The sequence below is a fragment of the Microbacterium sp. NPDC090003 genome (genome assembly GCF_044748385.1).
In the GTDB taxonomy this organism is placed as follows: Bacteria; Actinomycetota; Actinomycetes; order Actinomycetales; family Microbacteriaceae; genus Microbacterium.
Genome location: NZ_JBIVFW010000001.1, coordinates 2,592,927 through 2,648,143 on the forward strand (window position 1 = coordinate 2,592,927; position 55,217 = coordinate 2,648,143).

General features: G+C 70.1%; 51 protein-coding genes and 1 tRNA gene (2 of these 52 cut by a window edge). 27 read left to right on the forward strand and 25 right to left on the reverse strand.

The annotated features are described in order from the left end of the window. From ACIPVN_RS12510 to ACIPVN_RS12530, 5 genes are all read left to right on the forward strand, one after another. Window positions 1-897 carry the 3' portion of a gamma-aminobutyraldehyde dehydrogenase gene (locus ACIPVN_RS12510; RefSeq protein ID WP_400443155.1) on the forward strand. 537 nt of this gene lie to the left of the window's left edge, so 897 of the gene's 1,434 nt are visible here — the last part of the coding sequence; the start codon falls outside the window, past its left edge; it ends in the stop codon at window positions 895-897. 483 nt (window positions 898-1,380) lie between these two features. Next, complete coding sequence (locus tag ACIPVN_RS12515; RefSeq protein ID WP_400443157.1) at window positions 1,381-2,982, forward strand: DUF222 domain-containing protein; 1,602 nt, start codon at window positions 1,381-1,383, stop codon at window positions 2,980-2,982. 400 nt (window positions 2,983-3,382) lie between these two features. After that, window positions 3,383-4,531 (forward strand): ROK family transcriptional regulator, encoded by a 1,149-nt coding sequence (locus ACIPVN_RS12520; protein WP_400443159.1) that lies wholly within the window; start codon window positions 3,383-3,385, stop codon window positions 4,529-4,531. Between the two features lie 25 nt (window positions 4,532-4,556). Then, window positions 4,557-5,483 (forward strand): polysaccharide deacetylase family protein, encoded by a 927-nt coding sequence (locus ACIPVN_RS12525; protein WP_400443161.1) that lies wholly within the window; start codon window positions 4,557-4,559, stop codon window positions 5,481-5,483. Next, window positions 5,480-6,829, forward strand: coding sequence for an MFS transporter (locus tag ACIPVN_RS12530; protein ID WP_400443163.1), 1,350 nt, complete (start codon window positions 5,480-5,482; stop codon window positions 6,827-6,829). Before ACIPVN_RS12525 ends, ACIPVN_RS12530 begins: the two co-directional genes overlap by 4 nt. A 25-nt stretch (window positions 6,830-6,854) precedes the next feature. Here the strand turns inward: ACIPVN_RS12530 and galE are convergent, their stop codons facing one another. The 3 genes from galE to galT form a co-directional block, all read right to left on the reverse strand. After that, the gene (gene galE / locus ACIPVN_RS12535) at window positions 6,855-7,835 is read right to left on the reverse strand and encodes a UDP-glucose 4-epimerase GalE (RefSeq protein WP_400443367.1); all 981 of its coding nucleotides are present in this window, start codon (window positions 7,833-7,835) and stop codon (window positions 6,855-6,857) included. A 139-nt stretch (window positions 7,836-7,974) separates the two neighbouring features. Then, window positions 7,975-9,177, reverse strand: a complete 1,203-nt coding sequence (gene galK, locus ACIPVN_RS12540; RefSeq protein WP_400443164.1) for a galactokinase — start codon at window positions 9,175-9,177, stop codon at window positions 7,975-7,977. After that, window positions 9,174-10,388, reverse strand: coding sequence for a galactose-1-phosphate uridylyltransferase (gene galT, locus ACIPVN_RS12545; RefSeq protein WP_400443369.1), 1,215 nt, complete (start codon window positions 10,386-10,388; stop codon window positions 9,174-9,176). Before galT ends, galK begins: the two co-directional genes overlap by 4 nt. A gap of 132 nt (window positions 10,389-10,520) precedes the next feature. Between galT and ACIPVN_RS12550 the strand changes: the two genes are divergently transcribed. Further along, window positions 10,521-11,513 carry a LacI family DNA-binding transcriptional regulator gene (locus ACIPVN_RS12550; protein WP_400443371.1) on the forward strand — a complete coding sequence of 331 codons (993 nt, stop codon included), beginning with the start codon at window positions 10,521-10,523 and terminating at the stop codon, window positions 11,511-11,513. Between the two features lie 3 nt (window positions 11,514-11,516). Here the strand turns inward: ACIPVN_RS12550 and pgm are convergent, their stop codons facing one another. Further along, complete coding sequence (gene pgm / locus ACIPVN_RS12555; protein ID WP_400443165.1) at window positions 11,517-13,178, reverse strand: phosphoglucomutase (alpha-D-glucose-1,6-bisphosphate-dependent); 1,662 nt, start codon at window positions 13,176-13,178, stop codon at window positions 11,517-11,519. A 68-nt stretch (window positions 13,179-13,246) separates the two neighbouring features. Here pgm and pheA point away from each other — a divergent pair, with 68 nt between their 5' ends. Then, the gene (pheA, locus tag ACIPVN_RS12560) at window positions 13,247-14,197 is read left to right on the forward strand and encodes a prephenate dehydratase (protein WP_400443166.1); all 951 of its coding nucleotides are present in this window, start codon (window positions 13,247-13,249) and stop codon (window positions 14,195-14,197) included. A gap of 91 nt (window positions 14,198-14,288) precedes the next feature. On the opposite strand, the gene ACIPVN_RS12565 is transcribed toward pheA, so the two are convergent. From ACIPVN_RS12565 to ACIPVN_RS12585, 5 genes are all read right to left on the reverse strand, one after another. Further along, window positions 14,289-14,498, reverse strand: a complete 210-nt coding sequence (locus ACIPVN_RS12565; RefSeq protein WP_400443168.1) for a methyltransferase — start codon at window positions 14,496-14,498, stop codon at window positions 14,289-14,291. A gap of 175 nt (window positions 14,499-14,673) precedes the next feature. After that, window positions 14,674-15,264, reverse strand: a complete 591-nt coding sequence (locus tag ACIPVN_RS12570; RefSeq protein ID WP_400443170.1) for a hypothetical protein — start codon at window positions 15,262-15,264, stop codon at window positions 14,674-14,676. Window positions 15,265-15,814: 550 nt separating this feature from the next. Then, window positions 15,815-16,855 (reverse strand): LLM class flavin-dependent oxidoreductase, encoded by a 1,041-nt coding sequence (locus ACIPVN_RS12575; protein ID WP_400443171.1) that lies wholly within the window; start codon window positions 16,853-16,855, stop codon window positions 15,815-15,817. Window positions 16,856-16,932: 77 nt separating this feature from the next. Beyond that, on the reverse strand, window positions 16,933-17,163 hold the full coding sequence (locus tag ACIPVN_RS12580) for a DUF2795 domain-containing protein (RefSeq protein ID WP_400443173.1): 231 nt from the start codon (window positions 17,161-17,163) through the stop codon (window positions 16,933-16,935). 196 nt (window positions 17,164-17,359) lie between these two features. After that, the gene (locus ACIPVN_RS12585) at window positions 17,360-17,782 is read right to left on the reverse strand and encodes an Hsp20/alpha crystallin family protein (protein WP_400443175.1); all 423 of its coding nucleotides are present in this window, start codon (window positions 17,780-17,782) and stop codon (window positions 17,360-17,362) included. Window positions 17,783-17,914: 132 nt separating this feature from the next. Here ACIPVN_RS12585 and ACIPVN_RS12590 point away from each other — a divergent pair, with 132 nt between their 5' ends. Both ACIPVN_RS12590 and ACIPVN_RS12595 read left to right on the forward strand, forming a co-directional pair. Beyond that, a complete protein-coding gene (locus ACIPVN_RS12590) occupies window positions 17,915-18,277 on the forward strand; it encodes a MerR family transcriptional regulator (RefSeq protein ID WP_400443176.1) in 363 nt (120 codons plus the stop codon). A gap of 28 nt (window positions 18,278-18,305) precedes the next feature. Next, window positions 18,306-20,036, forward strand: a complete 1,731-nt coding sequence (locus ACIPVN_RS12595; RefSeq protein ID WP_400443177.1) for a cation:proton antiporter — start codon at window positions 18,306-18,308, stop codon at window positions 20,034-20,036. Between the two features lie 99 nt (window positions 20,037-20,135). Here the strand turns inward: ACIPVN_RS12595 and ACIPVN_RS12600 are convergent, their stop codons facing one another. Both ACIPVN_RS12600 and ACIPVN_RS12605 read right to left on the reverse strand, forming a co-directional pair. Next, the gene (locus tag ACIPVN_RS12600) at window positions 20,136-21,563 is read right to left on the reverse strand and encodes a dicarboxylate/amino acid:cation symporter (RefSeq protein WP_400443179.1); all 1,428 of its coding nucleotides are present in this window, start codon (window positions 21,561-21,563) and stop codon (window positions 20,136-20,138) included. A gap of 166 nt (window positions 21,564-21,729) precedes the next feature. Then, window positions 21,730-22,074: a hypothetical protein gene (locus ACIPVN_RS12605; RefSeq protein ID WP_400443181.1), complete on the reverse strand. Its 345-nt coding sequence runs from the start codon at window positions 22,072-22,074 to the stop codon at window positions 21,730-21,732. A 95-nt stretch (window positions 22,075-22,169) separates the two neighbouring features. Between ACIPVN_RS12605 and ACIPVN_RS12610 the strand changes: the two genes are divergently transcribed. Beyond that, a complete protein-coding gene (locus tag ACIPVN_RS12610) occupies window positions 22,170-22,526 on the forward strand; it encodes a YbjQ family protein (RefSeq protein WP_400443183.1) in 357 nt (118 codons plus the stop codon). Here ACIPVN_RS12610 and ACIPVN_RS12615 read toward each other — a convergent pair. The 3 genes from ACIPVN_RS12615 to ACIPVN_RS12625 are packed head-to-tail and all read right to left on the reverse strand — an operon-like array spanning window position 22,523 to window position 24,056. After that, complete coding sequence (locus ACIPVN_RS12615) at window positions 22,523-22,762, reverse strand: helix-turn-helix domain-containing protein (RefSeq protein ID WP_400443185.1); 240 nt, start codon at window positions 22,760-22,762, stop codon at window positions 22,523-22,525. The two genes, ACIPVN_RS12610 and ACIPVN_RS12615, sit on opposite strands and share 4 nt — an antisense overlap. Further along, complete coding sequence (locus tag ACIPVN_RS12620; protein ID WP_400443187.1) at window positions 22,759-23,421, reverse strand: hypothetical protein; 663 nt, start codon at window positions 23,419-23,421, stop codon at window positions 22,759-22,761. Before ACIPVN_RS12620 ends, ACIPVN_RS12615 begins: the two co-directional genes overlap by 4 nt. Continuing rightward, window positions 23,421-24,056 carry a hypothetical protein gene (locus ACIPVN_RS12625; protein WP_400443189.1) on the reverse strand — a complete coding sequence of 212 codons (636 nt, stop codon included), beginning with the start codon at window positions 24,054-24,056 and terminating at the stop codon, window positions 23,421-23,423. The genes ACIPVN_RS12620 and ACIPVN_RS12625 overlap by 1 nt, the downstream gene beginning before the upstream one ends. Before the next feature lie 211 nt (window positions 24,057-24,267). On the opposite strand from ACIPVN_RS12625, the gene ACIPVN_RS12630 reads away from it, so the two are divergent. The 4 genes from ACIPVN_RS12630 (at window position 24,268) to ACIPVN_RS12645 (ending at window position 29,023) form a co-directional block, all read left to right on the forward strand. Continuing rightward, the gene (locus ACIPVN_RS12630) at window positions 24,268-26,793 is read left to right on the forward strand and encodes an ATP-dependent Clp protease ATP-binding subunit (protein WP_400443191.1); all 2,526 of its coding nucleotides are present in this window, start codon (window positions 24,268-24,270) and stop codon (window positions 26,791-26,793) included. A gap of 270 nt (window positions 26,794-27,063) precedes the next feature. After that, window positions 27,064-27,567 (forward strand): amino-acid N-acetyltransferase, encoded by a 504-nt coding sequence (locus tag ACIPVN_RS12635; protein ID WP_400443193.1) that lies wholly within the window; start codon window positions 27,064-27,066, stop codon window positions 27,565-27,567. Between the two features lie 10 nt (window positions 27,568-27,577). Next, window positions 27,578-28,282 (forward strand): hypothetical protein, encoded by a 705-nt coding sequence (locus ACIPVN_RS12640; RefSeq protein ID WP_400443194.1) that lies wholly within the window; start codon window positions 27,578-27,580, stop codon window positions 28,280-28,282. A 330-nt stretch (window positions 28,283-28,612) separates the two neighbouring features. Continuing rightward, complete coding sequence (locus ACIPVN_RS12645) at window positions 28,613-29,023, forward strand: dehydrogenase (RefSeq protein ID WP_400443196.1); 411 nt, start codon at window positions 28,613-28,615, stop codon at window positions 29,021-29,023. Between the two features lie 58 nt (window positions 29,024-29,081). Here the strand turns inward: ACIPVN_RS12645 and radA are convergent, their stop codons facing one another. Next, window positions 29,082-30,455 (reverse strand): DNA repair protein RadA, encoded by a 1,374-nt coding sequence (radA, locus tag ACIPVN_RS12650; RefSeq protein WP_400443198.1) that lies wholly within the window; start codon window positions 30,453-30,455, stop codon window positions 29,082-29,084. A gap of 148 nt (window positions 30,456-30,603) precedes the next feature. On the opposite strand from radA, the gene ACIPVN_RS12655 reads away from it, so the two are divergent. The 5 genes from ACIPVN_RS12655 (at window position 30,604) to cydC (ending at window position 37,150) form a co-directional block, all read left to right on the forward strand. Further along, on the forward strand, window positions 30,604-31,230 hold the full coding sequence (locus ACIPVN_RS12655) for a helix-turn-helix transcriptional regulator (RefSeq protein ID WP_400443200.1): 627 nt from the start codon (window positions 30,604-30,606) through the stop codon (window positions 31,228-31,230). Window positions 31,231-31,321: 91 nt separating this feature from the next. Further along, window positions 31,322-32,737 carry a cytochrome ubiquinol oxidase subunit I gene (locus tag ACIPVN_RS12660; protein ID WP_400443202.1) on the forward strand — a complete coding sequence of 472 codons (1,416 nt, stop codon included), beginning with the start codon at window positions 31,322-31,324 and terminating at the stop codon, window positions 32,735-32,737. A gap of 14 nt (window positions 32,738-32,751) precedes the next feature. Next, a complete protein-coding gene (gene cydB / locus ACIPVN_RS12665; RefSeq protein ID WP_400443204.1) occupies window positions 32,752-33,780 on the forward strand; it encodes a cytochrome d ubiquinol oxidase subunit II in 1,029 nt (342 codons plus the stop codon). Beyond that, complete coding sequence (gene cydD, locus ACIPVN_RS12670; RefSeq protein WP_400443206.1) at window positions 33,777-35,441, forward strand: thiol reductant ABC exporter subunit CydD; 1,665 nt, start codon at window positions 33,777-33,779, stop codon at window positions 35,439-35,441. Before cydB ends, cydD begins: the two co-directional genes overlap by 4 nt. Then, window positions 35,438-37,150, forward strand: coding sequence for a thiol reductant ABC exporter subunit CydC (gene cydC, locus ACIPVN_RS12675; protein WP_400443208.1), 1,713 nt, complete (start codon window positions 35,438-35,440; stop codon window positions 37,148-37,150). The genes cydD and cydC overlap by 4 nt, the downstream gene beginning before the upstream one ends. A gap of 287 nt (window positions 37,151-37,437) precedes the next feature. On the opposite strand, the gene ACIPVN_RS12680 is transcribed toward cydC, so the two are convergent. Then, a complete protein-coding gene (locus ACIPVN_RS12680; RefSeq protein WP_400443210.1) occupies window positions 37,438-38,214 on the reverse strand; it encodes a hypothetical protein in 777 nt (258 codons plus the stop codon). Window positions 38,215-38,335: 121 nt separating this feature from the next. Here ACIPVN_RS12680 and ACIPVN_RS12685 point away from each other — a divergent pair, with 121 nt between their 5' ends. Together ACIPVN_RS12685 and ACIPVN_RS12690 are read left to right on the forward strand one after the other, a co-directional pair. Next, complete coding sequence (locus tag ACIPVN_RS12685; RefSeq protein WP_400443212.1) at window positions 38,336-39,382, forward strand: hypothetical protein; 1,047 nt, start codon at window positions 38,336-38,338, stop codon at window positions 39,380-39,382. A gap of 60 nt (window positions 39,383-39,442) precedes the next feature. Beyond that, window positions 39,443-39,533, forward strand: a tRNA-Ser gene (locus ACIPVN_RS12690). Between the two features lie 651 nt (window positions 39,534-40,184). Here ACIPVN_RS12690 and ACIPVN_RS12695 read toward each other — a convergent pair. Further along, window positions 40,185-40,820 carry a TetR/AcrR family transcriptional regulator gene (locus ACIPVN_RS12695; protein ID WP_400443214.1) on the reverse strand — a complete coding sequence of 212 codons (636 nt, stop codon included), beginning with the start codon at window positions 40,818-40,820 and terminating at the stop codon, window positions 40,185-40,187. A 101-nt stretch (window positions 40,821-40,921) separates the two neighbouring features. On the opposite strand from ACIPVN_RS12695, the gene ACIPVN_RS12700 reads away from it, so the two are divergent. Next, on the forward strand, window positions 40,922-41,665 hold the full coding sequence (locus ACIPVN_RS12700) for an NADPH-dependent F420 reductase (RefSeq protein WP_400443216.1): 744 nt from the start codon (window positions 40,922-40,924) through the stop codon (window positions 41,663-41,665). Between the two features lie 23 nt (window positions 41,666-41,688). Then, window positions 41,689-42,678: a zinc-binding dehydrogenase gene (locus ACIPVN_RS12705; protein ID WP_400443218.1), complete on the forward strand. Its 990-nt coding sequence runs from the start codon at window positions 41,689-41,691 to the stop codon at window positions 42,676-42,678. Between the two features lie 87 nt (window positions 42,679-42,765). On the opposite strand, the gene ACIPVN_RS12710 is transcribed toward ACIPVN_RS12705, so the two are convergent. Beyond that, window positions 42,766-43,227 (reverse strand): substrate-binding domain-containing protein, encoded by a 462-nt coding sequence (locus ACIPVN_RS12710; RefSeq protein ID WP_400443219.1) that lies wholly within the window; start codon window positions 43,225-43,227, stop codon window positions 42,766-42,768. A 151-nt stretch (window positions 43,228-43,378) separates the two neighbouring features. On the opposite strand from ACIPVN_RS12710, the gene ACIPVN_RS12715 reads away from it, so the two are divergent. After that, on the forward strand, window positions 43,379-43,939 hold the full coding sequence (locus tag ACIPVN_RS12715; RefSeq protein ID WP_400443221.1) for a hypothetical protein: 561 nt from the start codon (window positions 43,379-43,381) through the stop codon (window positions 43,937-43,939). A gap of 27 nt (window positions 43,940-43,966) precedes the next feature. On the opposite strand, the gene ACIPVN_RS12720 is transcribed toward ACIPVN_RS12715, so the two are convergent. Further along, a complete protein-coding gene (locus ACIPVN_RS12720; RefSeq protein WP_400443223.1) occupies window positions 43,967-46,735 on the reverse strand; it encodes a hypothetical protein in 2,769 nt (922 codons plus the stop codon). Window positions 46,736-46,901: 166 nt separating this feature from the next. Next, complete coding sequence (locus ACIPVN_RS12725; protein WP_400443225.1) at window positions 46,902-47,291, reverse strand: hypothetical protein; 390 nt, start codon at window positions 47,289-47,291, stop codon at window positions 46,902-46,904. 126 nt (window positions 47,292-47,417) lie between these two features. On the opposite strand from ACIPVN_RS12725, the gene ACIPVN_RS12730 reads away from it, so the two are divergent. Continuing rightward, window positions 47,418-48,464 carry an NAD(P)-dependent alcohol dehydrogenase gene (locus ACIPVN_RS12730; RefSeq protein WP_400443227.1) on the forward strand — a complete coding sequence of 349 codons (1,047 nt, stop codon included), beginning with the start codon at window positions 47,418-47,420 and terminating at the stop codon, window positions 48,462-48,464. Between the two features lie 62 nt (window positions 48,465-48,526). Here the strand turns inward: ACIPVN_RS12730 and ACIPVN_RS12735 are convergent, their stop codons facing one another. The 5 genes from ACIPVN_RS12735 to ACIPVN_RS12755 all read right to left on the reverse strand — a co-directional run bounded on the left by ACIPVN_RS12735 (window position 48,527) and on the right by ACIPVN_RS12755 (window position 53,493). Continuing rightward, on the reverse strand, window positions 48,527-49,072 hold the full coding sequence (locus tag ACIPVN_RS12735) for a pyridoxamine 5'-phosphate oxidase family protein (protein WP_400443229.1): 546 nt from the start codon (window positions 49,070-49,072) through the stop codon (window positions 48,527-48,529). 104 nt (window positions 49,073-49,176) lie between these two features. Continuing rightward, a complete protein-coding gene (locus ACIPVN_RS12740) occupies window positions 49,177-50,007 on the reverse strand; it encodes a galactosyltransferase-related protein (RefSeq protein WP_400443231.1) in 831 nt (276 codons plus the stop codon). Then, window positions 50,004-51,020 carry a hypothetical protein gene (locus ACIPVN_RS12745; protein WP_400443233.1) on the reverse strand — a complete coding sequence of 339 codons (1,017 nt, stop codon included), beginning with the start codon at window positions 51,018-51,020 and terminating at the stop codon, window positions 50,004-50,006. Before ACIPVN_RS12745 ends, ACIPVN_RS12740 begins: the two co-directional genes overlap by 4 nt. Then, on the reverse strand, window positions 51,017-52,183 hold the full coding sequence (locus tag ACIPVN_RS12750) for a glycosyltransferase (protein WP_400443235.1): 1,167 nt from the start codon (window positions 52,181-52,183) through the stop codon (window positions 51,017-51,019). Before ACIPVN_RS12750 ends, ACIPVN_RS12745 begins: the two co-directional genes overlap by 4 nt. Beyond that, window positions 52,180-53,493: a glycosyltransferase gene (locus tag ACIPVN_RS12755; protein WP_400443373.1), complete on the reverse strand. Its 1,314-nt coding sequence runs from the start codon at window positions 53,491-53,493 to the stop codon at window positions 52,180-52,182. Before ACIPVN_RS12755 ends, ACIPVN_RS12750 begins: the two co-directional genes overlap by 4 nt. Between ACIPVN_RS12755 and ACIPVN_RS12760 the strand changes: the two genes are divergently transcribed. After that, entirely contained in the window at window positions 53,382-54,311 is a 930-nt protein-coding gene (locus ACIPVN_RS12760; RefSeq protein WP_400443236.1) for a WcbI family polysaccharide biosynthesis putative acetyltransferase, read from the forward strand. The genes ACIPVN_RS12755 and ACIPVN_RS12760 overlap by 112 nt on opposite strands. Next, a protein-coding gene (locus tag ACIPVN_RS12765; protein WP_400443237.1) for a hypothetical protein crosses the window boundary here: on the forward strand, window positions 54,308-55,217 show its 5' portion. It continues 77 nt past the right edge of the window; 910 of the gene's 987 nt are visible here — the first part of the coding sequence; its start codon is at window positions 54,308-54,310; the stop codon falls past the right edge of the window. The genes ACIPVN_RS12760 and ACIPVN_RS12765 overlap by 4 nt, the downstream gene beginning before the upstream one ends.

The window sequence follows — 55,217 nt, forward strand, 5'->3', positions numbered from 1 at the left end:
ACGACCCCGCTGTCGACGCTGCTGCTCGCCGAGATCGTGGCGCCGCACACCCCGGCGGGGACGTTGAACGTCGTGCTGGGCGACCGCGAGACCGGCGTCGCGCTGGTGGAGCATCCGACACCGCAGATGGTCGCGATCACCGGGTCGGTGCGTGCGGGCATGGCGGTGGCGCGGTCGGCGGCGAACGACGTCAAGCGTGTGCACCTCGAACTCGGCGGCAAGGCCCCGGCGATCGTCTTCGCTGATGCCTCGGTGTCGAAGGCGGTCGAGGGGATCGTGACCGGCGCGTTCTTCAACGCCGGGCAGGACTGCACGGCGGCGACGCGGGTGCTCGTGCACGAGTCCCTGCACGACGAGGTCGTGGCGGCGCTGGTCGCACGGGCGGAGTCGGATGCCCGCACCGGCGGACCGCGCGAGGACGGGGTGCTGTACGGTCCGCTCAACAGTGCGGCGCAGCTGGAGCAGGTGTCGGGATTCGTGTCGCGGTTGCCGGCGCACGCTCAGGTCGAGACCGGGGGAGTGCGGCAGGGCGACCGTGGCTATTTCTGGCCCGCGACGATCGTCTCGGGGGTGCGGCAGGACGACGAGATCGTGCAGGGTGAGGTCTTCGGGCCGGTGCTCACGGTGCAGTCGTTCTCCACCGACGACGAGGCCCTCGCGATGGCGAATGATGTGCCGTACGCGCTCGCCGCATCCGTCTGGACGACCGACCACGCGCGGGCGATGCGGTTCTCGCGCGACCTCGACTTCGGATGCGTCTGGATCAACACGCACATCCCGTTCGTCTCCGACATGCCGCACGGGGGGTTCAAGCACTCGGGTTACGGCAAGGACCTCTCGCAGTACGGCTTCGAGGACTACACCCGCATCAAGCACGTGATGAGCGCCCTGGACTGAGAGGCGGGGGTCGTGCGCGGCTCGGGTCCCGGGCGAGCAGAGCGAGACGAAGCGCCGCGGGTTGTGACGTAGGGCCCCTGAGCGTGTCGAGGGGCCGGTGCTCGCGCAGGCTGGGTCCCTGAGCCTGTCGAAGGGTCCCGCCCCGTCCCGTACTGGGTCCCTGAGCGTGTCGACGGGCCCTACCCCGTCCCGCGACTGGGTCCCTGCGCGTGTCGAAGGGCCCGCTCTCCTGTCCCCCGACTGGGTCCCTGAGCTTGTCGAAGGGTCCCGTGCTCGCGCAGGCGGCTGGGTCCCTGAGCTTGTCGAAGGGCCCCGCCCCGTCCCGCGACTGGGTCCCTGAGCTTGTCGAAGGGTCCCGCCGCGTGTGCACTCGTTCTGCACCGGTGTGGTGTGGTTGCGAGTTCTCCACCGATCACGTGGATATGTTCGTTGGTCTGGGGTTTTCGCGTCTGAATGTCGGTGGCTCCTGGTGGACTGGGGTGCATGAACAGCACCGCCGAGTATCTGGATCGGGTCGCCCGTGACCTGGCTGTGGTGTTGCGCGCGGATGTCGTGGCGGGGTTGTCGGATGCGGAGAAGATGCAGGTGTTGCGTGCCGCGGGGGAGGTAGCCCGGCGGGTGGATGCGGTGGTGGTGGAGACGGTCGGGTCGGTGGATCAGCGTCCGGCGGGGTCGGGGGAGCTGGCGTTTTGCGGGCGGTTCGGATGCCGGAGCATGAACGAGCTCGTCCAGCGGGTGCTGCGCACGGACGCGGCCGGCGCGGCGCGGGTCGTGAAAGCCGGGAAGATCGTCCGGCGGGAGTTGGACTTCTCTTCGGGGGTGCTGCTGCCCGCCCGGTGGCCGGCGTTGCGTGACGCCCTAGTGGACGGCGCGGTCGGGGTCGCGGGGTTGCTCGCGGCGACCGGGCCCGTGGAGCACGCCGGCGTCCGGATCGGTGCGGCGGATCGGTTGCGCGCCGATACCGAGCTGGCCGAGTACGCCCGCGGGTTCATCGCCGCCGATAGTGACAGCGGTGGGAGTGCGGAGGGCGACACCGAAGCCGATGCCGACTCTGACGGCCGGTTCGACGCGAGCCCGCCGGCCACGCCCGAGGACTTGAAGGTGTTGTCGCGGGTGATCGTGACGTACCTCGACCCGGACGGCGCAGAACCCGCCGAAGAGCGGGCGATGCGCGCCCGCGGCATCGTCCTCGGGCGGGCCAAAGACGGGGTGATCCCGATCCGCGGGTCGCTGCTGCCCGAGACGGCGGGACAGTTGCGACGCATCTGGGACGCGTACCTCAACCCGAAGGTCGACGGACCGCCAATCCCGGCGGTGCCCTCAGTTCATGATGCGGCGGGCTCGAGCGGAGTGCGATTCGCGCCTTCGAACAACAACCTAGACGGCACGGGGGAGTATTCAACCGATGAGCTGTTCGCGGGGCTTCTCGACGACGACGTGCTGCCGTCGGGTGATGCGGGCCGCACGGTCGATGACCGGTCCCGGGCGCAGAAGCAGCACGACGCTCTCGCCGCGGTCCTCGGCATCGCCGCCCGCCACGGCGACATGCCCACCCTCGGTGGTGCCGCGCCGACCCTCGTGGTGTCGGTGGCTGCGGAGGATTATGCGTCCGGGCGGGGGTGGGCGCACGTCGACGGCATCGACGACGCCCCGGTGTCTCTTGCGACTGCCCGGCACACCGCGTGCGGGGGCAGCATCCAACGCGTCACCTGCGACCCGGGCGGCCGCATCATCGGGATCGACACCACCGACCGGATCTTCACCGCCCACCAACGCCGCGCGATCGCCCTCCGCGACACAGAATGCCTCATCCCCGGCTGCCACGTCCCCGCAACCTGGTGCGAGATCCACCACGTCACCGAACACTCCCACGGCGGACCCACCACCACCGACAACGGCGTCACCCTCTGCTGGCACCACCACCGCACCCTCGACACCAACGGCTGGACCATCCGCATGCACCACGGCACACCCCACGTCCGCGGACCCGCCTGGTGGGACCCCCACCAGAAATGGCGATCACCACGGCCGGCCACCCGCACCACCACGCGCACCCGCCGAACACGATCACCGATCCGAGCTTGAATGCCCACGCGCCGAACACGACCACCGATCCGCGCATGAACTCCCACGTGGCCGTGCATGCACGCCGTGTGACCGCACATGCGCGCCGCGTGACCGCGGATGAATCACGACCGCGCATGAACGCCCACGAGACCGGGCGCAGTCGCCCGAGCCGCGGGGCGATAACCCTCCACGCGCCCGAATGCGACACGAAGTGTCGACCGGCGGGTCTCCGGTATGCCATGCTCAAGGAAGCCGAACGGGGGATCGGCTGCGCAGCACAGGAACCACCACGCGTGGCGCGAGTCAGTACGCACGAGCCGTCACGGCGCGAGCAACCAGGCTCGAGCCGTACAAACGAACCATCACGGCTCGAGCCAGGACGGCACGGACCCCTCACAGAAAGATCGACCGGAGCGCGATGAGCAGGCCCCTCGCTGGACCGCAGACACTGTTGCGCTCGATCAACGGGCGGGCGATCCTCGAGACGCTCGCCAGCGATGGTCCGCAGACGCGCACTGATCTGATGGAGGCGACCGGGCTGTCGCGCACCGCCGTCACGCAGGTGCTGCGCATGCTCGAGAGCGCCGGGGCCGTCGCCCCCGACGGTGTCGACCGCAGCTCGCGCGGACCGGCCGCCGGCAAGGTCGGCCTGCACCCGCGCCTCGGATTCGCCGCCGCGGTGCACGTCGACCACCGCGCAGCGCACGTCGCCCTCGTCGATGCGACCGGGACGATCCGAGCGGACGCGCACGGCGACTTCCCCCGCAAAGACGACAACGAGACACGGGTCGCGCACATCGCCGCGCTCATCGACCGCTGCAATGCGACCGTCGCCGGACCGCTGCACCTCGCGCTCATCGGCGTGCCCGGCATCGTGACCGCCGACGGCAGCATCCGCAACGACCAGGGTCCCGACGGCGGCGCGTTCCGCTCGGCGCTCACCGACCGGCTCGGCTGTCCCGTGCGCATCGAGAACGACGTGAACCTCGCCGCTCTCGCCGAACTCACCGCCGGAGTCGGAGCCGAGCTGTCGAGTTTCTCGCTGCTGCTGCTCGACGAGGGCCTCGGCGCCGGGACCGTGATCGACGGCGCCCTGCACCGCGGGTTCTCCGGGGTGGCGGGCGAGGTCATGTACCTACCGCAGACGCCGCTGCCCGTCGGCGCCCCCGTCGTGAACGACCAGGTCGTCGCCGACCTCGCCCTCGTCAACGGCCGTGACCAGAACGCGCCCCTCGAAGAGCACCTCGATGCCGCAGCCGCCGGCGACGAGGCGGCGATTCAGATGGCGACCGAACTCGGCAAGCGCCTCGCCCTCGTCGCCGGCAGCATCGGTCTCGTCCTCGACCCCGAGGCGTTCATCCTCAGCGGACAGGCCGCGCACCCCGTGCTCGTCGACATCATCCATCAGGTCGCCGAGCAGTACTCCGCCCGCCTTCCCCTGCGGTTCGTCGTATCGTCCTTCGGGCCGGAAGCGCCGCTCGTCGGCGCGGTCGGCGAAGCGGCATCCGCCCTGCGCGCCACGCTCTTCGCCCGCGTCCTCACCACACCCGACAAGCCCGGCCGGTGACCGGCACTCCCGACAGGATCCGACGATGACCGCACCCTCCGACCTCATCGAACGGCTGGGCCTCGCCCCCGGCACGCGCGCCATCATCCTCAACGCCGATGATTTCGGCATGTGCCATGCGGCGAACGTGGCGATCGCCGAACTGCTGGATGCCGGCCACGTCGACTCCGCCACGATCATGGTGCCGTGCTCGTGGTCGCCCGAGGCCTTCGCGTTCGCGGCATCCCGTGCCGATCTCGATGTGGGCGTGCACCTGGTGCTCACGAGCGAGTGGACCCGCTACCGGTGGCGCCCGCTCACGGCCGCGCCGTCGCTGGTCGACAGCGATGGATTCTTCCCCGTCGACGTCGTCGCGGTCGAGACGCGTGCCGCGTACGATGAGGTCGCCGCCGAGATCGCCGCGCAGCTGCGCACCGCTCTCGATGCCGGCGTCGATGTCACGCACCTCGACAACCACATGGGCTCGGTCTACGGTCTGGCGACCGGTCGCGACTTCCTCGAGCAGGTGTTCGCGCTGGCCGCCGCGAACGGACTCCCTTTTCGCCTCCCGCGCCGTATGGACGGGGCGGAATCGGATGCCGAACTGAGCGACAGGCTCGCGCGCGCCGCAGCCGCGGCCGACTCCCTCGGTATCGAGATCATCGACCGGCTGTGGTCGCACCCCTTCGAACTCGTCGGCGAGGGCACCGCGGCCGAGGAGACCTACGAGCAGGTGCGCGACGGGTTCGTGGCGCTGCTGCGCGCGGTGCCCGCGGGGGTCACCGAGATCTACCTGCATCCGATGGTCGACGGCGAGGAGCTGCGGGCCGCCGTGGACTTCGCCTCACCGAAGCGCGAGTTCGAGCGGCGGCTGCTCACCGACCCCGTCGTGCTCCAGGCCATCGAAGACGAAGGGCTCGTGCGCATCGGATGGCGGGCGCTGCGCGATCTGCAGAGAGGCACCACACGATGACCACGTTCGCCGAGCGTCTGCGCGACCGACGGCTCGACGCCGCCCCGACCCGGGCGCAGTCGATCGCGTTCGGGGCCTCCGGGTTCCCCACGCAGTTGATGGCGCAGACCTTCTCGGCGTTCATCGTCTACTTCTACGTGTCCCACCTCGCCGTGCCGGCGGGTTGGGTGGCCGCGGCGATGATCGCCCACGGCATTCTGAACGCCGTGCTCAACCCGTTCGTCGGCGCGATCTCCGATCGCCTGCGCACCCCGTGGGGACGCCGGATCCCGTGGATCGGTCTCGGGATCGTCCCGCTGGTCGTGGCGTTCGCGCTGGTGTGGATGCCGCCGGAGCTGCCCGCCGCGGGCCTGATCGCCTGGTTCCTCGTGGTCGTGGCCGTGTACGACATCGCCTACGTGGTGGTCGTGCTCAACATCTCGGCGCTGTTCCCCGAGATCTTCCGCACCACCGACGAGCGTGCCCGGGGCAACGTCCCCCGGCAGATCTTCGCGATCCTCGGCATGATCCTCGGCACCGCCGGGGCGCCGCTGCTCTACGCCTCGCCGATCGGCTGGCCCGGCATGGCGATCGTGCTCGGCACGGTCTGCCTCGCGTTCCTGGTCTGGTCGTTCGCGGGTGGGATGGTCGAGCGGCGCGTGCCCGAGGCATCCGTCGCGTCGCCGCTGCCGTTCGGGATGCAGATGCGGTACACCTTCGCGAACCGGGCCTTCGTGCCCTACGTGATCGGCTCGCTGTTCATCCAGACGGCGATCGCCGTGATCCTCGCCGCGCTGCCCTTCTACGTGCGCTACTCGCTGGGCGCTCCCGAGGGAGAGGGGAGCATCCTGCTCGGCGCGATCTTCGTGACCGCCATTCCGGCGATCGTGCTGTGGAGCGCCGTCGTTCGTCGCAGCAGCCCGCGCACCGCACTGCTGTGGAGCGTGGCCGTCTTCGGGCTCTCGGTGCTCGGGTTCCTCGCCCCCACGAGCATCCTCGCCGCTGCCCTCGTGGGCGTCGCGGTCGGTATCGGCGTCGGGGGTCTGCTGCAGCTTCTCGAGGTCGTGCTGGCGCAGATCATCGACGAGGATGCCGTGCGCACCGGGCACCGTCGGGAAGGCGCCTACTTCGGGGTCAACGGTTTCGTCGTGCGCGGTTCGGTGGTGCTGCAGGCTGTCGTCGCGGCATGGGTGCTCACGGCATCCGGCTTCGATGCCACGCTCGGCGACGCGCAGCCCGACACGGTGGACGGCGGCATCCGCCTGATGCTCGCCGTCATCCCCGTCGGCTTCGTCGCCCTCGCCTGGATCTGCTTCTTCCTCTACCCCATCCGCACCCGCGACCTGAGCGCCGTACCCGCCCCCTGACCCCGCGGCCCGCCCCACGAGAAAATCAGACAGAAGCGCCCCGACGAGCCTCCCAGCCCGTGCGCACCATCTCATTCACCGAGTACCGCATCCTCCAGTCGAGGTCGCGGGCGGCGAGGGTGCCGTCGGCGACGATGCGGTCGGGGTCGCCGGCGCGACGCGGGCCGATCTCGGGGGTGAAGTCGACGCCGGTGACGCGCACCATCGCGTCCATGATCTGCTTCACGCTGAGCCCGTCGCCCGAGCCGAGGTTGTAGGCGGGTTCGATCGGTTCGCCCGCGGCGAGTCGCTGCGCAGCGGCGACGTGCGCGGCGGCGATGTCGCCCACGTGCACGTAGTCGCGCACGTTGGTGCCGTCTTCGGTGGCGTAGTCGTCGCCGTTGATGCGCGGGGTGCGTCCGTCGAGCAGCGCCTCGAACACGATCGGGAAGAGGTTGTGCGGGCTCACGTCGTAGACCGTCGGGTCGGCCGATCCGACGACGTTGAAGTAGCGCAGCGAGGTGTGCCGCAGCGGGGTCGCCGACTCGGCGGTGGCGACCGCCTGGTCGCGCAGCAGCCATTCGCCGATGAGCTTCGATTCACCGTAGGGGCTCGCGGGCTTCTTGGCCGTGTCCTCGACGACGAGGGCGACGTCGGGGGTTCCGTACACGGCGGCCGATGACGAGAAGACGATGTTCGCGACGCCCGCGGCCTCCATCGCCTCGAGGATCACGCGGGTGCCCTCGACGTTCTGCGCGTAGGTGTGCAGCGGGCGCTGCACCGAGACGCCGGCGTACTTGTATCCGGCGACGTGGATGACGCCTTCGGCGTCGTGGTCGCGGAACGCCTTCTCGACGAGGTCGCGGTCGAGGATGCTGCCCTGCACGAAGGGCACGCCCTCCGGAACGAACGAGGCGACACCGCTCGACAGGTCGTCGAGGACGACCGGGGTGAGCCCGGCATCCGCGAGTGCGCGGACGACGTGCGAGCCGATGTAGCCGGCGCCGCCGGTGACGATCCAGGACATTGCGTTCCTCTCCGGCCGCGCGCGACCGCGCGACTCCGGGTTCGATTCTCTCAGGCCGAGCTCGTGGCCGATGCCGCGGGCGATGGCGCCGCCGCTGCGGCCGGTGCCGCCGGTGCTGCTGTCATGACCGGTGCCGCTGTCACGCGTCGCGGTGCGCACCCGCCGACGGTACGACCGTGAACAGGTGCGGGGCGGTGAAGCCCCGGTCGGCGAAGGCCCCGGTCACCGCATCCGACACGGCCGCTGTGGCATCCTGCTCGATCAGCGCGATCGCCGCACCGCCGAAGCCGCCGCCGGTCATGCGTGCACCGAGCGCACCGGCGGCCAGCGCCGCTTCGACGGCCGTGTCGAGCTCGGGTACCGAGATCTCGAAGTCGTCGCGCATCGAGGCGTGCGAGGCGACCAGCAGGTCGCCGATCGCGCGGGCCCCCTGCTCGCGCAGCACGCGCACCGTGTCGAGCACGCGCTGGTTCTCGGTGACGATGTGCCGCACGCGGCGGAAGGTCACGTCGTCCATGCGCTCTTCGGCGCGGGGGAGGTCGGAGGTCGACACGTCGCGCAGGCTGGGCACGCCCATGATCTCGGCCCCGAGTTCGCACGAGGCACGACGCTCGCCGTAGCCGCCCGTGGAGTGTGCATGCTTGACGCGCGTGTCCATGACGAGGATCGCGAGACCGGCCTCGGCGACGCCGACCGTGACGAGCTGTGCGTCGAGCGAGCGGCAGTCGAGGAAGATCGCGGCATCGGTCTCGCCGAGCATCGACGCCATCTGGTCCATGATGCCGGTGGGGGCGCCGACCGCCTCGTTCTCAGCGCGACGGCCCACGCGGGCGAGTGCCGTGCGGTCGAGCCCGGTGTGCCAGAGGTCGTTCAGCGCGGTCGCGGTCGCGCCCTCGATCGCGGCCGACGACGAGAGCCCCGCGCCCACAGGCACATCCGAGGCGATCGCGATGTCGACTCCGCGGAAGGCACCCTCGGGAGCGGCGAGCCGCAGCGCCCACGCGACGCCGAGCGGGTACGCGGCCCACTCCGGCACCGACGGCTCCTCGCCGCTGGGTCCCTGAGTCTGTCGAAGGGTCGGGAACAACCCGTCGAGATCCTCGAATCCGACCTCGACCGTCTCGTCGGAGAACGTCGTGGCGACGCGGATGCGGGCATCGTCGCGCCGTCCGACCGCGGCGACCGTGCGGTGCGGGATGGCGAAGGGCAGCACGAAGCCCTCGTTGTAGTCGGTGTGCTCGCCGATGAGGTTGACACGCCCCGGTGCCGACCAGGTGCCGTCGGGCGCGCGGTCGGTCAGCTCGGCGAACAGTGCGCGGGCGGCATCCTGAGCGGCGGTCATGCGGAGGCCTCCTCGGAGGTCGGGCCGGTGGCGGATGCCGAGGCGGATGCCGCCGCGGCCGCCGCCTCGGCATCCGCGATGGCGTCGCGGATGCGGGCCGCCCCCTGCTCGGGGGTGACCTCGGCGGCCCAGGCCCACATCGCGGCCTCGGAACCGGCGAGGAACTTGAGCTTGTCGGCGGCGCGGCGCGGGCTCGTGAGCTGCAGGTGCAGGCGCACGGTGTCGCGGCCCAGGTTCACCGGAGCCTGGTGCCAGGCGGCGATGTACGGGGTGGGGGTGTCGTAGAGCGCGTCGACACCGCGCAGCAGACGCAGGTAGAGCGGGGCGAGTTCGTCGCGCTCGGCCTCGGTCGTGGCGGCGAAGTCGGGCACGTGGCGGTGCGGCATCAGGTGCACCTCGAGGGGCCAGCGGGCGGCGAAGGGCACGAAGGCGGTCCAGTGCTCGCCGCGGAAGACGACGCGCTCGGATGCCTGCTCGAACTCCAGGATGCGGGCGAACAGGTCCGGCGCCGTGCGGTCGATCGAGTCGAGCAGTTTTGCCGTGCGCGGGGTGACGTACGGGTACGCGTAGATCTGCCCGTGCGGGTGCGGCAGGGTGACGCCGATCGCTTCGCCGCGGTTCTCGAACGGGAAGATCTGCTGGATGCCGGGCAGCTGCGAGAGCGCCGCGGTGCGGTCGGCCCAGGCCTCGATCACGGTGCGGGCGCGGGTGACCGACTGGGTGCCGAACGACCCGGAGTGCGCGGGGCTGAAGCACACGACCTCGCAGCGGCCGACCGAGGTGCGGGTGCGGCCGAGCCCGAGGGCGTCGAGGTCGTCGAGACCCCGCGGGGCGTCGTTCGCCCCGGGGGCGGTGCCGACGGCCTCGGCGAGGGCGGGCCCGAACGCGGGGGAGCGGTTCTCGAACACCGCGACGTCGTAGCGCGAGGGCACCTCCGACGGGTTGGTCGGGGTCTGCGGCGCCAGCGGGTCGGCGTCGGCGCTCGGCATCATGACGCGGTTCTGCCGGTTGGCGGCGACGGTGATCCAGTCGCCGGTGAGCACGTCCTGCCGCATGGTCGCGGTGGCGGGGCGCGGGTCGAGCGTGCGAGCGTCGACGGCGCGCTCGGCACCGAGCGTCGTGTCGGGGTCGTCGTAGTAGATGATGTCGCGACCGTCGGCGAGCAGCGTCGCGCGCTTGACGATGCCGGCGCTCAGGTTCTCGATGCGCATCTCCGCAGCTTCGGGACGAGCAGATTCAGGCGTGTTCACGTAAACATGGTAGATCCGCAGCCGTGATTACGTCAACATGGAGGAGTGAACGACCCCGCCTCCTCTCGTCGACCGACGTCGGGCCGCGTCTCGATGGCGATGGTCGCCGCTCGCGCCGGTGTCTCGGGGCAGACCGTCTCGCGCGTCGTCAACGACAGCCCCCGCGTCGATCCCGCGACCCGCGCCCGGGTCGAGCAGGCGATGACCGACCTCGGCTACCGTCCGCACCGCGCCGCCCGCGCGCTGCGCACCGGGCGTTCCCAGACCATCGGCCTGGTCGTGACGACGCTGGCCACGGTCGGCAACTCGCGGATGCTGCAGGCCACCGCCGAAGCCGCTGCCGAACGCGGATACGCTCTCACGGTCGCGACCGCCGCCCCCGGGTCCGACGGGGTCGCGGGTGTCGACGCCGCCTTCGATCGCCTCGCCGAGCAGGAGGTCGACGGCGCGATCGTGTTGAACGAGGCATCCGCCCTCGTCCCGTCGTCGGCCCGGCCGGCCGGGCTCCGCCTCGTCGTGATCGATGCGATCGCCGATGGCGGGTTGCGCGCCGTGCACAGCGATCACGCCGGGGGAGCGGCCGCCGCCACCCGGCACCTCCTCGACCTCGGGCACGAGGCCGTGCACCACCTCGCGGGTCCCGAGGATTCCTTTGCCGCCGCCGAGCGCGAACGCGGCTGGCGCGAGACGCTCGAGGCCCACGGCATCCGTCCCGCAGCCGTCATGCGCGGCGACTGGTCGTCGGACTCGGGCTTCGCCGCCGCCGATGCGTTCGCCGAGGCATCCGCCGTCTTCTGCGCCAACGACCAGATGGCGCTGGGGCTCGTGCGCGGCCTCGCCGAGCGTGGGCGCGACGTACCGGGCGCGGTGAGCGTGGTGGGTTTCGACGACGTGCCGGATGCCGCGAACTACCGCCCGCCGCTCACCACGATCCGCCAGGACTTCACTGCCCTCGCCGACCGCGCGGTCGCCGCGCTGGTCGCCGAGATCGAGGGCGACCCGGATGGCGGCGCTGACGCCGCTGCGCCGTCGACGTCCGTCATCCCCACGTCCCTGGTGATCCGCGCCAGCACCGCGACCCGCTGAGAGCTACGCCCCCAGCGCCGCCGACACCACCGCGCGTGCCTCGGCCTGCACCTCGGCGAGGTGATCGGGGCCGCGCAGGCTCTCGGCGTAGAGCTTGTAGACGTCTTCGGTGCCCGAGGGGCGTGCGGCGAACCACGCGTGCTCGGTCTGCACCTTGAGGCCGCCGATCGCCGCGCCGTTGCCGGGGGCGTGCGAGAGCTTGGCGGTGATCTCCTCGCCGGCCAGCGTCGTCGCCGACACCGACTCGGGCGCCAGCTTCGCGAGCGTCGCCTTCTGCTCGGGCGTGGCCGGGGCATCCACCCGCTGATAGGCCGACGATCCGAACGCCGTCTCGAGTTCGGCGTACCGCTCCGATGGGGTCTTGCCCGTCACGGCGATGATCTCGGCGGCCAGCAGGCACAGCAGGATGCCGTCCTTGTCGGTCGACCACACCGAGCCGTCGAAGCGCAGGAACGACGCACCGGCCGACTCTTCGCCGCCGAACGCGACCGAGCCGTCGAGCAGACCGGGAACGAACCACTTGAACCCGACGGGAACCTCGAGCAGACGGCGGCCGAGCGACTCGGCGACCCGGTCGATGATCATCGACGACACGAGCGTCTTGCCGATCGCCGCATCCCGCGGCCACTCCGTGCGGTGCGAGAACAGGTAGTCGATCGCGACGGCGAGGTAGTGGTTCGGGTTCATGAGACCGGCATCCGGCGTCACGATGCCGTGGCGGTCGGCATCCGCGTCGTTGCCGGTGAGCACGTCGAAGTCGCCCTTCTTGGCGACGAGCGAGGCCATGGCCGACGGCGACGACGGATCCATGCGGATCTTCTCGTCCCAGTCGAGCGTCATGAAGCGCCAGGTCGGGTCGACCTCGGGGTTCACGACGGTGAGGTCGAGATCGAAGACCTCCTTGATGAGCGCCCAGTACTCCACGGATGCGCCGCCCAACGGGTCCGCCCCGATGCGCACGCCCGCCCGGCGGATCGCCTCGACGTCGATGATCGACGAGAGGTCGCGCACGTAGGCGTCGCGGAAGTCGTAGGTGCCGATCGTGTCGCCGTCGAGGTCGGCGAAGCGCACGCGCTTCACGCCCTCGAGGTTCGCCTCGATCAGCTGATTCGCGCGGTCGGCGATCCACCCGGTGGCGTCGGTGTCGGCGGGGCCGCCGTGCGGCGGGTTGTACTTGAAGCCGCCGTCGCGGGGCGGGTTGTGCGAGGGGGTGACGACGATGCCGTCGGCGCGGCCCGCATTCGCTTCGGCCGGTCCCTGAGCCTGTCGAAGGGCCCTGTTGTAGGTGAGGATCGCGTGGCTGAGCGCCGGGGTCGGCACCCACGAGTCGCGGGAGTCGACCCGCACGTCGACGCCGTTCGCGGCGAGCACCTCGATCGCGCTGCGCTCGGCGGGCAGCGACAGGGCGTGCGTGTCGCGACCGAGGAACAGCGGGCCGGTGATGCCCTGGGCGCTCCGGTAGTCGACGATCGCCTGAGTGGTGGCGAGGATGTGCACCTCGTTGAAGCTGCCGCTGAGCGCCGAGCCGCGATGGCCGCTGGTGCCGAACGCGACGCGCTCGGCGGCGACATCCGGGCGCGGGATGCGGTCGTAGTAGGCGGCGATCAACTCGTCGACATCGATGAGGTCACTTTCCTCCGCGGGGAGGCCGGCACGGCTCGTCATGAGTTCAGTCTGCACCGATCCGGGCCCGGAGGAAACTTCGCGTCGGAGGCTTGACGCGGAGGGCTAAGGTGAAACGCGTGACCGAACGCCGTACCTACAGCTATCTGGGACCCGCCGGAACGTTCACGGAGGCGGCGCTCGACCAGGTCGCCGAAGCCCGAGGCCAGCAGTGGCGTGCCGTGCACAACGTCGGTGAAGCCCTCGCCGACGTGCTCGAGGGGCGCAGCGACGCCGCGATGATCGCGATCGAGAACTCGATCGAGGGCGGCGTCTCCACCACGCAGGACGCCCTGGCCACCCTCCCCGGTCTGCGCATCGTCGGCGAGTACCTCGTGAAGGTCAACTTCGTGCTCGTCGCCCCGCGCGGCACCACGCTCGACGAGGTGTCGGTCATCGCCGCGCACCCGGTCGCCTACGCCCAGTGCCACGGATGGCTCGGCCAGAACATCCCGGCGCACTCGCACGTTCCGGCATCCAGCAACGTCGCCTCGGCGATCGGCGTGCTCGACGGCAGCCTGCCCGCCCAGGCCGCGATCGCCGCCCCCGGCATCGTCAACCACTACGACGTCGACGTGCTCGCCTCGGGCATCGGCGACAACGCCAACGCGGTCACCCGCTTCGTGCTCGTGTCGCGCACGACCGCGCCGCCGGCTCCGACCGGCGCCGACAAGACCTCGCTCATCGTCGAGCTGCCCCACGACCACCCCGGATCGCTCCTCGAGATGCTCGAGCAGTTCTCGACCCGCGGCATCAACCTGTCGCTGATCGAGTCGCGCCCGATCGGCGACGAACTCGGTCGCTACCGCTTCGTGATCGACGCCGACGGGCACATCGAGCACGAGCGCATGGCGGATGCGCTGCTCGGCATCCGTCGGTTCAGCCCCCGCGTGGTGTTCCTCGGGTCCTACCCGCGGGCCGATCGCCAGATCGTGCACTACCCGGATCGCTACGCCGACGACGTGTTCGTCGAGGCGCGCGACTGGCTGCGCGGCATCGTCTCGGGTGAGCCCGAGGCCTGAGCCTCCTCCGGCGCACTCCGTCCGGTGCGGGTTCGATATGTCGGCTTCGCGGGCGCCCGGAGATGCGATTCTGATCCCCGAGGTGCGGTGATCAGTGCTCCCGGAAGTTCGGCCAGTCGCTGCCGGGCGTCATGAGGGCGTAGAGCGCGCTCTTCGCCACGGTGAGCGACGGGTAGGTGCCGGCCGAGGCATCCGCCCCCGCCATCGTCACCCGGTAGCCCTCGTCGTCATGGCGGATGCTGCCGACGACGCCGTTGCGGCCGTAGGCCACCCAGAGGCCGAGTGTGGTGCTGGTGCTCATCATCGAACTCCTCTCCAGGGCTGAGGCTACGCCCGCCGGGCCCGGTGCGCTAGGCCTCCGTCGCGCGCGTCGGGGAGCCGCCTTGCGGGATCGATATGTCGGCTCCCCGGCTGGCACGCGAAGAGATTCTGATCCCGGAGGGAGGGGAGAGAGAGGAGAGCGGGCTCGGGTGACATCAACGGCGGGACGCGATCGCTCGGCGGATGCGCGCGGCGAGGGCCGCACCGCCGCCGCGGAGATCGAGCTGCGTGACCCGGATCACGATCCATCCGTGATCCTCGAGGGCGCGATGTCGACGGATATCGGTCTGCCATTGGTTCCGATCGGTCCGATGGTGATCGCCCTCGTACTCGATGGCGATCCGCCACTGCGGGTAGGCGAGATCCACCCGCGCGAGGAAACGACCGCCGATGACGACGGAATGCTGCACGACGGGTTCGGGGAGATGGAAGTCGCTCAGCAGCAGCCTCGTCTCGGTTTCCTTGGGCGACTCCGCCCCTTCTCGCACGATCTCCAGCGCGTCGCGAACCTTTCCGCACCCCGGGAAGCGACCCCATTCCTCGATCCGATCGCTGATCATCGCGAGGGTGGCGGGAGGGCGATCGAGGCGGATGCCGGGATAGTTCCGTGCTGTCGTGATCAGCGCCTCGAGCATGACGGCGGTCTGGCGAGGCGTCAGCTCTGCGGCGCAGACGAAGACCGTGGCGATCGGGTCGAGAACGGGGATACCGTCGATCGTGAGGGCGGCGAGACGTTCACCGGCCAACTTTCGGCCCCGGACTCCACGGGTTCGCGGGGGACTGGTTCCGGTCGCTACGGCGACATCGATCGGCTCGTCGAGGCGCCAGCGCATCGGCAGGGGGAGGCCCCAGAGGCGCGCCGCGGTTCGTCCTGCGAGAACCTGACCCGGGCGTATTCGAGGGGCGAAGCACGCGACGTGCTGCGCGAAGTTCTCCGGATGCTGCCGGGCGCGTACTCCGTCGAACGGGCGGGCGAGATCTCGCGCGGCTAGTCGCGTTCGACCCACACCAGATCGCTCGGCATCGCGGACGGAGAAACACGGGCCGAGTTCGGGCGGGAGGGGGATTCGATGACGCATCGGGTCATCGTCTCCGGTCCCGACCGGCTGGATCCCGAAAGATCGAACGTTCCCGCGGGATCTGTGGATAACCGACCCTGTGGAATCCCACTCGCCGCGCGTGCGGGATCCCGTTCGCCGCGCGTGCGGGATCAGAATGTCACGTCAATCGGGTTGGGAAGCCGACATATTGATCCCTCGGGGGAGGGGGAGGGGGAGGGGGAGGGGGATGGAACCGCTACAGCGCCGCGGCGACGAGCTCCAGGGTCTGGGCGCGACCGGTCGCCGAGTCGGCGGGCTCGGCCTCGTACGCGCCGGCGACGGGCGAGAGCATGACCTCGTCGACACCCCAGCGGCTCGCGAACTCGCGCACCTCGGCGGCGACCGATGCGCCCGTTCCGACGAACCAGCGCGAGCGGGCGGCCTGCACGACCTGGTCGGTCGCGGCATCCGATTCCGCGGCCAGCGCCTCCTCCACCGTCTCGAGCGCGATGAGCGGCTTGTTCAGACGCAGCCGCGACATCATGCGCAGCTGCGGCAGGGCGCGCGCCTCGGCCTCTTCGACGGTCGGAGACGCGACCGCGTTGACGGTCAGGAAGGTGCGCGGCGTCGGGTGCTCCTCGCTCGGCTGGTAGTTGGTGCGATACAGGTCGAGAGCCCGCTCGAGACCCTCGCCCGAGAAGTGGTTGGCGAACACGTACGGCAGTCCGTGGGATGCCGCGAGCTGAGCCGAATAGTCGCTCGAGCCGAGCAACCACACCTCGGGGGCGTCGGTCGCGGCGGGCGTCGCGCGCACGGTGTACTCCCCGCCGGAGGTGAAGCGCACGGTCGCGCCCTCGTTCGACACGAGCGCGGCAATGTCCTGCACGTGGCGGGGGAACTGCTCGACGTCACTGGTGACGCCCGAGCCGCGCAGCAGCTGCGTGATGACGGGGTCGCTGCCGGGCGCGCGCCCGAGGCCGAGGTCGATGCGCCCGGGGGCGATGGCCGCGAGGGCGGCGAACTGCTCCGCGACGATGAGCGGCGCGTGGTTCGGCAGCATGACGCCGCCGGAGCCGAGGCGGATGCTCGAGGTGCGGGTCGCGGCGGCGGCGATCAGCACCGGGGGAGTGGTGGATGCCACGGCCGGCATGTTGTGGTGCTCGGCGAACCAGTAGCGGCGATAGCCGATCCGGTCGGCGATCTCGGCGAGCGAGAGGGAGGCGCGGATGGCCTCGGCGCTGGTCTGACCGGTGCGCACGGGCACGAGGTCGAGGACGGAGAGTGCGACGTCATTCATCCTCTGCTGCAACCGGCGGACGCGACGTGGCATTCCCGCGGCGCCCGTCCGTCGCAGCAGAGGAGGCGGCCGGTGGGTCAGGCGGCGACGGGCGTGCGTCCCGGCGTGAAGGCATCCGAGAGCGAGCGGCGGGTCAGGCGATAGCGGATGCTCCACGCGGCGCTGTAGCTCTGGTCGGGCAGTTCGGCGAGCAGTGCGCGGTCGTCGGCGCCGAGACCGTCGCGGGCGGCTTCGCGCAGCAGGTCGTCGCGGGTGGCCGGGTACTCCATCGAGGCGAGGAAGCGGTCGAGTGCGGGGGAGGTGGTCATGACGTTCCTTTCGGGAGTGCCCGGGGGCGCGCTCATCGCGAGCGCGCCCCCGGGGTGCGGTTTCGGTGCACTGATCGGTGCGAAACGACGCTCATGAGACCTGAGAACCGGCGTTTCGCACCGATCGGTGCGGTGCGGTGCCGGGCGGGGCCGGCGGGGCCGGCCGGGCCGGCGGGGCCGGCGGGGGCCAGCCGGGTCAGGCGTCGATCGCCTGGCGCTGATCGGCGGACTCGACGGTGATCTTGCGGGGCTTCGCGCGCTCGCTCACCGGGATGATCACCGAGAGCACGCCGCTCTCGTACGAGGCGCTGATGCCGTCGAGATCGACTCCCTCGCCGAGCGTGAACTGGCGGAGGAACGTGCCGGCACCGCGTTCGCGGGCGAGCCAGCGCACGCCCTCCTGCATGTCGGCGGTGCGCTGTGCGCGGATCGTCAGCTGCGCGCCGTCGAGATCAACGTCGATCGAACCGGGGTCGGTACCCGGAAGATCGGCGTGCAGGATGTAGCGGTCGCCGTCGCGATAGAGATCGACCGGCATCGATCGAGGTGCGCGAACGGAGTCGAGCACGCTCGCGGCGAAGCGGTCGAGCTGACTGAACGGATCGAAGGTGAGTGCCATGGGTGTCTCCTTTCGTGCGGCCCTCGCGGGCTCTCGGTGAGGGATGCAGGTAATCTGCATCTGTGCTGTAGATTTGTTATAGAACAACTTCTGATCGAATGCAAGTCCTCTCCGGATGACCGAAGGAGCCCCATGACGACGCGCGACTCCCGCACCCCCGTCTACGGCATCGCCGTCGCCGCGCAGCTGTCGGATCTGCCCGAAGCCACGCTGCGTCTGTTCGAGAGCAAGGGTCTGCTCACCCCGTCACGCAGCGACGGGGGCACGCGCCGGTACAGCGACGATGATGTCGATCGGCTGCGGCGGGCCGCCGAGCTCCGCGGCGACGGGCTGAACATCGCGGGCATCCAGAGGGTTCTGGCGCTGCAGGACGAGAACGCCGGCCTCCAGAGCGAGAACGCGGGCCTGCAGAGCGAGAACGCGGGCCTGCAGAGCGAGAACGCCGGATTGAAATCGGAGAACGCGGGGCTGCGCGAGGGGCTCGGCGCGGACTGACCCGGGCCTCGGCGATACCCTGGCCAGCATGGATGCCGAGATCTTCTACGTCCTCGTCGGCGCCGTCGTCGTGGCGGCCATCGCCCGGTGGCGCGGGTGGCCTGCACCCCTGCTCGTCACGGTCGTCGCGCTGGCGGTGTCGTTCCTGCCGTTCGTCCCGGAGCTGCGCGCCGACGGGCACCTGCTGCTGAACCTCGTGCTGCCGCCGCTGCTGTATTCGGCGGCCCTCGACGTCTCGTTCGTCGGGTTCAGGCGCAGCCTGCCGCAGATCCGCCGACTCGGCATCTGGCTGGTGCTGATCACGGCGATCGCCGTGGGCCTGATCGCGTGGTGGATCTTCCCCGATCTGGGTCTGCCCGGAGCGCTCCTGCTCGGTGCGATCGTCTCGCCGCCCGATGCCGTCTCGGCCGCCGCGATCGGACGCAAGCTCGGCCTGCCGAGGCGCATCATGACCGTGCTCTCGGGCGAGAGCCTCATCAACGACGCGACCTCGCTGACGCTGTACCGGGTGTTCGCGGCGATCCTCGCGGGCGCGACGGTGAGCGTCGGGGGCGGTGTCTGGCAGTTCGTCGTCGCGGTGGCGGTGGGCGTCGGCATCGGCCTGGTGTTCGGCGTCGCGCTGCACCAGCTGCGCATGCGCATCACCGATCCCGTGGTGATCGGCACGTTCGGTCTGCTCGCACCCTTCGGCGCCTACGCGATCGCCGAGCACCTGAACGGCTCGGGCGTGCTCGCCGTCGTCGCGATGGGCCTTTACGTCGGGTTCAACGCCCCGCGCACCGATTACACGACCCGCCAGCAGGAGAAGCCGATCTGGCTGTCGGCCGACTTCCTGCTCGAGAGCTTCGTGTTCGCGTACATCGGCCTGCAACTGCCCCGTGTGGTCAGCGACCTCGGCGCCGAGTCGATCGGCGAGATCCTGCTGCTGTCGGGGGCGGTGCTGCTGGTCGTGCTCATCGTGCGGCCGCTGTACATCTATCCGATCAGCGCCTGGGCGAACTTCCAGGACCGCCGGCGCCTCGCCCGCTGGGACCGCGGGGTCGAGTCGGGGCAGTTCCAGAAGCGCCAGAAGCAGTCACGGCGGTGGAGCCAGTTCACCCCCGACGAGCTGCGCACGCAGATCGTGCGCGAGCGGATGGCGGGGCTGCAGCTCACCTGGAAGGACAACGCGGTCATCTCGTGGGCGGGCATGCGCGGCGTGGTCACGCTCGCGACGGCGCTCGCCGCAGCCGATCTCGCGACGCTCGACGAACGGGCCTCGCACGCGATCGTCGTGGTCGCGTTCGTCGTGACCGTCGGCACGCTGCTGCTGCAGGGGCTCACCCTCCCGATGCTGATCCGTCGCCTCGGCATCGCCAGCGACGTCGATCACGACGAGGACGAGAGGGCCCTCGCCGCGGTGAAGGAGAAGAGTCGCCGGGCCGGCAAGGCGTTCCTCGCCGAGAAGCGGGTGGAATGGGAGGAGAAGTACGGCGAGGTCGACCTCTCGATCTTCGACGCCTTCGCCAAGCGCATGACCCGCGTCGAGAAGGACACCGACGAGGCGCAGGAGGTCGAGGACTCGGTCACCAAGCCCTCGTACGACGACCTCGTCGCCCTCTCGAAGGGGTGGTTGCAGGTGCGCCGCGAGATCCTCCTCGAGGAGCGCGACAGGGGGAATCTCGACGAGGAGGTCATGCGCGAACTGATCGCGGCGATGGACGCCGAGGAGCTCGCCATGGACACCCGCGGGGCGACCCGTCCGGGCGAGCGCGCGTAGCGACGGCATCCGCTCGTCCGAGACAGAGAAGAGCGCCCCACGACAGAGAAGAGCGCCCCGCCCGGGAGGGCGAGGCGCTCTTCTGCAGAGGGGTGGCGCTCAGCGCGAGGCGGCGGGCTCCGGTGCGGCGGAAGCGCCGGCATCCGTCTCGGGGGCGTCGTCGTCATCGTCCTCGGCGAAGGGCAGACCCTCGCGAGGGGCGTTGTAGAGCGTCTCGTCGAGGATGCCCTCGCGCTTGGCGACGATCGTCGGGATGAGCGCCTGGCCCGCGACGTTGACCGCGGTGCGACCCATGTCGAGGATCGGGTCGATCGCGAGCAGCAGTCCGACGCCCTCGAGCGGCAGGCCGAGCGTCGACAGCGTGAGCGTGAGCATCACGACCGCGCCCGTCGTGCCGGCGGTGGCGGCCGAGCCCACGACCGAGACGATCACGATGAGCAGGTACTGCACGAAGTTGAGCTCGATGCCGAAGAACTGCGCGACGAAGATCGCGGCGATGGCCGGGTAGATCGCGGCGCAGCCGTCCATCTTGGTGGTCGCGCCGAAGGGCACGGCGAACGAGGCGTACGAGCGGGGCACCCCGAGGTTGCGCTCGGTGACGCGCTCGGTGAGGGGGAGCGTGCCGATCGAGGAGCGGCTGACGAAGGCCAGCTGCACGGCGGGCCAGACGCCCGAGAAGTACTGCTTGATCGACAGGCCGTGCGTCTTCACCAGCACGGGGTAGACGACGAAGAGCACGAGCGCGAGGCCGACGTAGATCGCGATCGCGAACCAGCCGAGCGAGGCGAGCTTCTCCCAGCCGTACTTGATGACGGCGGCGCCGATGAGGCCGAAGGTGCCGAGCGGGGCGATGCGGATGATCCACCACAGCACGCGCTGGATGACCTTGAGCAGCGACTCGGTGAAGACGAGGAACGGCTCGGCCTTCTTACCGGCCTTGAGGGCGGCGATGCCGACGACGGCGGCCACCACGATGACCTGCAGGATGTTGAAGCTGACGCTCGACGAAACGGCCCCGGCCTCGGCGTCGAACGAGCTGCTCACGCCGATACCGAGGAAGTTCTGCGGGATGAGCCCCAGCAGGAAGTTCCACCACGTGCCGACGGTGTAGGGCTCGCCGGGCTCGAGGCCCTCGCCCGCGCGGGCGCCGGGCTGGATGACGAGGCCGAGCACGATGCCGATGACGACGGCGATGAACGCGGTGATCGCGAACCACAGCAGCGTCTGTCCGGCGAGGCGGGCGGCGTTCTGCACGCGGCGCAGGTTCGAGATGCTCGCCACGATGGCGGTGAAGATGAGGGGCACGACGGCGGCGCGCAGCAGCGTCACGTACGAGCTGCCGATGGTGTCGAGGGTGGCCGAGAGGCCGTTCGGGTTCTCGGCGGTGGCGCCGAGCTGGCGGCCGATGAGGCCGGCGGCGATGCCGAGGACGAGAGCGGCGAGGATCTGGAAGCCGAACGACGTCAGCAGCTTCCGGATCGGTCCGCGGGTATCAGGCGCCTTCTGCGCGCGAGCGGTGGTACTCATTGCGGGGGGAACTCCAGAACAGATCGCGGCATGCCGATATACACGCCAGAACGTTCAACGCTAGGTCGATGTGGGAATTCCCTGGGCGGAAATGACGAAGGATGACGGATGCCGCAGCATCCGTCATCCTTCACTGTCGATCCGACCGGAGGTCAGACGAGGGAGGTCACTCCTCGATGGCGAGGCACTCGTTCATGTTGTCCTGGAGGATCTTCTGCAGCAGGTCGTAGTCGTCCTGGTTCGCCTGCTTGTCCTCGCCGTTGGCGAGGAAGTTGAGGGTCTCGTTGCTCAGGTCGGAGTCGACGAGGTAGCCCGAGAAGCACTCGGCGGCGTCGGCGGTGAAGATCTCGGACTGGCCGGCGTCTTCGAAGTACTTGGTGAGTCCGTCGGCGACCTGCGCCTCGGACGGACGGCTCGCGCCGCAGGCGGCGAGCGAGAGGGCGAGGGCCGCGGCGGGCAGGGCCAGCAGCAGGCGGGAGCGGGTGCGCAGTTTCCGGTCGAAGTTCATCATGCGGCCAGGTTATCGGCTCTCAGCCCATTGATAGGAATATCGGCATGGGGATATTTACCCATCACGATTTCTGCTAGGAGTGCGACGATGGCCTGATGTTCATGGTGACGACGAACGACATCCCGGGTTACCGGATCACGCAGGTGCTCGGCGAGGTCATGGGCCTCACGGTGCGCTCGACCGATTTCGGCCAGGGCTTCGCGGCTGGCTTCCGCTCGCTCGGCGGAGGGGAGATCCCCGAATACACGCAGGTCATGTACGAGGCTCGGCAGGTCGTCATGGGGCGCATGTGGGCCGAGGCGCAGCAGCGCGGAGGCAACGCGATCGTCGCGATGCGCTTCGACGCCGGGTCCATCCAGAACTTCACCGAGATCTGCGCCTACGGCACCGCGGTGGTCGTCGAGCCGCTCGCCCCGCAGCAGCCCGCGCCGCCCCAGCCGCCCCGGTTCTAGGGGCGGTCGGCGAGCACCAGGAGCTCGCCGACCTCGCAGTCGAGCGCGTCGCAGATCGCCCGCAGCGTCGAGTAACGGATGGCGCGGGCGCGGTCGTTCTTGAGCACCGATAGGTTCACGATGCTCACGCCCACGCGCGCGCTGAGCTCGGTGAGCGTCATGCCCCGTTCGGCGAGCAGCTCGTCGAGGCGGCAGTGGATGCCGGTGAACTCGTCGTCGTTCTCCGCCGGCGTCATACGAGCCCCTCGGTTTCCTTCTGCAGGGCGGCGTTCTCCTGCTGGGTGCGGATGCCGCGGCGGAAGGCGACGGCGATGAGGCCGACCGCGACTCCGGTCGCGAAGATCGGCGCGATGGCCCAGAACTCGGTCGGGTGCGCGGTCTCGCCGGGGCCGAGACCGCCGGCGGCGAGCACGCCGTTGCGTCCCATGGTCTCGAGGAGCAGGACGACGACGGGGGTGACGGCGAGCGTCCAGCCGATCACGTCGAAGGCGCGGGCGTTGGCACGGACGAAGAAGCGCCCGGCGAGGAAGTTGATCGCGACGACCATCACCGAGCCGATGACGGCGAGGGCGGCCAGGGCGGTGAGGGCGATGGCGCCGATGATCGCGCCGATGGAGACGCCGTTCACGTTCGGTGCCACGACGAGAACCTCCTGGGCGATGCCCTGGATGGACACGGCGCCGGAATCTCCGGTCGCGTCGACGGGCATCTCGTCGATGGGGATGACCCAGGCGATTCCGGTCTCTCGGAACGTCGACAGCACGCGCAGCCAGGTCGAGATGCCGACGATCACGACCGAGGCCGCCGCGTACAGCAGAACGGTGATCGCGTCGGCACGCTCGGAGCGGCTGGTCCGCGGTGCGCGGGCGGTGCGGGGATCGGGTGCAGTGGACATCAGACGAGTCCCTCCGTCTCCTTCTCGAGCGTCGCCTTCTCGCGCTGCAGGCGGTCGCCGACGGTGAAGGCGGTCATGATCACGGCCACGATGAAGGCGGCCAGCACCCAGGTGAACGGCTCGACGGTGAGCACCGCCGTATCGAGCCGGTTGTCGGTCATCAGCGACACGGTGGCGTTCGCGAGCATGTTGTCGAAGAACCTCGCCGCAGCGGCGCCGATCAGCCCGGTGAGACCGGCGGTCGCGACGAGAGCGCTGTTACGGCGGCTGAACACGCGGCCGCCGATGATGCTGCGCGACAGCAGCAGTAGGCATCCGACGACCGTCACGACCGTGAGGATCATCGCGAGCTGCCCCAGGATGCCCGGAACGATCGCGATCGGTGTGAGCTGCGGAGCGACGAGGATGCCGCGGTCGAGCTCGATCGGCACCGTCGCCGAGCCGTCGCTGAGAGCGACGTCGGCCACTCCGTCGACGAACTCGACCGTCACGGGCACGTTCGTGCCGCCCGCCAGCACGACGATGCGCATCACGGCGCTGATACCGATCCAGGCGGCGATCGCGAATCCCACGATCGAGAACGCGACGATCGACCAGCGGTCGCCGCGCGTGGGGACGTCCTGCGAGGTGCGCATATCCACTCCTTATCGATGATCGTTGTTATCGATTCCCGTTAACATATCGACTCTCGATAAAGGCGTCAACCCGCCCGGCCGAACCGGCCCGTCGCACGGCGTCACCGCACTATGCCGACGGCGAACACGGGCATACACGGCATCCGCGGTCGTTACTCTCGGTATACAAGCGCTCGCACCCACAGGGAACGTGCGAACCAAGGAGTTGACAATGTTCGAGAGATTCACCGACCGAGCCCGTCGTGTGGTCGTCCTCGCCCAAGAAGAGGCGAAGATGCTCAACCACAACTACATCGGTACCGAGCACATCCTGCTCGGTCTCATCCACGAAGGCGAGGGCGTCGCCGCCAAGGCGCTGGAGTCCCTCGGCATCTCCCTCGACGCGGTGCGCGAGCAGGTGCAGGACATCATCGGCCAGGGTCAGCAGCAGCCGACCGGCCACATCCCCTTCACCCCCCGCGCCAAGAAGGTGCTCGAGCTCAGCCTCCGCGAGGCCCTGCAGCTCGGCCACAATTACATCGGCACCGAGCACATCCTGCTCGGTCTCATCCGCGAGGGTGAGGGCGTCGCCGCGCAGGTGCTCGTCAAGCTCGGCGCCGACCTCAACAAGGTGCGCCAGCAGGTCATCCAGCTGCTCTCGGGCGCCCCGGGCCGCGAGCCCGCCGCCGTCGGCGCGCAGAGCAACGACACCCCGAGCGCGCAGGGCGGCTCGCAGGTTCTCGACCAGTTCGGTCGCAACCTCACGCAGGCCGCACGCGACAACAAGCTCGACCCGGTCATCGGGCGCGAGAAGGAGGCGGAGCGGGTCATGCAGATCCTCTCCCGCCGCTCGAAGAACAACCCGGTGCTGATCGGCGAGCCCGGCGTCGGCAAGACCGCCGTCGTCGAGGGCCTCGCGCAGGCCATCGTCAAGGGCGATGTGCCCGAGACGCTGAAGGACAAGCAGCTGTACTCGCTCGACCTCGGCTCGCTCATCGCCGGTTCCCGCTACCGCGGAGACTTCGAGGAGCGCCTGAAGAAGGTCACCAAGGAGATCCGCACGCGCGGCGACATCATCGTCTTCATCGACGAGATCCACACCCTCGTGGGTGCGGGTGCCGCCGAGGGCGCGATCGATGCGGCCAGCATCCTCAAGCCGCTGCTCGCCCGCGGTGAGCTCCAGACCATCGGCGCCACCACGCTCGACGAGTACCGCAAGCACTTCGAGAAGGATGCCGCGCTCGAGCGCCGCTTCCAGCCGGTGCAGGTCAACGAGCCGAGCCTGCCGCACGCGATCAACATCCTCAAGGGTCTGCGCGACCGCTACGAGGCGCACCACAAGGTGCAGATCACGGACGGCGCGATCGTCGCGGCGGCGAACCTCGCCGACCGCTACGTCTCCGACCGCTTCCTGCCCGACAAGGCCATCGACCTGATCGACGAGGCCGGCGCACGCCTGCGTCTGTCGATCCTGTCGAGCCCGCCCGAGCTGCGCGAGTTCGACGAGAAGATCGCCAAGGTGCGCGAGCAGAAGGAAGTCGCCAGCGAAGAGCAGGACTTCGAGAAGGCCGCCGCCCTGCGCGACGAGGAGAAGAGCCTCCTCGCCGAGCGCCTGCGCCTCGAGAAGCAGTGGCGTGCGGGCGACGTCGCCACCAGTGCGGTCGTCGACGAGGGGCTGATCGCCGAGGTGCTCGCACAGGCCACCGGCATCCCCGTCTTCAAGCTCACGGAAGAGGAGTCCTCGCGACTCGTCTTCATGGAGAAGGCCCTGCACCAGCGCGTCATCGGACAGGAAGAGGCCATCGCCGCCCTGTCGAAGACGATCCGTCGTCAGCGCGCCGGCCTCAAGGACCCGAAGCGTCCCTCGGGCTCGTTCATCTTCGCCGGCCCCACGGGGGTCGGAAAGACCGAGCTCGCCAAGGCGCTCGCCGAGTTCCTGTTCGACGACGAAGCCGCCCTCATCTCGCTCGACATGAGCGAGTTCGGCGAGAAGCACACCGTCTCGCGTCTGTTCGGTGCCCCTCCCGGGTTCGTCGGATTCGAAGAGGGCGGGCAGCTCACCGAGAAGGTGCGCCGCAAGCCGTTCAGCGTGGTGCTCTTCGACGAGATCGAGAAGGCCCACCCCGACATCTTCAACTCGCTGCTGCAGATCCTCGAAGAGGGTCGGCTCACCGACGGCCAGGGTCGGATCGTGGACTTCAAGAACACGGTCATCATCATGACCACCAACCTGGGTGCGCGCGACATCGCGGGCGGTCCGGTCGGGTTCCAGATCGAGGGCAGCAACGCGACGAGCTACGACCGCATGAAGGGCAAGGTGAACGAAGAGCTCAAGCGGCACTTCAAGCCCGAGTTCCTCAACCGCGTCGACGACATCATCGTGTTCCCGCAGCTCAACAAGGAGGAGCTGGTGCAGATCGTCGATCTGTTCACCAAGCGCCTCAGCGAGCGGCTGCTCGACCGCGACATGACGATCGAGCTCTCGCAGGGGGCCAAGGAGCGTCTCATCGAGATCGGGTTCGACCCGGCACTCGGTGCGCGCCCGCTGCGCCGCGCGATGCAGCACGAGGTCGAGGACCGTCTGTCGGAGAAGATCCTGCACGGCGAGCTCGACTCGGGCGACCACGTGAAGGTCGACGCGAAGGACGGGGAGTTCCTGTTCGAGCACGGCCCCCGCGAGGGCGGACCGGTCGCGGTCGGCGTCAACACCGGCGGCGACATCTCGGCCACGCCCGATCTCGCGATCACGGGCGACTGACCTGATCGTCGACCTCGGCTCCTGAGCGAGCGGAGCGAGACGAAGGAAGGGGCGGATGCTTCGGCATCCGCCCCTTTTCTGTGCCCGGTTCCCCTGCGCGTATCGCTGCCGCCGGTCGTCCTGCCCCGCACAACTTCGGAGTTTTGAGCCGACATGCCGTGATCGCACGCCGCCGAGCGGCGCGTCGTGCCGGATCTCCGAAGTTGTGCGTCGAGTCTGGGAGGCGAGGCGCTCGGGGGGTATCCAGGAGCGCGGTTCTAGGCTGGACGCGTGAGCGACTACATCGTCCGGCCGGCGCGGAGCGCCGACATCGTCGGCATCCGCAATCTGCTGCAGCCGATGGTCGAGCAGCGCATCCTCCTGGGCAAGGATCTCGCCGTGCTCTACGGGGCCGTGCAGGAGTTCGTCGTGGCCGAGGCCGACGGCGAGCTGATCGGCTGCGGCGCGCTGCACGTTTTCTGGGAGGACCTGGGCGAGGTGCGCACGCTGCTCGTCAGCGACGCCTGGTTGCACCACGGGGTCGGGCGCGCGATCGTCGAGCGCCTCGAGCAGAACGCGGTCACGCTCGGGCTCTCGCGGCTGTTCTGCCTGACGTTCGAGGTGGAGTTCTTCAGCCGTCGGGGCTTCACGACCATCGGTGAGCAGGTCGTCGATCCCGACGTCTACTCGCAGCTGCTGCGCAGCGGTGATGCGGGTGTGGAGGAGTTCCTCGATCTCGCGCACGTCAAGCCCAACACGCTCGGCAACACGCGGATGCTGAAGCACCTGAACTAGCCTGGAACCCATGCCCCGTCAGTCCGCAGCCGTCTACCGCCGTCGGCGCATCGTGCTGCTCGGCGGACTGATCATTTTGCTCGCGGCGATCGGGATCGGTGTGTGGCTGCTGGTCGCCCAGCCGTGGGCCTCGGCCGCGACCGAGAGCGCCCCGAAGCCCACCCCGACGTCTTCATCGACCTCGTCGAGCGCGTCGACCCCGACGCCCGGCACGGTCGCGAGCCCGGATGCCGAGGCATCCAACCCGCAACTCCCGCCGGATGAGGCGCCGGAGGACGTGCCGGACGCATCGCAGACGCCCGCGATCGTGGCGTGCCAGGCGAAGGACATCGAGGTGAAGGCCGTCGCAGACGCCGAGTCGTACGCCGACGGCGTGCTGCCGAAGCTGTCGATCTCACTCACCAACAAGGGCTCGAGCGACTGCACGCTCGACGTCGGCTCGACGATGCAGTCGATCACGGTCTCGAGCGGCTCCGACGTGTGGTGGCGCTCGACCGACTGCCAGCAGAACCCGAGCAGCATGATCGCGACGCTCACCGCGGGAACCACCGTCACCAGCAAGGACCCGGTCACCTGGGACCGCACGCGGTCGAGCGTCGAGACCTGCGAGCAGGAGAACCGGCAGCGCGCTCCCGGCGGGGGTGCGTCGTATCACGTGGCGGTGTCGATCGGTGGATTCGCCAGTGTATCCACGCAGCAGATCCTGCTGTACTGAGTCGATATCGACCGTTTTCTGCTCGGAACGCTTCGAAACACGTAGCAGACCCGGTGGATTCTCCCGAAAAGCTCTGATGCATCGGTAACTGCTGACAGCTTTGGTTCTTTGGGATACCATTGAAGTCGATTCTCTGATTCATGCGGCACCATGCCATCCCCAGTGGCGTCGACTTACAGCGTCCCCAGCGCTTCGACACCGCCGCTCGAGAATCCGAGGGCCCTCTCGAGTACCCCAGTCCCCAATGTGGGACTCGAGAGGGCCCCAATCGTCTCCGCAGGCTCTGCCCGCGTCGAGACGGTTGCACGCCCGCGCGCCTAGGCTGGAGGCATGGCAGCGAAGAAGGCGAAGAGCGCGAAGCAGAAGCCGGCCCCCGAGGATTTCCGATCGGATGCCCTGGCGCTGGCGCTCGAGAAGCAGGACGTCGCGGCGGTCGCCCTCGCGCTACGCAACGGCACGACGGTCGTGCCGTTGGTGAAGCCCGGCGCGCGCGACAACCCGCTCGACACCGGCGAGGTGTGGACCTATCGCGACCCCTCGTCGGGCGACCTCGCCCTGCTGCTGTTCAGCGACGCGAAGAACAAGCCCGAGAACCTTCCTCCGGGCGTCGGGATCTTCTCCGCCCAGTGGCTGCGGAAGTTCCTCGGCACGCATCCGATCACGACCGTGTTCCTCGACATCGCCGGTCCCCACCCGATGCAGGCCTCGCCGCAGGAGATCCTCAAGGCCCTCGAGGCCTGACCCGCGCGACGGGACCTCGCGTCGCGGCCCCCCGTCGCGTCCTCACGTCGCACTGTCCTCAGAACGGCGGAATATCGCGCTCGTCGCGTCGACCGCCCCCGCCGCTGCGAGCCTTCACATCGGTGAGGGCGGCGCGCAGCGTCTTCGACCGGTCGTCGACGACCTGCTCGTAGCCCAGGCGGGCCGCCTCGGATCGGCGCTGCGCCGACTGGGTCACGGGGCGGATCTCACCCGCGAGGCTGAGCTCGCCGACGGCCGCGACCGTGCGCGGCACCGAGATCTGGCGGATCGACCCCGCGACCGCGATCGCGATCGCGAGGTCGGCGGCCGGTTCGGTGAAGCGCACGCCGCCGACCGTCGAGACGTACACGTCGAGGTTGCTGGTCGGTACTCCCGCTCGACGCTCGAGGATCGCGAGCACCATCGCGACCCGCGCCGCATCGACGCCCTGCACGACGCGGCGGGGGTTCGGGGCCTGCGTGGGCACGGTGAGCGCCTGTACTTCGACGGGGAGGGCGCGGCGCCCCTCGAGCGAGATGGCCACGCACGTGCCGGGCTCGGTCGCCCCCTGCGAGAGGAACAGGCCGGAGGGGTCGGGAACCTCGGCGATGCCGTCGCCGGTCATCTCGAAGCATCCGACCTCGTCGGTGGGCCCGAAGCGGTTCTTCAGGGCACGGATGAAGCGGAGCGACGTCTGCCGGTCGCCCTCGAAATGGCAGACCACGTCGACCAGATGCTCGAGCACCCGGGGCCCGGCGACCTGGCCGTCTTTCGTGACGTGCCCGACGATGATGATCGGCAGGTCGCGGTCCTTCGCGACGCGGATGAGCGTCGAGGCCACCTCGCGCACCTGACTGGGCTGCCCGGCCGCGCCGTCGATCATCGCCGAGGAGACGGTCTGCACCGAGTCGACGATCACCAGCTGCGGCTGCACCTCGTCGATGTGCCCCAGGATCGTGGCGAGATCGGTCTCGCTCGCCAGGTAGAGCTCGTCGTGCAGCGCCCCGGTGCGCTCGGCGCGCAGACGCACCTGCGCGGGGGACTCCTCGGCGCTCGCGTAGAGCACCCGTCGCCCGGCATGCGCGGCCTTCGCGGCGACCTCGAGCAGCAGCGTGGACTTGCCCACGCCCGGCTCGCCGCTGAGCAGAATGGCCGCCCCCGGCACGATGCCGCCGCCGAGCACGCGGTCGAATTCGCCGACTCCGCTCGTGCGGCGCGGGGCATCGGTCGTGGTGATCTGGGTGATCGGACGCGCGGCCTTCGCGGCCAGGGGAGCCTGCGCGCTCACGCGTTGCACGATGCCGGTCTGCGTGGCCTGCTCCTGCACCGTTCCCCATTGCTGGCACTCGCCGCAGCGGCCCACCCACTTGGCGGTCGTCCACCCGCACTCGGTGCAGACGTACGCGGGCGGGGCGGGACGACGGGTGGCCATCCAGCAAGGCTAGCCGCGGCATCCGACATCGCGGCGCAGGCGCCGGGCAGAGGGCCGTGCGCACCCATGCGGCGGGGCTATCGCGGGCATCCGACATCCCTATCGCGAACGGCATCACCCGCCCGCACCACCGGGCCATACTGGAGTCATGGCCAGCGCCGGGCCCGTCTGCGGGCCGATCTCCACGTACTCGCGAGTGCAGCTCCTGCACCTCGTGCAGACGCGTGCGCAGCGCACGATCGGCGAGCTGTGCGAGGCGACGGGTCTGCACGCCAACACCGTGCGCGAGCACCTGCAGCGGCTGATCGAGGGCGGATACGTGATCGCGGCCACCGAGCACCGCACCACCCGAGGCCGCCCCCGCACCCTGTACAGCGCCGCGACCGGGATGGCGGATGCCTCCAGCCCCATCGCCCGCGACAAGGTCAGCGCCGCGGCCCGCCGCGGAGACCTCCTGCGCCGGGTCATGCCGGGCGCGGCATCCGATCTCGGTCGCGACGCGACCTATCAACTCGATGCACTCATCGAACACCTGGAAGAGAGCGGCTTCGAGCCCGTCGTCGACGACGTGCAGCTCACCGTCGATCTCAGCCCGTGCCCGCATGCCGCGGGCCGCGCGGAAGACCGTCCGATGCTCTGCAGCGTGCACCTCGGCCTCATGCAGGGGGTGCTCACCGAAGCCGGTGGGCCGATCTCTGCGGATGCCGTGCGCACGTCCGCCCTCCCGGCGGACTGCACCGTGCAGCTGCGTCTGACGGAGATGTCCGCCGTCTAGGCGAGCATCCGTTTTATTCACGGCCCGCAGCCCCACGAGGGCGGCAGGCCCGTGGTTAGCGTGGCAGCAGGCTGAGAAAGAGGAGTGCTCCATGGAATGGCTCGACCCCCTGGTCCTGTCACGATGGCAGTTCGGATTGACGACCGTCTACCACTACCTGTTCGTGCCCCTCACGATCGGCATGGCGCTGGTGGCGGCGATCTTCCAGACCGCGTGGGTGCGCACCGCCAAGGTGCAGTACCTGCACCTCACGCGCTTCTTCGGCAAGATCTTCCTCATCAACTTCGCCATGGGCGTCGTCACCGGCATCGTGCAGGAGTTCCAGTTCGGAATGAACTGGTCGGACTACTCCCGCTTCGTCGGCGACGTCTTCGGCGCACCGCTCGCCTTCGAGGGCCTGCTCGCCTTCTTCTTCGAGGCGACGTTCATCGGCCTGTGGATCTTCGGGTGGGACAAGCTGCCGCAGAAGCTGCACCTCGCCACCATCTGGTGCGTCTCGATCGGCAGCATCCTCTCGGCGTACTTCATCATCGCCGCCAACGCGTTCATGCAGAACCCGGTCGGCTACGTCTACAATCCCGAGACGAACCGCGCCGAGCTCACCGACTTCTGGGCCCTGCTGACCAACCCCGTGGCGCTCGCGGCCTTCCCGCACACGATCTTCGGCGCGCTGATGTTCGCCGCCGGGGTCATCATCTCGGTCTCGGCCTGGCACCTCGCCCGCGGCCAGCACTTCGACACGATGCGCATCTCGCTGAAGTTCGGGCTCTGGGCGATGATCGTCTCGACCGCCGGGGTCGTGCTCACCGGCGACCAGCTGGGCCTCGCGATGTACGCGGCGCAACCCATGAAGATGGCCGCGGCGGAGGCGACGTTCAACACCGTCTGCGGCTACGACGCGTCGTTCAGCATCTTCACGCTCGGCACACCCGACGGCAGCTCGGAGCTGTTCTCCATCCGCGTGCCGTACCTGCTGTCGCTGCTCTCGACGCATTCCTTCGACGCCTGCGTGCACGGCATCAACGACCTGAACGCCGAGTACATGACGACGTTCGCCGACACCGGCATCACCGACTTCGCCCCGATCCTCTGGATCACCTACTGGGCGTTCCGCTGGATGATCGGCCTCGGCATCGCCGCCGCCCTCGTCGCGCTCGTCGGCCTCTGGATCACCCGCAAGAACGCCAAGCGCGAGCCCGCACCGTGGATGTGGAAGATCGCGATCTGGTCGTTCCCGCTCGCCCTCGCCGCCAACATCATGGGCTGGGTCTTCACCGAGATGGGGCGCCAACCCTGGATCGTGTTCGGGCTCATGACCACGCAGGACGGCGTCTCGCCGGGCGTGAGCGGACTCGAGGTGCTGATCTCGCTCATCGCCTTCACCGCGATCTACGCCTCGCTCGCGGTCGTCGAGATCCGTCTCATCATCCGGGCCGCCCAGAAGGGGCCCGACACCACCGAAGAACCCCACGAGGAGACGGCCCAGCTGCCGTCGGTCGTGTACTGAGAGGAAGGAACACCATGGATCTCGCAACGCTCTGGTTCTTCATCGTCGCCTTCTTCTTCGTCGGCTACTTCGTGCTCGACGGCTTCGACTTCGGCGTCGGCATGTCGCTGCCCTTCCTCGGCAAGGACGACGTCTCGCGCCGCCAGGTCATCAACACGATCGGGCCCGTGTGGGACCTCAACGAGACCTGGGTCATCGTCGCCGGCGCCGTACTGTTCGCGTCGTTCCCCGAGTGGTACGCGACGCTGTTCAGCGGGTTCTACCTGCCGCTGCTGCTCATCCTGCTCGCGCTCATCCTGCGCGGCGTCTCGTTCGAGTACCGCCATCAGCGTGACAGCGCGAAGTGGAAGCGCGGCTTCGACCGCATGATCGTGATCGGCTCGGCCGTTCCCGCGCTGCTGTGGGGTGTGGCCTTCGGCAACATCGTGCAGGGCGTCGCGCTCGACGAGAACCACATCTTCGTGGGCGGGTTCTTCTCGCTGCTGAACCCCTACGCATTGATGGTCGGCGTGACCACCCTGCTGCTGTTCTTCCTGCACGGCGTGCTGTTCGTGGCGCTCAAGACCGACGGGCCCGTGCATGAAGACGCCCACCGACTCGCGAAGCTCGCCGCGGGGCCCACGATCCTCGCCGCCGCGGCGACCGTGGTGTGGACCGTGCTCATCGCGATGAACCGCGAGGCTCCGCTGCTGTGGCTCGTGATCGGTGCGGGAGCGCTCGCCGCCGTGAGCCTGATCGCCGCCGTCGGGTTCTCGCTCGTGCGCCGTGACGGCTGGGCGTTCATCGGCGGCATGCTCACGGTGCTGTTCGCGGTGGTCATGCTGTTCTCCGCGCTGTTCCCGTTCGTGATGCCCTCGACGATCGACCCCGCCTACAGCCTGACGATCGCGAACGCCTCGAGCACGCAATATACGCTGGAGATCATGAGCTGGACGGCGCTGATCGCCACCCCGCTCGTCATCGCCTACCAGGCCTGGACGTACTGGGTCTTCCGCAAGCGCGTCACGCGCTCGTCCATCGAGGGGGCTCCGGCGCACGCGTGAAACCCGTCGACCCGAGACTGCTGCGTTACGCGGGTGCCGCGAGGGGGTTCCTCGCGGCATCCGCGCTGATCGGCGTCGTCCAGACGGCCGTCGTGATCGTCTTCGCCTGGCTGCTGACGGATGCCGTCACCGGGGCCATCGCGGGCCGCGACGTCACGGCATCCCTCCTCGCCCTGCTCGGCACCGCCCTGCTGCGCGGTCTGCTGATCGCCGCCTCGGATGCCGCGGGCACCCGGGCCGCGGCGAGGACCGGGATGCAGTTGCGCGCCGCGCTCATCCGGGCCGTCGGGAAACTCGGCCCGTCGTGGCTCGCGCAGCGCAACCAGGCCGGGCTCGCGGTGACCGCGGGGCACGGCCTGGAGGCGCTCGACTCGTACTTCGCGCGGTACATCCCGCAGCTCGTGATGACCGCGATCGCGACTCCTGTGCTGCTCGCGATCATGTGGTGGTTCGACTGGGAGAGCGGGCTGATCGCCACCGTCACGCTGCCGCTGATCCCGCTGTTCCTCATTCTCATCGGCATCGCGACCCGCACCGTGCAGCAGAAGCAGTGGCAGACGCTGCAGCAGCTCGCGGTGCGCTTCGCCGACACCGTGCAGGGGCTCTCGACACTGCGGCTGTTCGGGCGTGAGCGCCGCGCCGCCGACCGCATCGAAGCCACGGCCGACGACTACCGCCGCGAGACCATGAAGGTGCTGCGGTTCTCGTTCCTGTCGGGGTTCGCGATGGAGCTGCTGGCCTCGCTCGCCGTCGCCCTGATCGCCGTGGCGGTCGGATTCCGGCTGCTGTCGGGTGACCTGTCGCTCGAGATCGGGCTGTTCGTGCTGCTGCTGGCGCCCGAGGCGTTCCTGCCGATCCGGCAGGTGGGGGTGCAGTTCCACGCCGCGTCGGAGGGGGTCGCGGCCACCGAGGACATCTTCGCGGTGCTCGACGAGGCGGGGGCTCGGAGTGCCTCTGGCACCAACTCAGGACAGAACTCGTCGAAGGGGGCCGATTCGGTCGATTCGGCGGCGGGTGGCGGCATGCGTCCTGAATTGGGTACCGACGCCTCCGCTGCCCTGACCGTCGAGAACTTGCGCGTGCGCGATCTGCCGCCGGTCTCGTTCACGGCCGAACCCGGCACGGTCACCCTGATCGAGGGGCCGAGCGGATCGGGCAAGACCAGCCTGCTCGCCGCCCTGCGCGGAGCGGTGGCGTTCGACGGTGTGGCGGCGGTCGGCGGTGCCGACGTGCGCACGCTGTCGCCGGCCGACTGGACCGCGTGGGCCGGCCAGGCCCCCGGTCTGCTGCAGGGCACGATCGCGGCGAACGTGTCACTCGGCGATGCCGCCCCCGACGATGCGCGGGTCCGCGCCGCACTGACCGCGGCGTGCGCCGACCTCGACCCGGGTCTCGAGCTCGGGGTGCAGGGCAACGGCCTCTCGGGCGGGCAGGCGCAGCGCGTCGCCGTCGCCCGCGCCCTCTACCGGCACTCCGGCGACCCGCGACGGGTGCTGCTGCTCGACGAGCCCTCGAGCGCCCTCGATTCCGAGACCGAGCGGCGCCTGTGGTCGTCGCTGCGCGAGCGGGCGGATGCCGGGGCCGCGATCGTCCTCGTCTCGCACCGCCGCACGGCCCGCGAGATCGCCGACCGCGTCGTCGCCCTGGGGGTGAACGCATGAGTTCCGCCGTTCGCCCCGACACGAGTCGCTCCGCCGCGCTCGGCTCGGACACGAGTCGCTCCGCCCGCATCCGCGAGGTGCTGCGCCTCGCACAGCCGCCGCTGGGCCGCTTCACACCCGGACTGATCTGGGGCATGCTGTCGGCCGCCGCGGCCGTGAGCCTGCTCGCCGTGAGCGGCTGGTTGATCGTCAGCGCCTCGATCGTCGACTCGCTCGTGCCGCTGTCGATCGCGGTGGTCGGGGTGCGGTTCTTCGCGGTCTCGCGCGCCGTCACCCGCTACCTCGAGCGTCTCAGCGGGCACGATGCCGCGCTCCGCCAGCTCGCCACCACCCGCGCCGACATGGTGCGCCGACTCATCCCGCTCTCGCCCGCCGGCCTCGGCCGCACCGACCGCGGCAAGGTGCTCTCGGCGCTCGTCGACGACGTCGAGAACCTGCAGAACCTGCCCCTGCGCGTCGTGCAGCCGCTCGGCGTCTCGGGCCTCGTGGCGGTCGGCGCCGTGGTGTTCATCGCGTTCGTCTCGCCGATCGCCGCCCTCACGCTGCTCGTCTGCCTGATCCTGGCGGGTGCCGCTGCGATCGGGATGGGATGGCTGTTCGGCTCGCGCGCCGAGGCGCTCGTCTCGGATCGTCGCGCCGACCTCTCGGCCGCGCTCGTCGACTACTTCGGCAGCCTCGACGTACTCCTCGCCTACGGGGCCGAGCCGCAGGCGCGCGACCGGGTGACGGCAGCGGATGCCGCGCTCCGCCGCGTCGTGACCCGCGCCTCGCTCGCGCAGGCTGCAGCCGCGGGAGTGGTCTCGGCGGTCGCGGGCGCGGCATCCGTCTGGGCCGTGGCCGCCGCTTCGCCGGGCCTGGCCACCGGCGCGATCGACGGCCCCTGGCTGGCCGTCGTCGTGCTCGTGCCGATGGTCGTGTTCGAGGTGTTCGGCGCGGTGCCGATCGCCGCGGCGTCGTGGCGGAGCGTGCGATCGAGCGCCGCGCGCATCGTCGACGTGCTGCCCGAACGGATGCCGGCCGAGCTGCGCTCCGACGAGGGAGACGACGCGGCCCCGACGGGCGTTCCCGCGCTGCGGCTGCGTGATGTGCGGGCGACCTGGCCCGGCGGTGCTCCGGCGCTGCGCGGGGTGTCGCTCGACCTGGAGCCGGGGGAGCGCGTGCTCGTGTCGGGCCCCAGCGGCGCGGGCAAGAGTTCGCTCGCCGCGGTGCTCGTGGGCTTCCTGCGGGCCGAGGGCTCGTACCTGGTCGGCGATGTCGACGCGTCGTCGCTCGCGGGGCCGACGCTGCGACGCACGGTCGGGCTGTGCGAGCAGAGCCCGCAGCTGTTCGACGAGGACATCCGTCAGAACCTGCTCTTCGCGCGCGACACCGCGACCGACGACGAGTTGCTCGACGTGCTCGCACGGGTCGGTCTCGCCGACTGGGTGCAGCAACGCGGAGGACTCGATGCCCGTGTCGGCGACCGCGGTGCGCTCGTGTCGGGCGGTCAGGCGCAGCGGTTGGCGTTGGCCCGCGCGCTGCTGCGGGGGTTCCCGGTGCTCGTGCTCGACGAGCCGACGGCCGGTGTCGACCCGGATGCCTCCGACGCCCTGCTCCGCGACCTGCTCGGCGCCGCGGGCGAGCAGTCGGTGCTGCTGATCTCGCACATCGCGCCGCCCGCGGGTGCGGTCGACCGGGTGGTGCGGCTCGAGGGCGGGCGCACGGTCTGAGGGTCGCCCGGGCTGTGCGCGTGCGGTCGGGCGTCTGCTGAGGCGTCTGCTGAGGCGTGAGGGGTCAGGACACGCCGCGCAGACTCCTTCCGGCAGGGCGTGTCGTGACCTCTCGCGAGGACAGTTCGGGGCGGACGGATGCTGCGGGGCGGAACTCGGCGGTGAGGGGTCAGGACACGCCGCGAGTCGCGGGGAGCGAGCGGCGTGTCTTGACTCCTCGCAGAGGAGAAGCCTCGCCGCGGCATCCGGTCGTGCAGGTGTGATTCGACCGTGCGGGTGAGCGGGTGTCAGGTGTAGAGCGGCGTCGGCGGTTCCATGACGATGCCCTGCGCCTCGAAGGCGCGGCGGCGCTCCTCGATGCGGCGGTGCAGTTCGACCTGGGCGGCGTCCACGAACGCGGGGTCGAGATCGACGGTCGCGGGGTGCGGGTCGCCGTGGTTCGCGGCGATGTAGGCATCGAGTTCGGGGCCCGAGGTCCACGAGGTGATGAGCGCGTAGCGCGGGGCCGTGCCGCGGTGCCACACCGCGTGCCAGAAGCGCTGGGTGTCGACGATGATGCGCGAACCCGCGCGCAGCGGCAGGCGGACCTCGGTGGCCGGGTCGAAGCGGTCGCTGCGCAGGATGAGCATCGAGTCGGGGTCGTCGGTGAGGTTGTAGTACCCGCGCACGACCCACCCGGTGCCCTCGTCGTTGAGGCGGTTGTTGTCGTCCTGGTGCAGGTTGTAGACCGCGTCGGCGTACTCGTTGGGCTGCAGCTCGATCACGCGGCAGCGACCGACCGCGGCACCGGGCGCGAGCGCCCGAGCCTGCAGGGTCGGGGCGAGTGCGACCTGAGGCTCGACCCACACGCCGTTCTTGTCGGTGCGCGGGGGAGTGTGGTTCCAGAACCCGTTGCATTCGAGGTCGCCGGCGTAGCTGGCGAGCGGGGCGAAGCGGGTGATGCCGGAGGACCGCCAGGGGATGTACTCGAGGTCGAGCCATTCGGCGGGGTCGGCGGCCTGATCGTGGTCGTCGAGCACGACGTATCCGGTCTCGGCCAGAGCATCGGAGGTGATGAATGCCATGGTGCATCCTTCCTTCGGTTTCCCTGAGGTCATCCTAACTTGACCCCTCGGGCACCGCTCGGGCCGTCACCGTGCTTAATCCGGTCGGGCCGATGTCGGATGCCGCGGCTACCCTGAGGTCATGACGCAGCCACAGGGCGCCCTTCTCGTGGGCAGTGTGAACTTCGACGACGCAGAGACGACGATGCGCACGGCATCCGCACTGCTCGGCGATCGCCTCCGACGCATCCCCGACGGCGAGGTCGGCAAGCGGTTCCACTGGATCATGTTCCAGCCCGACGTGCTCGGCGAGGCCGAGGGCATCGAGCGCGTGGGTGACGAGCCGATCCCGTTCGGCGCCGGTCTCGATGCGCGCGGACTGCGCCTTGCCGAGGGCGTCGACCCGGGCGAGATCGCGATCCCGCCGCTCGGCTACGCCTCTGCGGCCACCTCGTCGTACGAGATCTTCCGGCGTCTGCGCGAGGAGGGCGTGATCGCCGCGGGTACGCGCTTCCAGGTCTCGCTGCCGACACCGTTGGCCGTGATCTCGTCGTTCTTCCAGGGCGACGATCGTGAGGCGTTCGAGGTCTACTACACGGCCGCGATGGTGCGCGAGCTCGAGGAGATCGCCGAGGCGATCCCGCACGACGATCTCGCGATCCAGTGGGATGTCGCGAGCGAGATGGGCATCATCGAGGGCGCGTCGGGATACGGCGCGCTGATGGATGCCTGGTGGGACGGCGACGTCTTCACGGGGCTCGTCGCGCGGCTGGCCACGCTGGTCGACGCCGTGCCGGCCGACGTCGAGGTCGGGGTGCACCTCTGTTACGGCGACGCCGGTGAGCACCACTTCTTCGAGCCGACGGATGCCGCGCACCTCGTCGCCTACGCGAACGCGGTGGCCGAGGCATCCGATCGCGCGCTCACCTGGCTGCATCTGCCGGTGCCGATCGACCACGACGACGAGGCGTACTTCGCCCCGCTCGCCGATCTGCTGCCCGTCAACGAGCTGTACCTCGGCCTCGTGCACCGGGAGGACGGTGCCGAGGGCGCTGAACGCCGCATCGCCGCGGCACGTAGATTCGTGCCGGTCTTCGGCGTCGCGACCGAGTGCGGCATCGGCCGTGCCCCGGCCGGATCGACCGAGGGCATCCTGCGCACGCACGCCGAGGTGGCTACGGCCTGGTGAGTGCCCGGCCTGCGGGCTCTCGATTCGCGCGCAGGCGCCCGGTGTCGTAAGCTTGTCCGCGGTGACGTGTCCGAGCGGCCGAAGGTGCAACTCTCGAAAAGTTGTGTAGGGTAACCCCCTACCGTGGGTTCAAATCCCACCGTCACCGCCATGGAAGCCCCCGAGAAATCGGGGGTTTTTCGTATCCGGGGTGGGGTGTGGTGCATCTGTGGTGCAGATTCCGGCGCTGTCCCGATGCGACGCCGCGCGGGTCATCCGTCGGTGCGATCTGGGTTCAACCATCACCGTCACCACGAAGGCCCCGACCCCCGTCGTAACGACTGGGTTGCGGGGCCTTCGTCGTGTCCAGAATCACTACAGCGCTGCCGGACGGGCCGATGCATGAGGCGCCCCAGGGGGAGAGCACATGGGTCAGTGCTCCTCCGGCGTCGACGTCCCCAACCAGTCGTGCGGGCGTCGCGGTCGCCGCTCCGCCGTCGACCGCCTCCGAACCCGCCAGCCCTCTTCTGAGTGGGACCGTCGGTGATCTCCTCGATAACGAAGACGCAGGCGCCGTCCTCGTCGAGGCCGCTCCTCCGGTTCTGCACGGACCCGGGATGGTCGCCGACCGCACACGGCCGCTCCCGAATCTGCTGGGTGTCGTGCAGCTCGTGGTCGATCCGGCGGCGACCGCCGACATCGAAAGGCGACTTGCGCCCTTGTGTGAAGGCGAGGCGCCGTCGCCCCTGTATTCGAGCTCTTCCACCGACGAGGAATGTGCAGGAGGCTTCGCGTTCGCGCAGGCGAGGTATCGGGCTGGGCGCTACGTACTCTGGGCCCGGTGGGCGGCATCCGCGTTTGCGATGGGTGTCGTCGGAGCGTCGCCCGCTGCCCATCCCGATCTCAACACGCCCGCCATGGACGCGGGCGAGGCGGCATCGGCCATGGCTGCTCCTCGTGCCCAGCTGACGGCGAGGGCCAGGAGGAACAGATCGCGCCCCCGAACGTCGTCGCGAGCAAGCCCCTCGGCTCGCGCTCGATCGAGGAACGCATCGGTCACGACGATATACCCCTCGCAGGTGGAAGTCAGGGGAGAGGGGATCTCGCCGAGCGCGGCGCGGAGAGGTTCAGGCAGGCCGTCGAACGCACCAGCCCATTCGATCAGCGCCTCGAGCCATTGCGAGAGCGCATCACCCGCGTCGCTGGTGCTGCTGATGATGGCGTCACGGCGTATTCCGATCTCCTCATCTCGCGCTGTGAGGAGTGCTGCGAGAAGCGCATCGCGGGAGGGGAAGTGGCGGTACAGCGTTCCGGGGCCCACGCCTGCGTCCTTGGCGATGGCGTCGAGGGAGCCCGATACGCCGTGCTCGGCGAAGTGCTGGCGGGCGATGTCGAGGATGTGTTGACGGTTGCGCAGAGCGTCGGAGCGTGGTGCGCGAGTTCGGGTGATTTCGGACATGAGTGGACTCCAGCGGTGATGTGGAGACAATCTCCGGTAAGGTTAAGCGGAGAAAGTCTCCCTAAATTCTTTCCACTCTCTCATGACACGAAGGGTCACGCATGAAGATCGGCATCATCGGCGCAGGCAACATCGGCCGGATTCTCGCGGAGCGGTTAGCCCGCGAGGGCCACGAGGTCTCGATAGCGAACTCGCGGGGCCCTGAGACGGTCGACGCCTCGGCGCTGAGCACCGGCGCGACCGCGGTGTGGGCCGCCGACGCGACGAACGGCGCCGATGTGGTGATCGTGTCGGTCAACTTCGGGCAGCTGCCGACCGTCGCGGGTCTCGTGGCAGAGGCGCCCGAGAACGCCGTGATCGTCGACACGTCGAACTACTTCCCGCTCCGCGATGGTGAGGTCGAGGGGTTCGAGGACGGTCAGGTGGAAAGCGAATGGGTGCAGAAGCTCTACGGTCGTCCGATCGTGAAAGCCTGGAACACGATCACCACGGCGTCTTTCCGCGACAAGGCGTATGCAAAGGATCCCGCGACGCGAATCGCACTGCCGATCGCGGCGGATGACGACACCCAGCGGGCCGTCGGGATGGGGCTGGTCGAGGAGACCGGGTTCGACGTGTTCGACGCCGGTGTGATCGCTGACACCTGGCGCCAGCAGCCCGGCACGCCGGTCTACACGAACGACCTCACCGCGGATGAGTTGCCCGCCGCACTCGATCGTGCCCAGCGGGACCGCTCGCGGCTGCGCCGGGACCTGATGATGAAGGTCTATCTGGAGCGCATCGAAGCGGACGGCAAGGAACCTGATCCGGAGCGTCAGCTCGCCTTGACGCGAGCCATCTTCTGATCATCTCGAGCGAAAGGCGAACCATGAAGCGGTGGCAGGCAGAGCAGTTCGGTGAGGTCGCGGACGTCCTTCACCTCATCGACGTGGAGCTTCCCGAACCCGGGCCGGGCGAAGCGCGCGTGAAGGTACTGGCCGCGAGCCTGGCGCTCCCGGATCTCATGATGGTGCATGGCGACTACCCGTTCGTGCCTCGACCGCCCGTGTCCCCAGGTCAGGAGGTCGTCGGCATCGTCGACGCTGCCGGCGACGGATTCCCGCATCCGGTCGGAGCGAGAATCGTCGGCAATGCGCGGGCGGATATCGCCGTCGGCGGGTTCGCCGAGTACACGCTCGTCCCGGGATGGAGCGCGATGCCGGTCATCGACGGGCTGACTGACGAGCAGGCGGCAGGGTTCCCCGGCTCCTTCCATGTCGCGCACATCGGCCTCGAGCACCGCGCGCATCTGCAGGAAGGTGAGACGCTGCTGGTCCTCGGCGGCGCCGGGCGCACCGGTTCGGCTGCGATTCAGGTCGGGAAGTCGATGGGCGCGACTGTCATCGCGACAGCGCGCTCGGAGGTCAAGGCCCGCTTCAGTCGCGAGCAGGGTGCCGACCACATCGTCGACCTCGGCGCGGCCGGCGCGGCCGATGAGATAGCGCGCATCACAGGCGGCCGAGGCGTGGACGTGGTGTATGACACGGTGGGCGGGACCGCCGCGGCCGAAGCCGCTACGACTCTTGCGCGAGGCGCACGATTCCTCATCGTCGGCCTTGCGAGTGGCGAACCCGCCCTCATCGATGCGCAGCGACTGCTCATGGGCGACTACTCGGTGATCGGCGTGCTCTCGACATTCCGGGACGACGACGAGAAGAACGCGACGGTGAACGCCCTCAGGGGCATGCTCGCCGCGAAGCAGATCGACCCGCCCGTCACGGCGGTCTACGGCTTCGATAACGTCCCCGACGCCCTCGCCGAGCGCGCCGCAGGCGGGATCGGGCAGACGGTGATCACCGTGGGGGATCGGTTGGGTTGAGGGCCCGGAGTCCGCGATGTGCGGGGCGGCGTGGCCGCTCCATCGACGTCTGGGCGCTATGCGGCGCCGCTCTGGCGGTCATCTGCGTCATCGCCATCCTCTCGCTGCCCGCAAGACCCTGAGCACTCTGACGCGGGTCGGCAACTCCTCGCGTGCATCGCCGAGCGCCTCTCCTCCGATGGCGCGAAGCGGCATGTCGACGGCAGCCGCACCCACCTCTTCGTGAGGCTGGCGCACCGTGGTGAGTGGTGGGTCAACCAGGAGCGCTGCTCGTTCGTCATCGAAACCGACGATCACGACCGCCGCCCCACTCGGCACTCGTGCGAGACAGATCCCCGCGAACGAACGCGATCGCACGGCGGCTCTGCGAGAGCAGGTGTCCGACGACCTCCCGGGCGCCTCGGCGATTCGCGGCGCACACGGTCGGGAACCGCGGTGCGCGTCTTGTGTCGTACGGGGTGCACGAGCAGTTGGTGGCCGCGTGCTGTGGCGGCGGGTGCACGCGGCGCGCGGATGCTCCGCGCGCGCGGGGACCGTAGCCGTCCCCATTCCCGCCACTTCGACAGTTCGGCCACTCGCCGGAGATCATCCTCGTCGGCGTCGTCGCGAGCCGGGGAGGACATACCCATCAGCACGGCGTGGACGCAGCCGGAGAGCGCCCCTGCGTGATCACGCGCACGATATTCCCTAGGCTGGCCGTGTGCTCCACGACGAGAAGACCGGCCTGTCCCAGACGCTGAGAAGGTGCGCAACGATCGCGCTCGTCTGCGCCGCGATCCCGCTCACCGCATGTTCGCCAGGTGGCAGCCCGTCGCCGTCACCGACGGCGACAGCGGAGGCGATCGGCCCCGACTCCGCCCCGATCGTGCGCATCTCGTTCGAGTGGGAGGGCGAGAAGCGGGAGGTCGTCGGGGAGGCGACGCAGCCGATGTGCGATCCGGACGGCTCCATCATCGTCATCGGTGGCGACTCGCGAACGTCCACCGGGGTGACGCTCCGTCTCGACGACGAGGATCCCGCAGGGTCGAATGTCGCTGCGTGGGTGGGAGGCGACGACTTCGCCGCCAATTTCCAGGGGGAGGGCGAAGTGACCGTCACGCCCGATGGCCCGGACGCGATCCTGTCCGTGACGGATCTGTCGGGCACGGCGACGGTCGCCGCGCGTGAGGCGGGCTCCGCGCAGACGTTCAACGAGGCGATCGACGGCGGTCAGCGTGTCGAGGCATCCGCGTCTTTCGTGGTGCGGTGCCCGGACTACTGATGCGGTCGAGACGGTCCCTCGCCACCGTCACCCGCCTGACGGTCGCCGCGTCCGCCGGGCGACCAGCAGAAGCGCCCCGGTAACCAGGGCCAGCCCGGCGAGAGATGCTGCTCGCGCCAGGAAACCCGGATCGGCGCCGGTGGTCGCCAAGTCACCACCGTCGGTGGGAGAAGAGCCGGAGCCGGCACCGGGATCCGTTCCCGGCTCTGAGCCGGGATCCGTGCCGGAGCCGGGATCCGTGCCGGAGCCGGGATCCGTGCCCGGGTCGGGATCGGGGCCGGGGCCGGGGTCGTAGACGTTCGTGAGCGTGCAGACCGTGTCCACGCCCGCCACGACGTCGACGGTCTCCCCCTCGAGGTCTCCTCCCGTGCACTCCCACCCTTCGCTGCGGTAGCCGTCGGTGGGCGCTCCCGCGACGGCCGCTTCCGAGAGCGCGTACGCGCCGGCTCCGAGTGGTGCGAGCGTGACGGCGGGATCGCCAGTCGAACCTTCGATGCTCGGGCGCGGGAATGCTCCGCCTCCGAGTGCGCTCAGCGTCCAGTCGGTGGGATCGGCGGGTCCGGTCGGCGCGCCGGGGGCGACCCCGACGATCTCCTTGCGGAGAGTGAGGGTGCCGCCCACGAAGACGTTCGTCGCCGTGCAGATCGCGTTCTCGCCGAAGCCGAGCGTCGCGGTGGTTCCGTCCCAGGAGGTGCCCGTGCACGACCATTCGCCCTCGTAGCCGCTCGGTCCGTCCTCCGAGAAGATGTAGTCGCCCGGCGGAAGGAGCATGTCGGTGACGAACTCCGATCCGCTGGGACCGGACAACGCCGCGTTGCCGGGCCCGCGCGCCTTGAGTTCGAAATCGGCCGGTGTCGCTCGTCCGCGCGTGCCGTTGTCGACCTGCTTCACGAGGGTGAGGCTGGGGGTGATCGCCGCGTTCGTGACGACGCAGACGGCGTCCGTGGATGGCGGGATCTCGACCACGTCGCCGCGAGCGACAGCGCCCGTGCACGACCAATCGAATGCGTCGTACCCGCTCGGGCCATCGCTCTCGCTCAGCGTCCACGTACCGGGCGCGACTCCCGCACGGGTCACCGCCTCGGAGTTCCCGGGGCCGCTGATGGTGTCGATGCCATCCGTGGCGCTGAGCGTCCAGGCGGACGGCGGCGCCGGGGTGCCGAACGCCGAGGACACCTGCTTGCGCAGGGTGAGGCTCGACTGTGACCACCGATTCGTCACGGTGCAGACGACGCTCTCCTCGCCGACCACATCGACGGTGTTCGTCGTGCTCACCACGGTGCCGTCGTCGTCGACGCAGACCCATCCCTCGCTCGTGTAGTCATCGGACTCGGTCGCCGTGCTGCTCTCGTCGAGGACGAACGTGCCGGGGGGAACGGACACGAAGCTGACGTCCGGCGTGCCGGAGACGCCGCTGATCGTGGCGTCCGCCGAGGTTGCGGTCAGCGACCAGGCATCCGGTCCGAGGGGGCCGCCTCCGTTGTTCACGACGTTCTTCACGAGCGTGAGTTGGCCGACTTCGAGTGTGTTCGTGACCGAGCACGTCACGTCGCTGCCCGACGTGATCGTGACCGTCTGCTCCGTGAGGTCGCCGCCCGTGCATTCCCACGGGCCCGCGGAGTACCCGCTCGGGCCATCCGCCTCGGCCAGGGCGTAGTCGCCGACCGGGACGGGCACGCGAGTGACGGATGCCGCGCCGGCGGCACCCGTGACGGTCGACGGTCCCGTGGCTGTGAGGGTCCAGGCGGAAGGAGGCTGGTCGCTGCCGACGACGTTCTTCACGAGAGTGAGCCATCCGCCGGTGAAGGTGTTCGCGATTGTGCAGGTGATGTCGGAGTTCTCGCCGACCTCGAGCACGTCGCCGGTGATGCCCCCGTCGCCCGTCGAATCGACACAGGTCCACGCGCCGCCGGCGTACCCGGCCGGGCCGGTCTCGGCGAGGGTGTACTCACCGGGATCGACGGAGACGTGATCGACCTCGGGGGAGCCGGATTCACCGGAGACGCCGACGGGGCCGTCCGCGCTGAGAGTGAAGTCGGATGCTGCGGCGAGGGGATACCCGGTGCGGGTCGGATCGACGACCTCTTTCACCAGTGTGAGGTGCGGCAGATCGCCGCTGTTCGTGATCTGGCAGGTCACTGCGCCGCCGAGGACCATCTCGAATCGGTCGTCGGTCACCGGCAGCTCCGTGACGGCACCGGTGGTGAGGTCGCGGCGCTCGCACGTCCAGGGACCGGGTACGTAACTCGCCGGTCCGTCCGACTCGCTCAGCGTGTACTGGCCCACGCGCGCCGGCTGGTTCTGCACAGCGGCCGAGCCGCCGGGTCCTTCGACGGTCGACGGCCCCTGGGCGCGGAGCGTCCACTCCGATGGTGCCGCGCCGCCGCCCTCGACGTTCTTGATCAGCGAGAGGCTGCTCCGGATCGCGTTGTTCTGCACGGTGCACGTCATCGACTGATTCGCGCTGATCGTGATGGTGCGTTCGGGCTCGGTGGTCACGTCGCCGTCGCAGTTCCACGAGAAGAACGCGTAACCAGCTACGCCGCCCGTCTCGTAGATGCGATACGTGCCCGGAGGGATCAGCCGCGACTGCACGCCGTTGAGTCCGTCGCCGGTGAAGGTCTCGCCGGTCGCGACGTTGACGGCGTGCATGGTCCAGAGGGTGCGATCGCCGAGGCTCGCTCCCGTATCGAGGTTCTCGATGGCCTTGAAGAGCGAGAGCCGAGCCGTGGGCTCGGCCGCGACCGCCGGCAGAGCGCCGGCGATCCCCAGCGCTCCGGCGAGCAGAAGCGCCAACGCACCGATCCGTGTTCTTCTTCGCACCGCATCCCCCTCGTGTGCGAGTGGGGAGTTCCACCCGTGAGCTTCACGGTATTCGCCGAGGTGAGCCACCGGCAAGGGTGTCAGGCTCGGCCGGGATGCGGTTGACGGCTCCGGTCGCCCTCAGCGGCGGTTCCTGATCTCATCGGGGGTCATCGGAGTGCTCCGGAGGTCTCGTCGCGTTCCTGCGGTACTGCTTGACGAGGATGATCGGGAGCACGATGCAGATGGCCGCGCCGATGCCGATGACCGAACCGACGCCCCGGGTGGCTGTCCAGGCCCCTCCCGCCGCGGTGATGAGCACGACGAGCCACCCCCAGCGGGTGCCGTCCTGAGGTTTCAGCAGCACCGCGATCGTCAGGGCGGAGGCGACCATCGCGAATCCGACCACATTGCCGATCGAGAACGGAAGGCCGTTCCACGGTGCGCCCCAGATCGCCAGGGCGCCGCCGACGAAGGAGACCATGACGGCGACGAGCAGCAGCACGTACTCCTGCTTCAGGGTGATCGTCTTGTTCGCGAATCTGCTCATGAAGAGATCTTGGCATCGGCGACGCGCCGGGCGCTCGCCCCGGGCGGATACTGGAAGGGACGGTTTCGAGAGCCCCCGCCTCCGCACCGCGCGGCAGACCTCTCGGATGCCAGGAAGAAGAAGTACATGAAAGCTCTGCGCTACGTCGAGATCGGCCAGCCCCCGGTGGTCGTCGATATCCCGATCCCGAAGCCCGGCCCCGGCCAGGTTCTCCTCAAGATCACCGCGGGTGGCGTCTGCCACTCCGACGACTACGTCATGGGTCTGCCCGAGAAGGACTACCTCGAGCAGGGGTATCCGCTGCCGCTGACGCTCGGCCACGAGGGCGCCGGCATCGTGCACGAGATCGGCGAGGGCGTCGACTCGACGCTCAAGGTCGGGGATGCCGTGGCGGTCTACGGCCCCTGGGGCTGCGGGCGCTGCCACAACTGCTCGATGGGCAAGGAGAACTACTGCACGAACGCCGCCGCCGAGGGCATCCGCCCTCCGGGCCTCGGCAGCCAGGGCTCGATGGCCGAGTACATGATCGTCGACGACGCCCGTCACCTCGTGCCGCTCGGCGACCTCGACCCCGTGCAGAACGTCTCGCTGACGGATGCCGGGCTCACCCCGTACCACGCCATCAAGAACTCGCTGCCGAAGCTCGGCGCCGGAACCTTCGCGGTCGTCATCGGCACGGGCGGACTCGGCCACGTCGGCATCCAGATCCTGAAGGCGATCTCGGGTGCCACCGTCATCGCGCTCGACGTGAACGACGAGAAGCTCCGGCTCGCCACCGAGGTGGGCGCCGATCACGTGCTGATCAGCGATGCCTCCGCGGCCGACGAGATCCGCGAGATCACCGGCGGGCTCGGCGCCAACGCCGTGTTCGACTTCGTCGGCGCGAACCCGACGATCGCCCTGGCCCAGAGCGTCGCCGCGCTCGAGGCCGACATCACGATCGTCGGCATCGGCGGCGGCAACATGACGCTCGGCTTCGGGTCGATCGCGTACGACGCCGCCGTGCGCATCCCGTACTGGGGCTCGCGTGCCGAGCTGATCGAAGTGCTCGACCTCGCCCGCGCCGGCAGGATCCACGTGCAGACGGAGCGCTACTCGCTCGACGACGGCCCGAAGGCCTACGAGGACCTCGCCTCGAACAGCATCCGGGGTCGCGCGGTCATCGTGCCCTGAACTCGCTCACCGGAAAGGCCCCCGAGAGATCGGGGGCCTTCTTCGTGCCCGCGCCGGCTCTCTCAGGTCGCCGGCGGCTCGAAATGCGGGATGGGGGAGGGGCGCTCGGCGCGCTCGGTGAGATGCTTCGCGCGCGCGGCGTCGGTGAGCGGCACGGCGTAGACGGGGAGAGAGACGCGCGGCCGCTTCGGGAACACGCGGCCGGTCACCGTCACGGCGACGATCTTGACGACGAACTGCTTCGGCGTCGGCGTCCACGACGCGAGGTGCTCGACGCCCACGTGGTGCAGTTCCGACTCGCTCGTGACCTGCTCGGCCTCGCCGCGCACCACGACGCTCCAGTACGCGTCATCGCTCTCGCCGTCGACCTCGAGCGCGACCGCGGAGTGCGCCGTGATCGCCAGGAACTTCGCGTCGAACGCCGAACGGACGTAGATGCTGCGGCCCGTGGCGAGGTGGTTGACGGGGCGGATGTCGGGGCGCCCGTCGCCGGCGACGAACGCCAGTCGGCACAGCTCCGTCGCTTCGAGCAGGCGCCAGCACTCGGCCTCGTCGAGATCGGAGAGCAGCGCGTCGGGTGCGGGCGGGTGCGGTTCTGCGGTGGCCATGGTCGTCCCTTCTCTCGTGCGTCCCTCTGTCGATCCTGCTCTCCGCCCGGGCCGTGCGCCACCCCCTCCGCCCCGCCCTCGCTCGCAGACGCGGCGTCCGGTCGTCAGGGCGCCGTCGCCGTACGCCGGAACCCGCCCTCGTGCTCCTCCACCGCCCCGGCGCGCACGAACTCGTCGATCCATCCGCGCATCGGCCACTCGCCCCAGCGCGCGGCGAACAGGGCGCCGTTGCGCAGGATGTCGTCGAGGTGGCGCCACGGGGGAGTGCCCGCCGGGTGCCACTGGTGATAGGCGTGGGCGCCGCCGACCCACAGCAACGGGATGCCGCACTCCCGTGCGCGCCGGCCGAGATCGGTGTCCTCCGCGCCGTACCCCTCGTACCGCTCATCGAAACCGCCCAGCCGCGCCCATGTCGACGGGGTGACGGCGAAGGACAGCGACCAGAACAGATCGAACTGCGTCGGCATCGCCGTGACGATCTCGCCGGCGGCCGGATTCGGTCGCCCCGGATGGGGGCGGGTGAGACCCGCGAGATCGTCGGGGTCCCGGGGGCGCTGAACGCTGTGCAGATACGTCACCGGCCCGCAGAGCAGCCCGTCCGGGCGCGAGCGCGCCGCCTCGGCGTACCGCTGCAGGAGCCCGGGCGCCGGCAGGCAGTCGACGTCGAGGAACACCAGCAGATCGGCGCCGAGCGCGAGGGCCTCCGCGGCGGCTGCGTTGCGGGCCGCACCGACGCGCAGACCGTACCGCCCCGGCGGCACGTGCACGCACTCGGCCCCGTCGAAGCCCGACGGGTCGTCGGCATCCAACCATGCCTCGATCCGCACCATCTCGATGCCGTCGCCACCGGCATCGTGCAGGAAGCGCCGCTGGCGGTGCAGGTGCGCGAGTCGGTTCCCGGATGCCGGCGTGATGACGGCGACGCGGAGGGTCACGCCCGCACCTCCTCGATGACGGAAGCCGCGCGCGCCGCGGATCCGCGGACGCCCCAGCCGTCCCAGGCGGGCGTCGACACGGCGGCTCGGCGGATGAGCTCGACCACCTCCGCAGGCTCCGCTCCCGCAGAACCCGTCTGGGCGAACCCTCCCGTGCGCAGCGTGCGGCCGGTGTGCTCCTGCTCGGCGAAGGGTCGTTCCTGCACGAGCACGACGGCCCGGGCGTTCGCCGCGGCGAGGTCCGCGACCCCGTTCTGACCGCCGGCGCTCACCACGACGGATGCCCGGGTCAGCATCGGCCAGACGTCGTCGACGCGGTCGTCGTCGCGGGTGCCGGCCGTCTCGACCTGCCAGCCCTCGCCGGCGAGGAGGTCCCGCACGGCGTCGAGTCGCACGGCATCGAGCGTGCGGCTGAGGAAGAGCACTCGGCGGGCGTCGGCATCCGTGGCACCCTCGGGGCGTTCGAGGCCGTCGTAGCGGGAGATCGCTCCCACCCGGCGCACGCGCTCGTCGCGATCGACGAGGCCGGGCGCCACGATCGTCGCATCCGCCCACGGCGCGATGATCCGATCGGCGAGGTCGTAGGCGAGGCGGTGCGGGGCATCCGTGCGGTCGCCGGGCTGCGCGAACACGACCGTGGGCACGCCGAGCAGACGCACGAACGCCGTCACCTCGACGCTGACGTCGACCACGAAGGCCGTCACCGGCATCCGTGCGATCCAGTCGGCGATCGTCGCGAGCCGCTGGCGATGCCCGGGGTGGGCGATCGGCGCCCAGTGCAGCGCTCCTCCCGCGGTCACGTCGCCCCGCTCGTGCGCCTCACGCGACGTGCCGTCGGGGTCGACGACCGCGTCCGCGTCGAAGGGCAGGCGGACCCAGGTCGTCCGGTCGTCGAGGGCATCGGGTCGCGGCAGGCTCGAGAACACCGTCACCTCGTCGGCGAGGTGGGGGCGCACGGCCAGCAGCCGGGTCACGTGGCCCCACCCGTGATGGTGCACGTACCACCCGATCATGCGCCGACCGCCTCTTCCGCACCGAACGGGAGCGTCGTCGGCGTGTCGATGGAACCCGTCGACGCGCCCTGCGCCGCGTTCGAGAGCACGCGCTCGACCTCGCGGTGGCGGCGCGCCAGCGAGTGACGCTGGGCTGCGGCATCGCGCACGCGTCGGCGGGTCGTGCCGATGCGCGAACGATGTGCGAGTGCGACCGCTGCGTGCGCCAGGGCCTCGACGTCGCCGGCGGGGACGACGGCGGTGCCGGGCAGGCCGGTGAGGACTTCGCTCGCCCCGCCGGAGTCGAACGCGGCGACCGGGGTCCCGGTCATCAGTGCCTCGGCCATCACGAGGCCGAACGGCTCCGACCACATCGGGGTGACGAGGGCGACCGCGGCCGAGCCGACCAGATCGCAGAGTTCCGGCTGACGCAGCGCGCCGACGTACTCGATGCCGTGCCCGAGCAGCGGCGCGACCTCGCGAGCGAAGTAGACCTCGTCACCCACGCGCCCGGCCAGCCGGAGACGTGCACCCGCGCGCCGAGCGGCGAGGATGGCCAGGTGCGGGGCCTTCTCGGGCACGATCCGACCGGACCACACCCAGTCGCCGCCGCCCGGTCCCGGTCGCCACTGCGTGGCATCGACGCCGTTGGGGAACACGAAGGCGTCGACGCCCTCGGCCGACCAGGCGCGAGCCGTGTACTGACTCACGGCCAGGAAGCGATGCGGGGCCTGCCCGGGCAGCGCGTTCGCAGCGATCACCATGTCGGCGAGCGGCGGTGTGTGCAGGGTGGTCACCACCGGGATGCCCGGATCGCGGCTCCACAGGATCGGGGCGCCGTGGAGGCTGTGGTTGTCGATCACGTCGACGCGCGTCATGGCCTGTTCGATCCGCCGCTGCACCCGGGCGAACGCGCCGGCCATCCGCCGACGATGCCCCTCCGGATAATCCGTGTCGGAGACGTCGAGCCCTCGCTGCCAGCGCGGGGTCGGGAGGACGAGGTCCTGTGCTCCGTCGAGGAAGTCGGAGCCCTCGGCGGCGCACAGCTCGACGTGATGCCCGCGTCGGCGCAGCCAGCGCACCCTGTTCCACACCACGGCTTCCAGGCCACCGGGATGCGGCTGGCGCAGGGCGTGGCGCTCGGGAGCGACGACGAGGATGCGCAGAGGAGCCGAGCGCGTCATGCCGAGACCTCCGCGAGCGCCGACGCGTAGAGCGCGGTATGCGCGTCGCGCACGGCGTCGCGCTCGACCAGACGCTCGCGGTGCCGCGCGCGGATCACGGCATCCCGCTCCGCCTCGCTCGTGCGGACCGTGCCCCGCACCGCATCGGCCAGAGTCCGGGCATCCTCCAGGTCGACGGCCGTGAAATCCGCAGGATGCTGCGCACCGAAGTGCCCGACGTCGGTGCCGGCCACCCGCACGCCGAGGTCGAAGCAGAGTTCCACCCATCCGGAGTGGGTGCCGTGCCGATACGGCAGGACGAAGAGATCGAGGCCGCGCAGCCACGCCTCGATGGCGGCATCGGTCAGGCGCGGCGTCCGCCGCAGGTACACGAACCGAGAGGCCTCTGCCGCCGCGAGCACGCGCTGCGCGGCCCGGTCGTCGCGCACGCGCTCGTTCATCAGGACCTCGATCCGCACCGCCCGGCCCTCGTCGGCCAGCTGGCGCGCGGCGCGATCCGCGGCGCGGACGGCTCCCTCGGCATCGATGTTCGGCCGCAGGTCGCGCAGGTGGATGCCCACCCGCACGGTGTCGTCGTCGTCATCGTCGACGGATGCACCGCCATCGACCGCCGCGGGGAGCGCGGTGAGGAGGGTGGGATGCGCGAGCACCGTGCTGCCGCGATCCCAGCGCCGCGCGATCTGCGCCGCCGCCGGCGCGGTGAGCGTCACCAGCCTGTCCGCGGCTGGCACGATCACGTCGAGCAGGGAACGGTGGTGCGGCTGCGCGTCGAGCTGCGGGTTGTCGAGGTCGTGCACGGTGTGCACCACCGGGTGCCCGCCCCGACGCGCCGCGTCGAGCGCCGCCCCCAGCTCGACGGGCGAGAACGACTCGAGGCCGAAGTGCACGTGCAGCACGTCGAAGTCGTGCCGGTGGTTCGTGAGCCAGTCCTCGGTCATCGCGACCGGCGGCCACCACTGCCCGGCGGGCGCACCGGGCACCGGCGGATCGGGGAGCACCTGGACGCGACGGGGGTCGCTGATCGCGTGGACGTAGGGGTGGGCGGCGGGAATGGAGACGACGCGGATGCGATCGGTCTGGGTGTCGATGAAGTCTTCCTCGTGGGGCTGAACGCTCCGAGTCCTCGGTTCGCCGGGGGCGGCGCAGATGCCACGGTGACGAGGGGAGGGAGCAGGGGTCGAAGGTATACGTTCGTATGATGATCGATGACCGCGATAAGGGCACGACCGTTGCGCCCACGGGTTCAGCGGTGCTAGCGCGTCGGAACCACTACGCGGAGTTCTTCGGTCTCGCGCCCCTGCCCGAGCGATTCGGAGTGGTCATGGGCAACTGTCAGGCCGAGTCCCTGCGCCTGGTGATCGACGGACCCGGCCACCGGTTCGTGCGTGTTCCGCCCGTGCACGAGATGACCCGCGACGAGGCGGAGCGCCTGCATGCCCTGGCGACCGCCGCGCACACCGTGGTGACCCAGCCGATCCGCGACGACTACCGGGAGCTTCCGCTGGGAACGCGCCAGATCGCCGCGGTCACCTCCGCGCGCGTCGTCACCGTGCCCCCGGTGCGCTTCGCCGGACTCCACCCGTTCCAGGCGGCGATCCGGGTGCCCGACGTCGGGGAGGATCCGCCGCTGGTGCCGTATCACGACATCCGCACCCTCGCCGGGGCGGCCGGGATTCCGGTCGCTGCGGCTCTGCCCCCGGCATCCGTCCGCGCCGTCGGAGAGGCATCGATCGACGAACTGCGCAGGCGCGAGGCGCACTGCGACGTGGTCGTCTCCGACCTCTTCGACGTGGTCACCGCCGACCACGCCCGCACGGTCAACCACCCCGGCAACGCCGTCTGGCTCCCTCTCGGGGCCCGGGTGCTGCAGACGCTGGGCATCGCCGACGGGCCGACCGACCCGGGCCGGCCGCTGCTCGCCTCGGTGCGTGCGCCCCTCGCAGCGGAGGTGATCGAGGCGTGGTCGCTCGATGACGTGCCGCGCTCGCACTGGATCGTCGACGGCGTCGACATCGATGCGGTCGATGTGGAGGCCGCCCACCGGGACTGGTACACCGCGCATCCGGCGTTCGTGCGAGCGGCCGTCGAGCGGCTCGCTCCGCTCCTCGCGGTCTGGCGCGACGCATGAGCGGCGCGCCGAAGCTGCTCGCCCACGCGGGGGATCACGGCGTCGCCGTGTACTCCCGCGAGCTCGCCTCCGCCGTCACCGGCGCGCACCCCGCCATCGAGGTCGTCGCCCCCGCCGATCTCCGTCGGCTCGCCCCGGGTACCGCGGTGCACGCCCAGTTCACCGATCGCCTGTGGGCGGATTCGCCGGAGGAGGCGTCCCGAAACTTCGCCGAGCTCGCCGCGCGCCTGCGCATCAGCGTCACCCTCCACGACATGCCGCAGGAGTCCGACGGCCCGCGCAATCGAGCGCGCCGCCGCGCGGCCTATGCCCTCGTCGCCCGGACGGCCCGGGGCGTGGTCGTCAACAGCGCCCACGAGAAGGCGCTGCTCCGAGAGGAGGGCGTCTGGTCGGGGGAGGTCGCGCGCGTGCCGCTCCCCGTCGAGGTGCTGCCCGCGGACTCGGGAACGGCTGCGCCCTCGGAGTCGGACGGCTCGGTGGGCGTGCTCGGCTATTTCTATCCGGGCAAGGGGCACGACGAGGCGGCGCTCGCCGCGGCGGCGGCCGGCGTGCGGCGGATGACGGTGCTCGGGCGCGCCTCGGAGGGGCACGCCGAGGAGCTCGCGGCCTTCATCCGGCGGGCGGAGGGCCTGGGCGTCGCCGTCGAGGTGACCGGCTGGCTCGACGACGCCGAGATCGCACGGCGGGGACGCGCCGTCGCGGTGCCGCTGATCGCTCATCGGCACGTGTCCGCCTCCGGTTCGCTCGCCTCGTGGATCGGGTGGGGCCGGCGGCCGGTCGCGATGCGCAACCGGTACATCGACGAGATGGCGCAACTGCGACCGGGGACACTGGCCGTCGTCGACGAGAGCGACCTCGCCTCCGCGGTGCGGGCAGCCGTCGCGGATGCCCCGTCGACCTGGCACG

What these genes read in the sequence shown, in the direction of transcription:
- ACIPVN_RS12630 (WP_400443191.1), top strand. Translation starts at nt 24,268, where the DNA reads ATGTTCGAGAGATTCACCGACCGAGCCCGTCGTGTGGTCGTCCTCGCC.
- cydC (WP_400443208.1), top strand. Translation starts at nt 35,438, where the DNA reads ATGAGTTCCGCCGTTCGCCCCGACACGAGTCGCTCCGCCGCGCTCGGC.
- ACIPVN_RS12550 (WP_400443371.1), top strand. Translation starts at nt 10,521, where the DNA reads ATGGCGATGGTCGCCGCTCGCGCCGGTGTCTCGGGGCAGACCGTCTCG.
- ACIPVN_RS12515 (WP_400443157.1), top strand. Translation starts at nt 1,381, where the DNA reads ATGAACAGCACCGCCGAGTATCTGGATCGGGTCGCCCGTGACCTGGCT.
- pgm (WP_400443165.1), bottom strand. Translation starts at nt 13,178, where the DNA reads ATGACGAGCCGTGCCGGCCTCCCCGCGGAGGAAAGTGACCTCATCGAT.
- ACIPVN_RS12705 (WP_400443218.1), top strand. Translation starts at nt 41,689, where the DNA reads ATGAAGCGGTGGCAGGCAGAGCAGTTCGGTGAGGTCGCGGACGTCCTT.
- ACIPVN_RS12680 (WP_400443210.1), bottom strand. Translation starts at nt 38,214, where the DNA reads ATGGCATTCATCACCTCCGATGCTCTGGCCGAGACCGGATACGTCGTG.
- ACIPVN_RS12700 (WP_400443216.1), top strand. Translation starts at nt 40,922, where the DNA reads ATGAAGATCGGCATCATCGGCGCAGGCAACATCGGCCGGATTCTCGCG.
- ACIPVN_RS12710 (WP_400443219.1), bottom strand. Translation starts at nt 43,227, where the DNA reads ATGGGGACGGCTACGGTCCCCGCGCGCGCGGAGCATCCGCGCGCCGCG.
- ACIPVN_RS12685 (WP_400443212.1), top strand. Translation starts at nt 38,336, where the DNA reads ATGACGCAGCCACAGGGCGCCCTTCTCGTGGGCAGTGTGAACTTCGAC.
- ACIPVN_RS12640 (WP_400443194.1), top strand. Translation starts at nt 27,578, where the DNA reads ATGCCCCGTCAGTCCGCAGCCGTCTACCGCCGTCGGCGCATCGTGCTG.
- ACIPVN_RS12595 (WP_400443177.1), top strand. Translation starts at nt 18,306, where the DNA reads ATGGATGCCGAGATCTTCTACGTCCTCGTCGGCGCCGTCGTCGTGGCG.
- ACIPVN_RS12645 (WP_400443196.1), top strand. Translation starts at nt 28,613, where the DNA reads ATGGCAGCGAAGAAGGCGAAGAGCGCGAAGCAGAAGCCGGCCCCCGAG.
- ACIPVN_RS12610 (WP_400443183.1), top strand. Translation starts at nt 22,170, where the DNA reads ATGTTCATGGTGACGACGAACGACATCCCGGGTTACCGGATCACGCAG.
- ACIPVN_RS12520 (WP_400443159.1), top strand. Translation starts at nt 3,383, where the DNA reads ATGAGCAGGCCCCTCGCTGGACCGCAGACACTGTTGCGCTCGATCAAC.
- galE (WP_400443367.1), bottom strand. Translation starts at nt 7,835, where the DNA reads ATGTCCTGGATCGTCACCGGCGGCGCCGGCTACATCGGCTCGCACGTC.
- ACIPVN_RS12735 (WP_400443229.1), bottom strand. Translation starts at nt 49,072, where the DNA reads ATGGCCACCGCAGAACCGCACCCGCCCGCACCCGACGCGCTGCTCTCC.
- ACIPVN_RS12580 (WP_400443173.1), bottom strand. Translation starts at nt 17,163, where the DNA reads ATGACCACCTCCCCCGCACTCGACCGCTTCCTCGCCTCGATGGAGTAC.
- ACIPVN_RS12725 (WP_400443225.1), bottom strand. Translation starts at nt 47,291, where the DNA reads ATGAGCAGATTCGCGAACAAGACGATCACCCTGAAGCAGGAGTACGTG.
- ACIPVN_RS12600 (WP_400443179.1), bottom strand. Translation starts at nt 21,563, where the DNA reads ATGAGTACCACCGCTCGCGCGCAGAAGGCGCCTGATACCCGCGGACCG.
- ACIPVN_RS12695 (WP_400443214.1), bottom strand. Translation starts at nt 40,820, where the DNA reads ATGTCCGAAATCACCCGAACTCGCGCACCACGCTCCGACGCTCTGCGC.
- ACIPVN_RS12525 (WP_400443161.1), top strand. Translation starts at nt 4,557, where the DNA reads ATGACCGCACCCTCCGACCTCATCGAACGGCTGGGCCTCGCCCCCGGC.
- cydB (WP_400443204.1), top strand. Translation starts at nt 32,752, where the DNA reads ATGGATCTCGCAACGCTCTGGTTCTTCATCGTCGCCTTCTTCTTCGTC.
- ACIPVN_RS12625 (WP_400443189.1), bottom strand. Translation starts at nt 24,056, where the DNA reads ATGCGCACCTCGCAGGACGTCCCCACGCGCGGCGACCGCTGGTCGATC.
- ACIPVN_RS12655 (WP_400443200.1), top strand. Translation starts at nt 30,604, where the DNA reads ATGGCCAGCGCCGGGCCCGTCTGCGGGCCGATCTCCACGTACTCGCGA.
- ACIPVN_RS12615 (WP_400443185.1), bottom strand. Translation starts at nt 22,762, where the DNA reads ATGACGCCGGCGGAGAACGACGACGAGTTCACCGGCATCCACTGCCGC.
- ACIPVN_RS12590 (WP_400443176.1), top strand. Translation starts at nt 17,915, where the DNA reads ATGACGACGCGCGACTCCCGCACCCCCGTCTACGGCATCGCCGTCGCC.
- radA (WP_400443198.1), bottom strand. Translation starts at nt 30,455, where the DNA reads ATGGCCACCCGTCGTCCCGCCCCGCCCGCGTACGTCTGCACCGAGTGC.
- ACIPVN_RS12760 (WP_400443236.1), top strand. Translation starts at nt 53,382, where the DNA reads ATGATCGATGACCGCGATAAGGGCACGACCGTTGCGCCCACGGGTTCA.
- galK (WP_400443164.1), bottom strand. Translation starts at nt 9,177, where the DNA reads ATGACCGCCGCTCAGGATGCCGCCCGCGCACTGTTCGCCGAGCTGACC.
- galT (WP_400443369.1), bottom strand. Translation starts at nt 10,388, where the DNA reads ATGCGCATCGAGAACCTGAGCGCCGGCATCGTCAAGCGCGCGACGCTG.
- ACIPVN_RS12745 (WP_400443233.1), bottom strand. Translation starts at nt 51,020, where the DNA reads ATGATCGGGTGGTACGTGCACCATCACGGGTGGGGCCACGTGACCCGG.
- ACIPVN_RS12585 (WP_400443175.1), bottom strand. Translation starts at nt 17,782, where the DNA reads ATGGCACTCACCTTCGATCCGTTCAGTCAGCTCGACCGCTTCGCCGCG.
- ACIPVN_RS12530 (WP_400443163.1), top strand. Translation starts at nt 5,480, where the DNA reads ATGACCACGTTCGCCGAGCGTCTGCGCGACCGACGGCTCGACGCCGCC.
- ACIPVN_RS12730 (WP_400443227.1), top strand. Translation starts at nt 47,418, where the DNA reads ATGAAAGCTCTGCGCTACGTCGAGATCGGCCAGCCCCCGGTGGTCGTC.
- ACIPVN_RS12605 (WP_400443181.1), bottom strand. Translation starts at nt 22,074, where the DNA reads ATGATGAACTTCGACCGGAAACTGCGCACCCGCTCCCGCCTGCTGCTG.
- ACIPVN_RS12620 (WP_400443187.1), bottom strand. Translation starts at nt 23,421, where the DNA reads ATGTCCACTGCACCCGATCCCCGCACCGCCCGCGCACCGCGGACCAGC.
- ACIPVN_RS12660 (WP_400443202.1), top strand. Translation starts at nt 31,322, where the DNA reads ATGGAATGGCTCGACCCCCTGGTCCTGTCACGATGGCAGTTCGGATTG.
- ACIPVN_RS12565 (WP_400443168.1), bottom strand. Translation starts at nt 14,498, where the DNA reads ATGAGCACCAGCACCACACTCGGCCTCTGGGTGGCCTACGGCCGCAAC.
- ACIPVN_RS12575 (WP_400443171.1), bottom strand. Translation starts at nt 16,855, where the DNA reads ATGAATGACGTCGCACTCTCCGTCCTCGACCTCGTGCCCGTGCGCACC.
- ACIPVN_RS12750 (WP_400443235.1), bottom strand. Translation starts at nt 52,183, where the DNA reads ATGACGCGCTCGGCTCCTCTGCGCATCCTCGTCGTCGCTCCCGAGCGC.